Below are 42,724 nucleotides of genomic sequence, written 5' to 3'. Positions count from 1 at the left end.
AAATCCAGGGCTATCAACCCTAAACCGCCTTGCCCGTCTTGGAGAACCGTGATACCGAACCAACCACTCGGTGGTCCGCCTCAGCGGTGGGAGGCGTCTAAACCCACCCAGACCCCCTGTCAACCCCAAACCCGACACCAAGGCCAGACCCGAAACCGACAACACCGCCGACACAAACACCAGGCCACCCGGCTCACGCCAGTTGCCCCTTCGCTCGTCATGTCGGTGGTCCCGAACCAGAACCGCGTCGCCGCCGCCCCCGTTCGATGAACAGGGGTATACGGACACCCACCCAGCCCGTCAACAGGCGAAATGGAACTTTTGCGGATTTTCACGACAGAGACATGACAGAGCCTGGAAGGCGGCCCCGAGGCGAACAGCGACGCCCTTCCATGACCCGGGGGGCATCCGCATCGCGGAACGATCCGCCCCCCGATCCGTAGAACCGCGTCGCCGCGGGGGCGGCACGGAGCATGCGCGATGGCGATCAAGGCCCTGAACGACCGCAAGAAGCTGTCGAACGACTTCAACGAGGCCAACGACGCCTTCATCGATGTGGTGCTGGCCGCGCTGAAGGCCGGCGAGATGCCTCTGGAGCTGGCGCGCGCCTACCTCGCCCACCCGGTGGCGATGATGCATTCGGACGGGGCGCAGGCGGTGGCCAACTACTTCGACCGCATTCTGGCGCAGCGCCCGCGGATCGACTGGACGCCGGGCGAGTAAGGCGATCGCTCAGAGCGGAGGCGGGGAGAAGCCGCCGAAGCTCGCCTTGAGATGGCGGCCGAGCGCCAGGGCGACGTCCTCGCGCCAGGGATGGGCCGCCACCTGCACGCCGATCGGCATCCCCTCATGCGAGGTCCCGACGCGGACCGCCACCGCCGGCCAACCGGTGAGGTTGTGGTTCTGGGCATAGCCCGCCCCCCGTTGCAGCATCGGATCGAAGCTGGTGCCGTGCGGCGGCGCCACGTAGGGCAGGACTGGCGAGAGCACCGCATCGTAACCGTGCAGGAACGCGAGCTGCGCATTGCGGAACGCGTCCCAGCGGTTGAACGCCGCCAGCGCCGCGGTGATGTCGGGCATGGCCGGCGCCGCGCGCGAGCTCAGCGACTGCTCGAACAGCGGGGAGATCCGGTCGGTGCCGATCGATCTCAGGAAGGCGCGGGTGCCGGCGCCGCCGTCGCCCGGGGTCATGTCGTAGTAGATGGCAGCCGCCTTGTCCGCGTCCGGCAGGCGACGCTCCTCGACAGCGAGGCCCGCCTCCGCGAAGGCCCGCGCCGCCGAGCGGATCGCGGCGGCGATCTCCGGGGTCGGGGCGGAGGCGCCGTCGTCGTCGAAGCAGGCGAGCTTCAATCCGCGCAGGACGACCGCGCGGGGATCGCGCAGGGGCATGTCGACGATGGTGTAGTCGGAAAAATCCGGCCCGGCGACGACGGGCAGCGCCAGCGCGAGGTCGTCGACGCGACGGGCGATCAGGCTGACGTGGAACACGCTGTTGCGCGCGCCCATCGGCCGGGGGAACTGCCCGGTGCGCGGAATGCGGCCGGAGGTCGGCTTCAGGGCGGCGAGGCCGCAATAATGCGCCGGCACGCGGATGCTGCCGCCGGCATCGGTGCCGAGGCCGAGGGGCGAACCGCCGGCGGCGACGATCGCCGCCTCGCCGCCGCTGCTGCCGCCCGGGGTGCGGGCGAGGTCGTAGGGGTTGTTGGTGCGGCCGTAGACCAGGTTGTCGGTCTCCAGCGCGCCGGCCAGCTCCGGCACGTTGGTCTTGCCCAGCACGATCGCGCCGGCCGCGCGGAGGCGGGCCACCGCGGTGGCGTCGGCCTTCGGCACGAAGCCGGCGCGGCCGAGCGTGCCGCCGGTGCAGACCACGCCCGCGGTCTCCAGCGTGTCCTTGATCGTGACCGGCACGCCGTGGAGGGGTTTTGGTGCCTCGCCCCGCGCCAGGGCGGCGTCGGCGGCGGCGGCCTCGCGGCGGGCTGACTCCGCCGTGACCTGGACGACGGCGTTGAGCCGTGGGTTGACCGCGGCGATGCGGGCGAGATGCGCCTCCACCACCTCGACCGCACTGTAGCGCCGGCTGCGAATCGCCTCGGCCAGCTCGCCCGCCGAGGCGGCGGTGATGGCGTTCGCCTCGGTCCCACGTGCCGGCGACGCCGCGACGGCCGCAGCCGTCGCGATGCCGCCGAGCAGGGTGCGCCGGTCGATGGTGGGGGTGTCGTGCACGTGCGCCCTCCGCTCAGGTGTGAGAACCGAGGCATCTTCCGTGCCGACGAGGCCGGGAATGACAGGTGGTGCCGCGCATCCCCTCTCCCCGCATGCGGGGAGAGGCCCGCACGGACCTCGTCGTCCGTGCGGGGAGCGAAGGCGAAGCCGAAGCGGCGGTGAGGGGGAGGTGGCGGACGTGGCTCTTCCGGCCAAGCCCCCTCACCTTCGGCTACCGCCTCGCTTTGCCGACGACGAGGTCGGCAAAGCCCTCTCCCCGCACTCGGTGAGAGGGGGTGCACCTTAGTTTGGGTAATACGTCGTCGGTGCCTTCCGTCAGTACCCCTTTTTCACCTGCGCGAGCGCCCCGGTGAGGCCGCGGGCGATGCGGGCGCGCTCGTCGGGCGAGGCGTCGCGGGCGACGACCACATATTCCCGGCGCGAGACCAGGGTCAGGCGCTGCAGCCCGTATTCCTCGTCCTCGACCTGGGTCAGCTTGGTCCAGAGCGGGTTGAAGCGCCATTGGTGGCGTTCCCCGCGGTGGCTGACCCGGGTGAGCAGGATCTCGAGCTGCGAGATCATCACCTCCTCGAAGGAGCGGCCGCGGCGGAAGCTGACCTTGAGCGCGGCGTAGATCGCCAGCATGTCGAGGCCGAAGAACCCGGCGATCGGCCAGAAGCCCATGCGCCAGCACCACACCGAGATCACTAGGGAGACGAGGCAGCAGCCGGTCATCACCACCTTGAAGCCGACGCGGCTCAGGGATTGGGCCGGCCGGATGGTGGCCGAGAAGACCGGCTGGTCGATGGTGTCGGGATCGAGGCCGTCCGGGTGGACGTGGAGGTTGCCGCTCGCCATGGGGCCAATATAACCCGACGATGCCAGCCAGGAAGCCGCCCGCCGTGAAGAAAGCCGCGATCGGGGCCACGCTCGCCCGACCGATCGTCGCACGCGCCACCCGCGCGCCCGAGCCCGTGGGGCCGGAGACCCTCGTCGAGATCTTCTCCCGCCTGCGGGCGGCCGACCCGGAGCCGCGGGCCGAGCTCGAATTCCTCAACCCCTACACGCTGCTCGTGGCGGTGGTGCTGTCGGCCCAGGCGACCGATGTCGGCGTGAACCGCGCGACCGGGCCGCTCTTCGCCGTCGCCGACAACCCGGAGGCGATGCTGGCGCTGGGCGAGGAGCAGGTGCGCGGGTTCATCCGCACGATCGGGCTGTTCAACACCAAGGCGAAGAACGTCGTCGCGCTCTCGCGCATCCTGGTGGAGCAGCACGGCGGCGCGGTGCCGCGCAGCCAGGCCGAGCTGCAGGTGCTGCCCGGCGTCGGCGCCAAGACCGCGAGCGTGGTGCTCAACGTCGCCTTCGGCGAGCCGCGCATCGCCGTCGACACCCACATCTTCCGCGTGGCCAACCGCATCCCCCTGGTGGTGGCCGCCACCACCGACAAGGTCCAGGCCGGGCTGGAGGCGCTGGTGCCGGAGCCCTTCCGGCTCAACGCCCACCACTGGCTGATCCTGTTCGGGCGCTACGTCTGCAAGGCGCGCAAGCCCGACTGCCCGCGCTGCCCGATCGCCGACCTGTGCCGCTACCCGGACAAGACGGTGTGAGGGCGGCCCGCGGCTCTATCGTCCAGAGGGAGTGGGAACCCGCGCCTTTACCTTTCCTCTACCGTGATCGAACTTTCGCATCCGTGGGCGACGGCATCGAAGGAGTCGCTCGAAACGCCGACCGTCTCCCTGTCCCAAACGGGAGAAGGGACTGGCGCCCGCTTCGGTACCCGCGGAGCTCGACGAAACCGGCGGCCTTTCCGGGGAAGTGAAGAGCGCACGGCGCGTATCCCCCACCCGGCTAACGCGTTGTGCTGCCAACGCGCTTCGGGTAGTTTGCGGCACGGCCGCCGGAGTTCTGGAGTCATGACTTGTGCCCGCGGCCCGACCTCTCGCGAGGTCTGAACGCCGCGGAATCCGCGCACGTCACGTCGCCCAGGAGCCACGGCCCGATGGACTTCCTCAAACCACGGTACACGCCTATGAACCGCCGCCGTCGCATCTACGAGGGCAAGGCGAAGGTCCTCTACGAGGGTCCGGAGCCGGGAACGCTCATCCAGCACTTCAAGGACGACGCGACCGCCTTCAACGCGAAGAAGCACGAGATCATCGACGGCAAGGGCGTGCTGAACAATCGGATCTCGGAATTCGTCTTCCAGCACCTCAACGACATCGGCGTGCCGACCCATTTCATTCGCCGGCTCAACATGCGCGAGCAGCTGATCCGCGAAGTCGAGATCATCCCGCTCGAGGTGGTGGTGCGCAACGTCGCCGCCGGCTCGCTGGCGACGCGGCTGGGCCTCGAGGAAGGCACGCAGCTGCCGCGCTCGATCATCGAGTTCTATTACAAGAACGACGCGCTCAACGACCCGATGGTCTCCGAGGAGCACATCACCGCGTTCGGCTGGGCCACGCCCCAGGAGATCGACGACATCATGGCGCTGGCGATCCGCGTCAACGACTTCCTGTCTGGCCTGTTCCTCGGCGTCGGCATCCGCCTCGTCGACTTCAAGATCGAGACCGGCCGCCTGTGGGAAGGCGACATGATGCGCATCGTCGTCGCCGACGAGATCTCCCCGGATTCATGCCGCCTGTGGGACATCAAGTCCGCGGACAAGCTCGACAAGGACCGGTTCCGCAAGGACCTCGGGGGGCTGATCGAGGCCTACACCGAGGTCGCCAAGCGTCTCGGCATCATGTCGGAGAACGAGAAGGTCCAGACCGGCGGACCGCGCTTGGTCCAGTAGGCTGGTCGAACCATCCCGCGCGCAGCCGCGCGTGGGTCGAAAGGTTCGGGTCGAAGGCCGGATGATAATGGGGGTCCTGCGCCAGCAGCGGCCTCCATCGCATTTGAAATGCCGCGACCTCGCGGGCGTGGCGCTTTTCCGCCTCCGCCGAGCGCCTCCGGCTCGCCCCCTCGCGGTGATGCAGCACCGCGCCCGGCGCCATCAGCGTGCGATGGCCGGCCGCATTCAGGCGCAGGCATAGGTCGACGTCGTTGAAGTCCACCGCGAAGTGCTCGGCGTCGAAGCCGCCGACCGCGCGGAATTTCCGCGCCTCGACCACAAGGCACGCGGCGGTGACGGCCGAGACCGCGTGCGTCGCCTGGAGGCGCATCCCGTAGCCGGGGGCGTCGCCCGGAAAGTGCCGGTGCGCGTGGGTCGCCAGCCCGCCGGTGCCGAGCACGATGCCGCCGTGCTGGATCCGCCCCGCCCCGTCGAGCAGCTTGGCGCCGACCGCGCCGACCTCCGGCCGCAGCGCCTCGCGCACCATCCGCCCGAGCCAGCCCGGCGCGAAGGCCTCGACGTCGTTGTTGACGAAGGCGAGCACCGCGCCCTGCGCCAGGGCGGCGGCGGCGTTGTTCATGCCGGCGAAGTCGAAGGGGCCGGGGCAGTCGACGATGCGCACCCCCTCCCCTTCCAGGATGCGGAAATAGGCCCGCGTCTCGGGCGCGCCGCTGTCGTTGTCGGCGACCAGGATCTCGAGGTTCGGCCAACCGGTCTGCGTGCGCAGGCTTTCCAGGCAGGGCCGCAGCAGGTCGACCCGGTCGCGGGTCGGCACGATCACGCTGACGAGCGGGAGCGGGTCGGGCAGCGGATGCAGGACGACGACGACGTCGGGTTCGCGCGCGAGTTCCGTCTCGGCCCGCCCGGTGCGGTCGAGGTGGCGGCGGAGGATCGCGAGACGCCGATCCAGCGAATGCTCCTTCTGCGGACTCGATGTTTCCACCTCGCCGACCGGCCCCCTCTCCCGTCCGGGAGAGGGTTGGGGTGTGGGGTGCGACCGCGCCGGAAAGACCTGGTCCCTCACCCTGTCCCTCTCCCGGACGGGAGAGGGGACCCGCGCCGGGCTTCGGACACCGGCGTCGCCCACATCCGCCCCGATTTGAACCGACGCGATCCCCGGCAGGTGCCCGATCGCGCCGACGCCGTAGCGCTCGGCGATGCGCAGCACGGCCTCCAGCGCAGAGATCTCCGCATCCGCGCCGGCGATCTGCAAAAAGCTCGTTCGGCGCAGCGCCAGCACTGGGCCGAGCCAGTCGACGGCCATCAGGTAGTCCGCATCGAAGGCCGGGCGCAGCAGCGGGAACACCGGCCCCCCGGGCGTCGGCTGGATCAGCGCGTCGCCGTAGAGCGCGTGCAGGCTGGAATCGGCGGCGAAGGCGTCGGCGAAGGTTCGGCACGCGCCCGCGACGAGGTCATGGCCCGGCGCGGTGAGCACGTGCAGGTCGGGCTCGTCCGTCGCCTCGCGTTCGATCGGGAAGCGGTCGAGGATGGCGGCCGGCAGCGCCAGTTGGTGGTCGATCCCGACGAGGGCGGCGAGGCGCTGCCGAGCGCGCAGGCGCTGGCCGGTCAGCCGCGCCCAGAGGATGTCGAGGGTCTGCTGCGGGTGACGTGCCAGGGTGGCGACGATGCCGGGGGGCCTTGCGCGCGCCATGGCTATTCCAGGTCCTCGCCGAAGGTCGTGAGCGACAGGCCTGGATGGTAGTACGGGTCGTGCCGGATCGCGTCGCGCCAGCGCTCGGCGAACCGGGCGGCCTCCTGTTCGAATCGGACGCGTTTAACCCCGACCGAAGGGCCGCGGCTCACCGATTCGAGATGGGCCAGGGTCGCTGCCGGCGTCCACATCGTCTTGCGTCCGGTGGCTCCGAGGCGGAGGCAGAAATCCACGTCGTTGAAGTCGACCGGGAACGCCTCCGCGTCGAAGCCGCCGACGGCGAGGTAGTTTTCCCGTGAAACAGCGAGGCACGCGGCGGTGACCGCCGAGACCTCGTGCGCGACGCGCAGGCGCCCGAGATGCCCGGTGGTGTCGCCCGGGCGCTTGCGCAGGATGTGCCCGGCCCGGCCGCCGAGCCCGACGACGACGCCGGCATGTTGCAGCGTGCCGTCGGCGTAGAGCAGCTTGGCCCCGACCGCACCGACTTTAGGCCGCAGCGCCTGCCTCACCATCGCGTCGAGCCAATCGGGGCGCAGCACCGCCACGTCGTTGTTGAGCAGGACGACGACCGACCCGGTCGCGGCGGCGACCCCGGCGTTGACCATCGCCGAGAAGTTGAACGGCGCGTCGTAGGCCACGATCGTCACCCGCGGATCGCGCCGGAGCGCGTCGTAATGCGCGAGCACGGCCGGATCGGTCGAGCCGTTGTCGACGATCACGCATTCGATCGCGGGATAGGCGGTCTCGTGCAGCACGCCGCGGCAGACCCGTTCGATCAGGTCGAGCCGATCGCGCGACGGGATCACGATGCTGACGCGTGGCGCTGGATCGGGCAGCGGCCAGAGCAGGTCGACCACGCGATCGCGGATCAAGGGCTCGGCGACAGCGGTCCGATGCTGGATGAGCAAATCGGCGCGCGCGACCGCATCCGGGTCGGCGCCGACCGTCTCGGCCAGCACGCGCGGCAAGTGTGCCACGCCGGCTGCGGCCTGCCCGAGCATCAGGTCGAGGGCGAGGGGAAAGGTTTCCCTCGGCCCGACCGGACCATCCGGCAGCCGCGCGAGCAGGGCCGGCGCAGCGAGCCAGGGCCGGCCCTGGTAGCCGGTGACGCGCGCGAGGTCGGGGCTCCAATCGGGCTTCAGCCGCGGGGCGCCGTCGCGCAACTCGTCGGCATAGATCAAGTCGGCCTGCCCGATTTCAGTGGCGAGCAAGCCCAGCGCCTCCGATACGAGGCGGTCTCCGGCGCGGAGGAGGCAGAGGGAGGCGTCCCCGACGAGATCGCGAAGGCTGCGGTCGTCCCGCCACGGCGCGTGCGCGATTCGGGGGTCGTCGAGCGTGGCTTGGTGGGGGGCCTCATGCAGGACGACGGCGCGCCAGCCGGGATGGCTCTGCGCCCGCAGGCTACCGAGCGTCGCAGCGAGGCTTTTGGAATCCGCATCCGCCAGGACGAGCACGCGGATCGCCATTGGATCGCGGGTCCCCTCTCCCGTTCGGGAGATGGGGTCGGTCGCGGCCGCCGCGTTCCGTCGGTCCATGCCGCCACGGGGTTCGGGCAGCGGTGCGGCCCGCTCCGCCGCCCAATCCGAATACCGTGCGCGCGGCGTCACCGCGCAGGTGCCGCGGAGGGTGTCGCGGTAGCGGCGTTCGTCGCCGCGCAGGCCTTCGTAGAGCGCGGAGATTCCGCGCAGCGGCCGGGTCGCCAGGGCCTGCAGGAACAGGCTCGCCGTGCTGCGGCGCCCGACGCGCTCCAGCACGAAGCCGGGTTCGGCGGCGAGGTGGATCTCGCGCAGGTCGTCCGGCAGCAGACCGAGCCAGTGAGCGTAGGCCTGTGTGACGCCGGGCAGCACCACGTCCTCGACGCCCTCCGCGCGGACCAAGCGAAGCATCGGCCGGCGCGGGCGAGTCGTCGGCGGTTCGCGATAGGTGAGGACGATCCAGCCGCCGCCCGCCATCTCCGGCAGCACCAGGCGCAGGTCGAAGACCGGGTCGGCGGCCGGCACGAGGCGGAACGGGGTCGCGCGCCCGAGGCGGGCGGTCAGGCGCGGAACGGGCCGTGTCCCGGCTGCGGCCTCACTGCGCGGCGCCCGCCTCGACGGGGGCTTCGGACGTCGTCGCTTGAGACGGCGCCGCGGCCACCGGGGCGCGGCGGCGGGGTTTCGGCTTCGTCGGCGCCTTCGGGGCGCCGCCCAGGCCGACCACGATCTCGTAGTCGGCGCTCATCGCCGCGGGGACAGGGATGTCATCCTCCACCATCGAGGTGAAGCCCTGCGCCTCGCCGGGGCCGACCACCACCGCGACGCGGCGGGTGCGCGTGGTCACGGTCTTGTCGTCGTGCTTGATCGCGATGGTGAAGGGCACGTCGAACCGGCCCGCCGCGCCGGAGGGACCGAGCAGGACGCGCGCCTCGACGCCGACCTTGACGGAGATCGACCCGTCCGCGCGCCGGGTGCATTCGCGCGCGACGCGCCCGAGGGAGACCTGGCTGCGGATGCCGGCCGCCGTGGCACCGGGCGGGTTGGTGAGCGCGGCGCCGCCCTCCGGCACGTCGACGGTCGGGCAATAGGCCGCCTCGAGTTCCTTGGGCTGCGACGGGGGCACGGTGGTGCCGCCGTACTTGAACAGGTTGGAGAAGACGTTGCCCTCCTCGGCGCCCGCCGGCGCCGCGCCGAGCGCCAGGACGAGCCCGCAAAGCGCCGCTCGTCCGATCCCCAAAGCCCCGATCATGCCGCGCCTCCCTATGGTCACTTCAGGCTGTCGAACCCGGCGGCGAAGCCCTTCATCGACAGCGGGATGCCGACGCCCTCTTCCGGCGTCTGGAACACGATGAAGGTCGCCTGCGTGCCGGCCTTGAACTGGCGCACGAGGCCCTCGTCCATCACCACCTCGGCGACACAGCCGGTGGTGAGGCAGCGCACGAAGCCGGCGCGGCCGACATCGGTCTGGTCGATCTTCAGCCCGAGCCCGGAGGGCAGCAGCACGCCGAGCGGCGCCACCACGCGGAGCAGGTAGCCGCGGTTGTCGGCGGTCTTCAGCACGATCACGACGAGGGTGAGGTTCGGCCGGTCTTCGGCGGCGAGGTACTGCACCATGGCGCATTGCTCGGCCTTGGCCCCGGCCGGCGTCTCGCAGCGCAGCTGCCAATCCTCGAAGGTCTTGCGCACCATCCCCTGCGCCTGAGCCGCCCCGCCCAGGCCGGCGAAGAATCCGGCGCCGAGCAAGCCGGCGGCGAGGGCCGCGGATGCCAGGCCCAAGGCCGGGCGCCGGACGCGATCGAAACTCCTCCCGAAACTCCTGCGCAGCCGCACGGACGATCCCTTCACGAGCGTACCCCGAACCCGCCGCGGGCGGGGCCTTGCCGAAAACCCGGGTGTTCCGACCATGCGGGGGCCGGCGCTGTCAAGCAGAGGCACACGCGCAAGCGCGGCATTCGAGGGAAGCCGACACTCGGTTCGGTCCGCGAAGCCGTCGAACACGCGGGACCCGGCCTTCCGCGGACCAAATGTTGCCGCAATGCGCTATCCCCCGAATGCGGCGCGGCCTAGATATCGCTGCGATGCATCACCACACGAGAGCCGGCGCCATGCGTGTCCTCGCCCTGACCGTCCTGCTGCTCGGCGCCTCCGGCGTCGCCGCGACGGCCGAGCCGCTTCCCATCGGCGAGACGACCTATGTCGAGCGCTCGCTCAACCACGACGGGCTACTCACGGTGGAACACCCGCCGGTTGAGCGGAACCCCTACGGCCGCCGCAACGGCAACGCCGCCATCGCCGGCTTCTGCCGCGAGGGCGGCCTGGTCCGCCGCCGCGACGAATACGGCAACCCGATCATCGTCCGCCAGCGCGAGCTCTGCGACAGCGTCGCCCCCCGCACCCTGGCCCCCGGCGAGGTCGACCCGCGCCCGACCTGGCCGGCCGAACGCGTGTCCCGCGAGCGGGTGCTTCGCTCGAAAGGTTGAGGGGGCGCTGCCTTCGATACTGCGGCCGAGGGCGTCATGACTTCTCGCGACGCATCCCTCCCCCCTCTGCGCGGGAGGGAATGTTCCGCTCACGCCCTCACCCGTAGCGATGCAGCGCCGTGCCGTTGCGCTTGAGCCAGGCTTCCGCGGCGTCGACCTCGGGGCAGAGCTGGCCCAGCAGGGTCCAGAACCGGGCCGAGTGGTTCATTTCGCGCAAGTGCGCCATCTCGTGGGCGACGAGGTAGTCGAGCACGAAGGGCGGCGCGAGGATCAGGCGCCAGGAGAAGTTGAGGGCGCCGCCCGCGGTGCAGGAGCCCCAGCGGCTGCGCGTGTCGCGCACGGTGATCCGCACCGGCCCCTGGCCGAGCTTGGCGGTGTAGTGCGTCACCGCGCGCGCGAGGTCGGCCCGCACTGCCTCGTCGAGGAAGGCCCGCACCCGGCGGGCGACGTGCTCGGGGCCGCACGAGACCGAGAGCGTGGGCTCGGCCCCTTCCTCGATCCGGGTGATGCCGCTGCGCGAGCCCCGCCGCACGATTCGGTGCGGCACGCCGCGCAAGGGCACCATCGCGCCTTCCGCGAGCGGCACCCGTTCGGGCACGCGGGCGAGGCGGGCGGCGATCCAGCCGCCGTGACTCACGGCGAAGCGCTGCGCCGTGCTGATCGCGCTGCGGGCCGGCAGGGTGATCACCACCTCGCCGGTCGCGGCCGAGACGCGCAGCGTCAGGCGCCGCGCGGTCGGGCGCCGACGCACCGCGATGCGGTAGGTCTCGCCCGCGTGGACGATGTCGAGATGGTCGGGATCGGGACGTCGCAGCAGCGCGAAAGGCATGACGACAGTCTAGCTCCGCCGCCCCCGCCCCTAAAGGGCGAAGGCGGCAGATTCTTGCGGTCGTCCGCTCAGCTCGCGAGCCGCAGCGGCCGCTCGGCGGCGGGCAGCCCCTGCATCTCGCGCACGAAGGCGGCGATGCGGGGGGCGATGACCGTGCGGTAGCGCGAGCCGTTGAACACGCCGTAATGCCCGACGCCCGGCTGCAGGTGGTAGGCCTTGCGCTCGGCCGCCAAGTTCGGCGTCAGGTCGAGGGCGGCGAGCGTCTGGCCGACGCCGGAGATGTCGTCGTTCTCGCCCTCCACCGCGAGGATCGCGCAGCTTCGGATCGCCGTCAGGTCGACCGGGACGCCGTGGTGGCGCATCGTGCCCTTGGGCAGGTCGTGGTTCACGAACACCGTCTCGACGGTCTGGAGGTAGAACTCGGCCGTCAGGTCCATCACCGCCAGGTACTCGTCGTAGAACGCGCGGTGCTTCTCGGCCGAGTCGCCGTCGCCCTTCACGAGGTGGTCGAACATGTCGGAATGGGCGTCCCTGTGCCGGTCGAGGTTCATCGCCATGAACCCCGCCAGCTGCAGGAAGCCGGGATAGACCGCCCGGAACGCGCCGGGGTGGATCGGCGGCACGTAGGAGATGGTGTTCGACTCGAACCACGCCTGCCCGCGCTCCTGCGCCATGCAGTTCACGGCGGTGGGCGAGCGGCGGGTGTCGATCGGCCCGCCCACCAGGGTCATCGAGACCGGCACGCCGGGGTCGCCGGCCGCCTCCATCACCGCCACCGCGGCGAGCACCGGCACCGCCGGCTGGCACACGGCCATGACGTGGAGGTCCGGCCCGAGGGCGGCGAAGATCGCCTTGCAGTAGTCGATGTAGCTGTCGAGATCGAACCGCCCGGCGAGCAGCGGCACCATGCGCGCATCCGACCAGTCGGTGATGTAGACGTCGTGGTTCGGCAGCATCGCCTCGACGGTGCCGCGCAGCAGCGTGGCGTAGTGCCCCGACATCGGCGCCACCACGAGGAGCTTGGGCTGCGGCTCGGCCGGCGGGTTGGCGAAGGCGCGCTCGAACGCAATCACCCGGCAGAACGGCCGCTCCCACACCACCCGCTCGGTCACCGGCACGGCGACGCCGTCGACGACCGTCTCGGACAGCCCGAAGGCCGGCTTGCCGTAGCGGCGGGTAGCGCGCTCGAACATCTCGCACCCGGCCACCATCGAGCGGGCATAGGGGGAGTAGGAGAGCGGGTTGGCCGGGTTCTGCAGCCCGAACCACGCCATGTCGGCGGCCATGCGCGCCGGCGCCATCATGTACCGCATGCCCTCGAAGGCAGTGTAGGCGAGATCCATTCGAGCCATGGGAACGCTCCTTCACCCGGACGTCGACCTAGGGCGTCGCAGGCAACCACCTTACCACGGCGATGGTTCCGGGGAAGGCCGGCTGCGCAGACGTGCCGACGGTCGCGCGAGCGTGATGCGATCGGTGTCAGCGCGGGCGTGTTCGCTGTCGTCGCCCCGGCGGATCGACCGGCGCGCAGCGCGTTGGCAACTTGGCGCGTCAGGAGCGCCGCCGGGACGCCCGCGGCGCGGCGCGCCCTCAGGCCCGCCCGGCGCTCACCGAGAGCATGGCCGGGTCGATGCCGTTGCCGCGCAGCGCCCGGTCGTACTTGCCGGCCAGATCCGCGTGGAAGATCAGGTCCGGGTCGGCCGGGCAGTTGAGCCAGCCGTTGGCCATGATCTCGCTCTCGAGCTGGCCCGCCTGCCAGCCGGCATAGCCCAGCGCCAGCACGGCGCTGGCCGGCCCGTCGCCGGCCGCGATCGCGCGCAGGATCTCGACGGTGGCGGTGAGGCAGATGCCGTCGTCGATAATCAGCGTCGACTGGTCGATGTGGAAGTCGTCGGTGTGGAGCACGAAGCCGCGCTTGCCCTCGACCGGGCCGCCCATCAGCACCGGCATGTGGCCGACCCGCTCGCGCAGGCGGATCGCGTCGGCCTCGCCCGCCACGTCGAGCTGCACCAGCAGGTCGGGCATCGACAGGTCGGTCACCGGCTTGTTGACGATGATGCCCATGGCGCCGTCGGCCGAGTGCGCGCAGACGTAGATGACGGATCGGGCGAAGCGCGCATCCGCCATCCCCGGCATCGCCACGAGGAACTGGCCGTCGAGGTAGGCGGGATCGCTGGAAGCGGGCGTCGGTGTCGAAGGCCTGGGCATCCCCGCATGCTACGCTCAGCCCCCCCGATGTCCAGCGGACAAAACGCCGTGCAGCCCCGGCCTCGCGGGCGCGCGGACGGCCGCGTCTCGCTCGACAGCCCCGGCGGGCCGCGCTAGGTCACCGGCCATCCGAAGCGGTGCCGTCCCGCGACGCGCCGGCGCCGTTCCGGGTCGCATCGCGACGGGGAACGGCACCAAGCTCTTCTCGTGACGTGCGTCCTTCGCCGAACCGGCGTCCCCTTCGGCGGACCGCACTTTAGTAAGGAACGTTCAGCCATGACGATTCAGGTCGGCGATCATCTGCCCCAGGCCACCTTCCGCATCACCGGCCCCGAGGGTCCCCTGGCCAAGACCACCGACGACGTGTTCAAGGGCCGCCGCGTCGTGCTGGTCGGCGTGCCGGGCGCCTTCACCCCGAGCTGCCACCGCAACCACCTGCCTGGCTTCGTCGCCAACAAGGATGCGCTCCTCGCCCGCGGCGTCGACGCCATCGCCGTCACCTCGGTCAACGACGTGTTCGTGCTCGAAGCGTGGTCGAAGGCCAGCGGCGCGGAAGGGCTCGAGTTCCTGGCCGACGGAAACGGCGACTTCGCCAAGGGCCTCGGTCTCGAGATGGACGGCAGCGGCTTCGGCCTCGGCCTCCGCTCCAAGCGCTACGCGATGCTGGTCGAAGACGGCGTGGTGCGCGTGCTCAACGTCGAGGAATCGCCCTCGAAGGCCGACACCTCGAGCGCTGAAGCGCTGCTCAAGGTGATCTGAACCCAAGGGTTCGGTCGGACGGGGGCGCGGCGGACCCGCGCCCTCGAATGGACACCTTCCCGTTGCGAGTTGCGGCCCGTCCAACCTCAGGGGCCGCATGTCCTTCCTGCACGAACTGCCGATCGCCGACCTGATCGCCTCCTACGGCTACGTCGCGATCTTCGTCATCATCACCCTTGAGAGCGCCGGCGTGCCGATGCCGGGCGAGACGGTGCTGATCTCTTCGGCGGTCTACGCCGGCACCACCGGCAACCTCAACATCGCGCTGATCATCGCCGCCGCCGCGGCCGCCGCGATCATCGGCGACAACCTCGGCTACTGGGTCGGCCGGCGCTGGGGCATGCCGCTGCTGCTGCGCTACGGCCGCCTGATCGCCCTCGACCACGGCCGACTCAAGCTCGGGCAGTACCTGTTCCGCGAGCATGGCGGGAAGATCGTCTTCTTCGGCCGCTTCACCGCGATGCTGCGGGCCTACGCGGCGCTGCTCGCCGGGGTGAACCGGCTCGACGCCCGCCGCTTCATGCTGTTCAACGGGCTCGGCGGCCTCACCTGGGCGACCGCCATGGGCCTCGGCTCGTACTATTGCGGCCGCTCGATCGAGACCATCGCCGGCCCCGTCGGGCTGGCGCTGCTGGCCGTGGTGATCTTCGGCGGCCTGGCCCTGTGGCTGTTCGTGCGCCGCCACGAGACGCGGCTGCTGGCCGAAGCCGAGCGCGCGATCCCCGGCCCCCTCGCCTGAGCGGCGGCGAGCCGTTCAGCGCCTGGTCTTGAACGGCGCCATCGCGGCCACAGCGAGGGCGTCGACGCGGTTGTTCAGCGGGTCGCTGGCGTGGCCCTTGACCCAGTGCCACTCGACCGCGTGCCGGGTGCGGGCCTCGTCGATGCGGCGCCACAGGTCCTCGTTCTTCACCGGCTTCTTGTCGGCGGTTCGCCAGCCGCGCGCCTTCCAGCCGTGGATCCAGGTGGTGACGCCCTGGCGCAGGTACTGCGAGTCGGTGAACACGTCGACGCGGCAGGGCCGCTTGAGCGCTTCCAGCGCCTCGATCGCGGCGAGCAGCTCCATGCGGTTGTTGGTGGTGTGCGCCTCGCCTCCCGAGATCTCGCGGCGCGTGTCGCCGTAGATCAGGATCGCGCCCCAGCCGCCGGGGCCGGGATTCCCGGAGCAGGCCCCGTCCGTGTAGATCTTCACCCGGGTGGGGGCCTCGTCGGTCGCCGCCTCGCTCATCGCGTCCACCCGTAGGCGGCGGCATCCCGGGCCTGCCGGTGGAAGGTCAGGCGGCGATCGTACTCGCGCGGGTCCTTCGGCTGGACCAGGGCGCCCGGCGGCACGTTCAGCCAGTCGACCAGCCGGGTCAGCATGAAGCGGAGCGCCGCACCGCGGCACAGGATCGGCAGGGCCTCGACCTCCGCCGGCTCCAGCGGGCGCACCGCCTCGTAGCCGGCGATCAGCGCCGCGCCCATGTCGCGGTGGTAGGTGCTTTCAGGGGAGAAGCACCAGGCGTTGAGGCAGATCGCGAGGTCGTAGGCGAAGGCATCCGTGCAGGCGAAGTAGAAGTCGATCAGCCCCGACAGCCCGTCGCCGATGAAGAACACGTTGTCGGTGAACAGGTCCGCATGGATCACGCCGCCGGGCAGGTTCGCGGGCCACGCGGCCTCGAGCCAGGCGAGGTCGTCGCGGGTGCGCGCGGCGAGGCCGGCCGAGACCACGTCGGCCTGGCTCGCCGCATGGTCGAAGAGCGGGCGCCAGGCGCCGACCGAAAGGCTGTTGTCGCGGCACATGCCGAAGTCGGCGCCGGCGGCGTGGAGCCGCGCCAGCGCCCGGCCGAGCTCGGCGCAGTGATGCGCGGTCGGCGCCTTGACCGAGACCCCGTCGAGGAAGCTGACGATCGCCGCCGGGCGGTCGCAGAGGGTGCCGAGCGCCGTGCCGTCGCGGTTTCGGACCGGCTGCGGGCAGGCGAGCCCGCGGGTCGCCAAGTGCTCCATCAGGTTGATGAAGAACGGGAGGTCGCCGGCCCGCACCCGCTTCTCGTACAGGGTGAGGATGTAGGCGCCGCCGGTGGTGTGCAGGAAGAAGTTGGTGTTCTCGACGCCTTCCGCGATGCCCTTGTAGGAGAGCAGCCCGCCGATCTCGTAGTCGGCGAGGAAGTCGGTCAAAGCCGCGTCGGATACCTCGGTGTAGACGGCCACGGCGCTTCTTTTCTGACGATCTTCAGGTCAATCGGCACACGACGATGTGTCCCGCCGGCTCGAGCCGGCGGGACGGGCGGATGATCGCACCCGCCACCCAAAGTCGCAAAAACCTACTCGGCGGCCTCGCTGCGAAGCTCGCGCGGCAGCGGGAAGACCATGTCCTCGACCACCGTCTGCACCGTGTCGACCGTCACCGTGTAGCGGGCGGCGAAGGCGTCGATGATCTCCTCCACCAGCACCTCGGGGGCCGAGGCGCCGGCGGTGAGGCCGAGCTTGGTGATGCCCTCGAAGGCCGGCCAGTCGATCTCCTCGGCGCGGAGAACGAGGCGGGTGATCGGGCAGCCGACGCGCTCGGCGACCTCGCGCAGGCGCTGCGAGTTCGAGGAGTTCGAGGAGCCGACGACGATCAGCGCGTCGACCAGCGGTGCGATCTGCTTCACCGCCTCCTGGCGGTTGGTGGTGGCGTAGCAGATGTCGTCCTTGTGCGGCCCGGTGATGGTCGGGAATTTTTGCTTCAAGGCCGCGACGATGTGGAGGGTGTCGTCCACCGAAAGCGTGGTCTGCGTCACCCAAGCGAGATTGTTGGGATTCTCGGGGGTCAGCGCCGCGATCTGCTCCAGGTCCTCGACCAGGGTGATCGAGCCCTTGGGCAGCTGGCCCATGGTGCCGACGACCTCCGGGTGGCCGGAATGGCCGACGAGGAGCACGTGGCGGCCGCGCTTGTGGTGGATCTCGGCCTCGCGGTGGACCTTGGTCACCAGCGGGCAGGTGGCGTCGATGGTGATCAGGCCGCGGTTGTCGGCGTTGGCCGGCACGGTCTTCGCGACGCCGTGCGCGGAAAAGATCACCGGCGCCTCGCCGTCGGGGACCTCGTCGAGCTCGCGCACGAACACCGCGCCTTTGCGCTTCAGGCTCTCGACCACGTACTTGTTGTGCACGATCTCGTGGCGGACGTAGACCGGCGGCCCGTAGATCGCGAGCGCGCGCTCGACCACGTCGATCGCCCGCACCACGCCGGCGCAGAAGCCGCGGGGGGCCGCGAGCAGGATCTCCAGCGGCGGCTTGACCGTTGCGGTGGCCCCGTCCGAGGCGGTGTCGAGATTCGTGATGGCGCTCATGATCCGGGATGTGGCGAGGGGAGACCCGCCCTGTCAACCGGGCGGCCGCGGCAAACCCACCGCGTGGTCGAACCGTATAGCACGTTTGCCGGCGCGGGTGACCCCCGCGGGCGACGGTTCGTCTGCGCGGGTTTTTCGGGCGGAGGTGAGCGCTAGCAGGAGCCGCCGACGTCACCTCTTCCCTTCCCCGGCAGTGGGGGAGGGAAGAGGTGGTGTCCTCGTCTGCACGATGCGTGAAGCTGGCAGCCCCTGAGAGAAGGCGCCACCGGTGCGCCCCGCGATCCGTCAGGGGGCGACGGTGAAGGTCGCCGACTTCGGCGGGATGCCGTCGCCGGAAACGGTGACCCGGTATCGGCCGGCCTGCCAGCCGTCCTTGAAGGTGACGGTGAAGCTGATCAAGTTCTTCGCGACGTCGTCGAGGACGACCTTGCTCTGGTAGAACGTGTCGTCCGCCTCGCCGCCCGCCGCCTTCAGCTTGGTCCAGTCCGCGACCAGGGTGGTGCCGGCCGGCACGCCGGACGGGGTGAACTGGAGCAGCACCGCCTCCTCGCCCGCCTTGAAGGTAGTCTTGGCCTCGCCGGCGTTCGAGGTTTTCAAGCGCAGGTCGACCACGTTCGCCTCGGGGCGGGCAAGGTCGAGGGCCTGCTCCTGGCCGGCGGGCGTCAGGCGCAGGCCCGTGAGCCGCCACATGTCGGCGTCGCGCACGGCCTTCACGAACACCTTGCCGTCTCCCTTCGGCCCGGTGGCGGTGAAAGTCAGGTCGGCGCTGCCGTCGCCCTTGCCGTCGTCGGTCTTGATCGAGCCGCCCGCGCTGCCGGCGGTGATCGGGGCGCCCAGGCGCTCGATCGCCTGCGGGCTGGCCTGCAGCCGCACTACCGCGAGCTTGTAGGGCTCGGACTCGTTCAGCAGGGTGCTGACGCCGAGGACGACGCCCAGGATCAGGAGGCCGAACAGGGCGAGCGAGCCGACCATCGCCACGACGCCCCAGATCGCCCATGTCCGCTGGACCCGCTGGAAATGCTCGACGCTGGTCCAGCGCCCGTTCCGCCACGCCCAGGCGCTGCCCTTCGCGCCGAGCACGAACGGCATCACGAAGCCGACGAACGGCGCGAACACCAGGAGCGCCAGGAAGGTGTTGTTGCCCAGGCCCCAGATCCAGTTGAGCAGGAAGGCGCCCCAGTTCCAGCGGTCGAGTTCCGGCGGGATCTCCCGCGGCAAGCCGAGTCCCGGGGCCGATCCGGGCAAAGGCGCGGCGGAACCGGGCGCGGGGGCAGCGGGGGGCAGGGTCGCGGTCGACATGGTCCAAGTCCGGGAGCTCGATCGAACGTGTCCGGCCCGCGCGCCCCGACGACCCGGGTGCGAGCTCAGGCCGCACCGTCCTGATAGCGGCCGATCGCGGGTCCCGCCCGGGGGAGGACTTGGCCCTCCGTCCCGCTTTCGTATCCGCGCGTCCCGAATCCCGGAATTCGAGACGCGCCCGGCGCCGTTCGGGCTCCCTATGCCCTCGTCTCAGGCGGCCCGCAGCGAGGCGAGCATGCGGCCCATCTCGGCGTCGAGGTGCTCGGACTGGCGCGACAGCTCGGTGGCCGAGATCAGCACCTGGGAGGCCGCCGCGCCGGTCTCGTCGGCCGCCGCCGCGAGTCCGCCGACGTTGGCCGTCACCGCCCCCGTCCCGGACGCCGCCTCGCTGACGTTGCGCACGATCTCCTGCGTCGCCGCGCCCTGCTCCTCCACCGCCGCAGCGATCGAGGCCGAAACCCCGGAGATCTCGCGGATCCGGCCGGCGATGGCGTCGATCGCCGCGACCGCCTGACGGGTCGAGGCCTGCATCCGCCCGATCTGGCCGCCGATCTCGTCGGTGGCCCGCGCCGTCTGCGCGGCGAGTTCCTTCACCTCCGTGGCCACCACCGCGAAGCCGCGGCCGGCTTCGCCCGCGCGCGCCGCCTCGATCGTGGCGTTCAGGGCCAGCAGGTTGGTCTGGCCGGCGATCGACGAGATCATCGCCACCACGTCGCCGATCCGGGACGCCGCCTCGCTCAGCTCCTGCACCACGGCCGCCGTCTGCGCGGCCTCGGCCACGGCACCCTGCGCCAGCGCCGACGAGCCGCCGACCTGCCGCCCGATCTCCAGCACCGACGCGCCGAGCTCCTCGGCGGCGGCCGCCACGGTGTTGACGTTGGAGGCCGCCTCCTCGGCGGCCATCGCCACCGTCGTCGACTGCGAGGCCGTCTGCGTCGCGGTCGCGGTCATGCTCTGCGCCGTCGCCTGCAGCTCGGTCGCCGCCGCGGTCACGGTGGCGACGATGCCGCCCACCGAGCGCTCGAAGGTGTCGGCCATCTGGCGCATCGCGTCCTTGCGCTGCGCCTCGGCGCCGGCCCGCGCCAGGGCGGTGTCGGCCTCCAGCGCGCGCATCCGCAGCAGCGCGTCCTTGAACACCTGCACCGCGTCGGCGACGCGACCCATCTCGGTGCGGGTGCCCTGGAGCGGGATCGCCACGCCGAGGTCGCCCTCGGCCAGGGCCTGCATCGGCCGCACGACGCGGTCGATCCCGCGCCCGACGCCGACGGTCAGCAGCACCGCCATCGCGACCGCGAGGACCAGAGCCGCCCCGAGGGCGGCCACGATCCAGAACCGGGTGCGCTCGACGGAGACCACGGCGGCGGCCTCCGCCCGCGCCGCGCCCTCGGCGTTGAGCGCGATGATCTTCTCCAGCGTGATCGAGGCCTTGCGGCGGGTCTCGATCCCCTTCGACTGGTACACCGCCAGCGCCTCGGCCTTCTCGCCGGCGCGCGAGTGGGCGAGGATCGGGGCCTCGGTCGCCGTGAAGGCGCGCCAGTCACTCACGAAGGCCTCGTACAGCGCCCGCTCCTCGGGGGAGGTGATGTTGCGCGCGTAGGTCGCGATCGCCGCGTCGATCGTCTGGTTGCGCTGGGCGATGTCGGCATCGATCGCGGCCAGCGCCTTCGGCTCGGTCGTCAGCATGTGGCGCAGCAGGCTGGTGGTGTAGCGGCCGGTCAGGGCATCGACGACGCCGGCATCCCGCACGCTCGGCAACCAGTTCGTCTGCACGTCCACCAGCAGCCCGTTGACGCTCGAGACGCCGACGAGGCCGAGCATGCCGAGCCCGAGCAGGAACGCGGTCAACGTCGCGAAGGCGGCGACGAGCTTGGCACGGATCGAGAGGATTTTCAGCGACACGACGGACTCCGGGAATATTGTCTTCAGCGGATCATACTCCCCCGAACATTGCCCTCCTCAGGTCTAGGGGCGCAGCGTTAATGAATACAAAAGTTCAACCGCAAACTGCAGCTGCGCCGCAGGGACGGGGTTTCGCGCAGCGCCCGCCCCTAAGGCCGCGCCGTCGCCCCCCCTCAAGGCCGCGCCGTGGGCCGGCCGGGTGACGAACGGCACGCGCAAAGCCCTCGCGCCTCCGCGCCGGCCGCGGTAAGGGCAGGACGTCTAGTCCAAGACTTCCGGTCCAAGACCTCTCGTCCAAGACCTCCCGTCCAAGACCTCCCGTCCTCGCGATCAGGCACTTCATGGCGAGCCCGGCCGAACATGCGAGCTTCCTGCCGCCGGTGCTGACGTTCCTGTCGGCGGCGGTGATCGGCGTGCCGATCTTCCGGCTGCTGGGGCAGAGCGCGGTGCTCGGCTACCTCGTGGCCGGCGTTCTGATCGGCCCGTCCGGCCTGTCGCTGATCGCCGAGCCGGAGACGGCGGCGAGCGTCGCCGAGATCGGCGTGGTGCTGCTGCTGTTCATCGTCGGGCTGGAGCTGCACCTGTCGCAGCTCGTCTCGATGCGCCGCGACATCTTCGGGCTCGGCACGGCGCAGCTCGTCGTCTGCGCGATCGTGCTCGGAGGCCTCGGCGTGCTGTTCGGCGCGGCGCCCAGCGCCAGCGGGATCATCGGCATCACGCTCGCGCTCTCGGCCACCGCGGTGGCGCTGCAGCTGCTGGAGGAGCGCGGCGACCTCGGCACCGCCTACGGCAGCCGCGCCTTCGCGGTGCTGCTGTTCCAGGACATCGCGGTCGTCGGCATCCTGGCGGTGATGCCGCTGCTGGCGTCCGCCGGCGGCGGCAGCGGCGCGCCCTGGCTCGGGGACGCCGCACTCTCCACGGGCAAGGCGCTGGCGGCGATCGTCGCCGTGGTGCTCGTCGGCCGCTACGGCCTGAACCGGTTCTTCCGCCTGCTCGCCGCGAGCGGCGCCCGCGAGGTGATGACGGCGGCCGCACTCCTGGTGGTGCTCGGCACCGCGCTGCTGATGCAGGAGGTCGGCCTGTCGATGGCGATGGGCGCGTTCCTGGCCGGCATCCTGCTCTCGGAATCGAACTTCCGCCACCAGCTCGAGGCCGACATCGAGCCGTTCCGCGGCATGCTGCTCGGCCTGTTCTTCATGAGCGTCGGCATGTCGATCGACGGGGAGCTGGTGCGCGCGGTCTGGCCGCTCCTGTTCGGGGCGACGCTGGCCGCGATCCTGGTCAAGGTCGCCCTCGTGGCCGGGCTGTTCCGCCTGTTCGGCTCGACCTGGCTCGACGCGGTGCGCGGCGCCGCGATCCTGGCGCCGGCCGGCGAGTTCGCCTTCGTGCTGCTGCCGCTCGCGGGCTCCCTGGGGCTCACCGACGCCACCGCGACGCGCTTCGCGGTGGCGCTGGCCGCGCTCACGATGCTGATCGGCCCGGTGGCGGCCAAGGGCCTCGACAAGGCCCTCGACGTCGTCCGCGCCCGCCGCGGCGGCGAGGCGCTGCCGGCGACGGACGTGGTCGAGAGCGCGGAGGCGCGCGTGCTGGTGATCGGCTTCGGCCGGTTCGGGCAGATCCTGACGCAGGTTCTGCTCGCCAAGGGCGTCGGCGTGACCGTGATCGACAAGGACGTGGAGCAGATCCGTTCGGCCTCGCGCTTCGGCTTCCGGATCTACTACGGCGACGGCACGCGCCTCGACGTGCTGCGCGCCGCCGGCATCGGCCGGGTCGACCTCGTCTGCCTGTGCCTCGACGACGCGGAGGCGAGCCTGAAGATCGTCGACATCGTCCACGAGGAGTTCGAGTCGGTGCGCACCTACGTCCGCGCCTACGACCGGATGCACGCCGTGGAGCTGATGAACCGCGACGTGGACTACGTCGTCCGCGAGACCGCCGAATCCGCCCTCGCCTTCGGCCGCGCCACCCTGGAGGGCCTCGGGCTGTCCTCCGCCGACGCCGCGGCGCGGGTCGAGGACGTCCGCAAGCGCGACGTCGCCCGCCTCGTGCTGCAGCAGGCCGGCGCGTTGCCCGAGGGCGGCGGCTGGATGCGCGGCATCGGCGTGGCCGAGATGAAGCCCGAGCCGCTCACCGCCCCGCAGCGCCCCGCCCGCGCGCTCAGCGCCGAGACCCGCGACATCATCGGCAACGACCGCCGCGAAGCCGCCGGCCGCATGCTCGACCGCCCGCCGACGGAGACCGCCGAGGCCCGGGCCGAGCGCGAGGCCGAAGCCGAGGCGCAGGCCGAGGCCGACGCCCGCGCGGAGGCGGAGGCTCAGGCCGAACGCGCGCTCCGGACCCCGGCGATGGAGGTTCAGAACGGTGAGCGGTGAGACCCTGGTCCCTCCCCCCTCCACGGGGGAAGCGGGCCCGCCGGCACCCGAATCCGGGCGCTTCGTCACCGGCTCGATCCTGCGCCACGTGGTGGTGATGAGCGCGACCGGCTCGATCGGGCTGATGGCGGTGTTCGTCGTCGACCTGTTATCGCTGCTCTACGTGTCGAAGCTCGGCGACACCAACCTCACCGCCGCGGTGGGCTTCGCCGCGATCGTCCAGTTCTTCGCCATCGCGATCAACATCGGGCTGATGATCGCCGCCGGCGCGCTGGTCAGCCGCGCGATCGGCGCCGGCGACGGCGCGGGCACGCGGCGGATCGCGACCTCGGCGACGCTGCTCGGGATCGCGGCTTCCGCCCTCCTCGTCGCGCTCCTGCTGCCGCTCTCGGACCCGTTGCTGTGGGCGATCGGGGCGGAGGGCGAGACGCTGCGGGTGGCCGAGCGCTTCCTCTGGATCGCGCTGCCCTCGAACGTGCTGATGGGCCCCGGCATGATGTTCTCGGGCCTGCTGCGGGCGGTCGGCGCGGCCCGCCAGGCGATGTTCGTGACGCTGGGCGGCGCGTTGGTGACGGTCGGTCTCGATCCGCTGCTGATCTTCGGGGCCGGGCTCGGGGTCGACGGGGCGGCGATCACCACCTGCGTGGCGCGTGCCACCTTCGCACTCGTCGGCTGGCACGGGGTGCGGCAGCACCGGATGCTCGCCGCCCCGCGCCTCGCCGAGACGCTCGCCGACGCGCCGCTGGTGTTCAGGATCGCCTTGCCGGCGGTGCTCACCAACCTCGCGCCCTCGGTGGCCAGCGCCTTCCTCGCCCACGTGCTCGCCCGTTACGGCGCGGTGGCGGTGGCGGCCAACGTGGTGATCGACCGCCTGACGCCCGTGGCCTTCGGCGGCCTGTTCGCGCTGTCGGGCTCGATCGGGCCGATCCTCGGACAGAACTGGGGCGCCGGCCGCTTCGACCGGATGCGCGGCGTGCTTCGCGACGGGGCGCTGGTCACGTTCCTCTACAGCGCGATCGTCTGGGCGGCCCTGGTGCTCGCCCGCGGCCCGCTGATGCGGCTGTTCGAACTCGACGGGGTGGCCGCCGACCTGTTCGGGTTCTTCTGCTTCGTCAGCGGCGGGGTGTGGTTCTTCAACGGGCTGCTGTTCCTCGCCAACGCCTCGTTCAACAACCTCGGCTTCCCGTTCCGCTCGACCCTGCTCAACTGGGGCCGGGCGACCCTGGGCACGATGCCGCTGGCGCTCGCGGGCGCCGCGTTGTACGGCCCGCGCGGGGTCCTCGCCGGCGTCGGAATCGGCTCCCTCGCCTTCGGCGTGGCCGGCATCCTCATGGCCGTCCGCACCGTGACGCTGCTCGAGCGCGACGCCGTCGCGCCCGTGCGCCCGCGCGATCCCGAGGCGGCGATGGCCGCGGGGCCCGCACAGGGTGGCGCGCTGGTCTAGTTTTCACGCGATCCGCGGCGGATGCGCGGCCCGATCGTCCCGCCCCGCGACCGGACCCCGCGCCGGCAACTGGTCAGCGGCGTCGATAAGGGTCTAGACTTCGTCCGCGCGGCCCGAAGTGGGATGTCGCGTGGCGAACAGACCAAGGCCGTGCGCGATGTTCAACCCGCTCGACATGCTTCAGGCCCAGAACGGCGCCGGGATGCAGAATGTCGCGCAGCAGTTCGGCCTCACCCCCGAGCAGACGCGCAGGGCCATGGAGGCCCTGATGCCGGCCTTCGCGCTGGGGCTGCAGCGCAGCGCCATGCCCGACCCGACCGGCCTGTCGCAGATGTTCGGGATGGGCGGTGCACGGCCCGCCGCGAGCCCGGCCGAAAGCATGCTCGGGCAGATGTTCGGCTCGCCCGCCCTGACCCAGGCGATCCTGCAGCAGGCCTCGTCGGCGAGCGGCGTCGGCTCGCAGGTGCTGCGCCAGATGCTACCGATGATGGCCGGCGCGGTGGTGGCGAGCATCGTCCACATGCTGCTGAACCAGCAGGCTCCGGAGGCCAAGGCGGCGCTCGCCCCGGCGCCCTCGCCCTTCGCGGTCGCACCGGGCTGGGCCGAGATGATGAAGGCCTTCGTGCCCGCCCAGGAGGCGACCAAACCTCAGCCGGCCAGACCTCAGCCGGCGAAGCCGCAGGCTGCCCGGGCCGCGCCGAAGCCGGAGGCCGACGCGACGCCCGGCATGTTCGAGCAGATGCTGAAGACCGGCGCCGAGGTCCAGGAGCAGAACGTGCGGGCGATGCAGGGGCTGTTCGAGGCGTTCTGGACCGAGGCCGATCCGGCCAAGGCGGGCGCAACGAAAGCCGGCGCCGACCCTAAAGCCCCACACGCGCCCGAATCGCCGGACGCCTCGCACAGGCAGCGCAAGGGGCGGCCAGGCGCGCGTTGAGGCTGTCTCAGTTCTGGCTGATGGTGTTGCCGATGGTCGCGTAGACTTGGCCAACCCTGGAGGCGTAGAGGCGGATGCTGCCGACCGCGACCAGGAAGACGAATCCGGCGATCAGGGCGTACTCGATGCTCGTCGCACCGCGCACATCGGCGGCGAAGCGGCGTATCGGAGAGGCGGTCCCAGCCCTCTCCGGCATTTCGACGACCGGCCCCGACATCAATGATCGCTTTCCTTCGCCGAACCGGCCTGAAACGATCCTAACCCACGCCACCTTGCCGATGTTTTAAACCCATCGCCGGCAACCGGCCTGAGCGAGATAAGATTTGAAGGATAAACGGCTGGTGCCGCCGAGCGCGGAGCATTACTGAACGCCCGGCAGATTTCGTTCTTTCACAAGCCCCTAAGGCTCCTCCAGGTGCGCGCGCCCGCCACCGAACAGGTCAGGCGAAGCACCGCGAAGTTTCCTCTCCCGTACGGGAGAGGGTTGGGGTGAGGGGATGCGCTAGGCGCTGCACCGCGCCGTCAGGCGTCCCGGGTGCCCCTGCCCGCTCAGCCGTGGCCGGCTTCCTTGCGCAGGGCGTCGATGCGCTTGGAGGCTTCGGCCTTGTCGATGTCGGGATCGAACGCCTCGGGCTCCTTGGTCTCCTCGGACAGGGTCTTAAGGTAGGAGGCCTGCGCGCCGGTCATCGGCTCGCCGCCGGTGGTCCACTGATCGGGATCCTTGATCTGGTTCGACACGTCTTTCGGGTCGGTCTTGGGGTTCTCGTTCGAGGCGGACTGGGTGTCAGCCTTGGGGCTGGACTTCGCATCGGACTTGGCGGCGGCCTTGGTCATCGGACACTCATGCGTTCTTGGAATGTTCCGTTAGAACGCAGCCCGGACCGACACGGTTCCTCGCTGGCGAGAACCGCCTGGGGATAGGATGTCCGGCCCGCAGCTTTCCGCGCGAAGGCGTGTCGAGCGGGCGCATTTGGTCGGCCGGGACCCATACCGCGCATCATCGCGGTCGCCTCACGAAGCAACACGAACGCCGTGCGAGCTGTCGTGTTCACACGTCTTCCGCAAATGGCCCCGGACGGATCGGTGGAGTCGCTGGCGCGGACCCCTCTCCCGAACGGAAGAGGGGACCCGCGCCTCACCGGCACGAGGGATGAAGCGCGGGTGGGACGAGACGAAAACGGCGGCCCCATCGGACCGCCGTGCCTTCCCACTCAAGCCGCTCGCGCGTTTCTTCCCCTCGGGCCGCTCGAGCTTCTTCCCCGCTCAAGCTGCTCGGGCTTGAGGCTGCACCTCGGCGAGGTAATCGTCCATCAGCGTCTGGGTGATGGCGCCGGGCACGAAGCGGTAGGGACCGATCTCGGCCACCGGCGTGACCTCCGCGGCCGAGCCGGTGATGAAGCACTCCGAAAAATCGGCCATCTCCTCGGGACGGATGCGGCGCTCGGTCACCGCGATGCCGCGGCGGCTGGCCAGATCCATCACCGTCTGACGGGTGATGCCGTTGAGGAAGCGGTCGGCGGTGGGGGTGTGGATCGCCCCGTCGCGGATGAAGAACACGTTGGCGCCGGTGCACTCGGCGACATTGTCCTCGAAGTCGAGCATCAGCGCGTCGGCGTAGCCCTTGTTCTCGGCCCGGTGCTTGGAGATCGTGCAGATCATGTACAGGCCCGCCGCCTTCGAGGCGCAGGGGGCGGTGCGGGGATCGGGCCGGCGGTAGTCGGCGACGTCGAGGCGGATGCCCTTCATCTTGGTGGCGGCGTCGAAGTAGCTCGGCCATTCCCAGGCGGCGATCGCCAGGTGGATGGTGTTGCCCTGCGCCGAGACGCCCATCATCTCCGAGCCGCGCCACGCGACCGGGCGGAGGTAGGCGTCCTGGAGGCCGCTGACCTTCAGCACAGCCTCCTTGGCCGCGACGATCTCGGCGGCGGAATAGGGCACGGCGAAGTCGAGCAGCTCGGCGGAGCGGCGCAGGCGCTCGGCGTGGGCGAGGCTCTTGAAGATCACGCCGCCGTAGGCGCGCTCGCCCTCGAACACCGACGAGCCGTAATGCAGGCCGTGGCTCAGCACGTGGATCTTGGCGTCCCGCCACGGCACCATGGCGCCGTCGAACCAGATGGTGCCCTCGCGCTCGTCGAACGGGATCACGGACATGGGGGGTCTTCCTGGAAATCGTCGCGGCCCGTAGGCACGGGCACTTCGGCGGGGACGATGTCGGCGGGCCGCACCACGGCGGCTCGAGCGGGGTTGACGGGTATCAACCGGCCTGGAATATGTCAACGACACTGACGTATATCGCTTCGGCGTCGACCCCTCCGACGCCGACCGTCCTTCCTGCCCTTCGCGCCGCAACGGGACACGGGCCGCACGTGACATCCCCCGCCCTCCGCGAACGCGACGAATCCGGCGCGCCGGCAGCCCGCGAGCACGACGCCGCCGCTGCGCCGGCCGCCTGCAGCAGCGACGACCTGATCGAGCTGCTGTTCTTCGCCTATCGCGACTTCGTCGGAGACCCGGACCGGATCCTGGCCGAGTACGGCTTCGGCCGGGCGCACCACCGGGTGTTGCACTTCGTCGACCGCTATCCCGGCCTGACCATCGCCGAGCTGCTCGACATCCTGCGCATCACCAAGCAGAGCCTGAACCGGGTGCTGAAGGACCTGATCGGCCAGGGCTACGTGGCCCAGCGCCCGGGCACGAGCGACCGGCGCCAGCGTCTGCTCACCTGCACCGAGAGCGGCCAGCGCCTGGCCGCCGACCTCACCCGCGTGCAGGCGCGGCGCCTGGCGCGGGCGCTGGCCTCGCCCGAGGACGCCGCCGCCCCCGAGAGCTTCCTGATGGCGATGATCGAACCCGACGAGCGCGCGGTCGTCCGCCGCCTGATGGCGCGTCGCGGCGGCGGGGCCGCCTGATGGCCGCCCACGCCCGCACCGAGCTCTCCGACGGCGCGCCGCACGTCCTCGTGGTCGACGACGACCGGCGCCTACGCGAGCTGCTCGCCCGCTACCTCGCCGAGCAGGGGTTCCGGGTCACCGCCGCCGCCAGCGCCGCGGAGGCGCGGGCCAAGGCCCAGAGCCTGGTCTTCGACGCGATGGTGCTCGACGTGATGATGCCGGGCGAGGACGGCTTCGCCTACGCCCGCAGCGTGCGCGAGACCTCGCGCGTGCCGATCCTGATGCTCACCGCCCGCTCCAACCCGAACGACCGGGTGATGGGGCTGGAGATCGGCGCCGACGACTACCTGCCGAAACCGTTCGAGCCGCGGGAGCTGACGCTCCGGCTCACCAACATCATCAACCGGGCGTCCGGCCCCCGCCGCGACACCGGCACCGGCGACGTGGTGACGTTCGGGCCGTTCTCCTACCGGATCGAGCGCGGCGAGCTGAGGCGCGAGGACGAGATGATCCGCATCACCGAGCGCGAGCGCGAGATCCTGACGATCCTGGCCGGCGCGCACGGCGCCAACGTCGAGCGCGAGGCGCTGGCCGGCGCCGGGGGGCTGGCCGCCGAGCGCACCATCGACGTGCAGATCAACCGCCTGCGCCGCAAGACCGAGGTCGACCCGGCCAACCCGACCTTCCTGCAGACCGTGCGCGGCGTGGGCTATCGGCTCGCGGTGGATTGAGACGGATGCGCGCCCTCCCCCTCCGCGGGGGAGGGACGGACGACGAGCCGTCTAGATCTCGATCTCGGTCCCCACCTCGACCACCTGTCGCGTCGGCAGCCCGAAATGCGCGCCGGTTCGCTCGGCGTTGCGCTTCATGAAGGCGTAGAGGCCCTCGCGCCAGCTGTACATGCCGGGGTTGGTGGGCGAGGGGATGATCGCCTCGTGGCCGACGAAGTAGGTGATGTCCTCGATGAACTCCGCCGGCAGCAGGCCGCTGGCCACCGCGCATTGCAGCCCTTCCGGGATCGAGGCCGTCTGCATGAAGCCGTAATGCAGCACCACGCGCTCCATGCCCGGCGTGTACTGCGAGATCGCCTTGCGGATCCCCGAGGCCACGAGCGTCACCTGCGCACGCTGCGTGGCCGGCACGATCGGCTCCTCCTCGTAGATCACGGTGATCAGCAGGATGCGCTCGTGCAGGCAGCGGCTGCGCTCCACCAGGCGCCCGAGCGCCATCGGGATGCCCTCGCTCGCCGCCGACAGGAAGGCGGCGGTGCCGGGCAGCGTCACCGGAGGATGCGAGGCGAGGCGGGCGAGGAACGCGTCCTCCTTCTGGCGCAGGGGCTCGCGCACCGCCTCCAGCACCCGGTTGCCCTTCATCCAGGTCAGCATCAAGAAGGCTACCGTGAAGGCGAGCACCAGCGGGAACCAGCCGCCCTCGAGCAGCTTCGTGCTGTTGGCCGCCAGGAACACGAGGTCGATGGCCAGGAAGAAGCCGTTGACCGCGAGCACCGCGGCCAGGCTGTAGCCCCAGCGCAGGGCGATCAGCGCGGCGAGCAGCGTGGTGATGCCCATCAGCGCCGAGACGGCGATGCCGTAGGCGCCGGCCAGCGCATCGGAGGAGCCGAACACGACGACGGCCACGAGGGTGGCGAGGGCGAGCAGCCAGTTCACCGCCGGCACGTAGATCTGCCCGCGCTCGTCCCGGTCGGTGTGGACCACCCGCATCGTCGGCATGAAGCCGAGCTGGATCGCCTGCTGCGTCAGCGAATACACGCCCGAGATCACCGCTTGCGAGGCGATGACCGTGGCCATGGTGGCCAGCGCCACGAGGGGATAGTGCGCCCAGTCCGGCGCGAGCCGGTAGAACGGGTTCTCGATGGCGTCCGGCTCGGCGATGAGCAGCGCGCCCTGCCCGCAATAGTGGATCAGCAGCGCCGGGAGCACGAGGCCGAACCAGGCGGTGCGGATCGCCGGGGCGCCGAAATGCCCGAGGTCGGCATACATCGCCTCGCCGCCGGTGACCGCGAGGAAGGCCGCGCCGAGCATCAGGAACGACACGTGCCAGCCGGCATGGAACAGGAAGTCCACCGCCCGCCAGGGGTTGGCCGCCGCCAGGATCTGCGGCGCCTGCCAGATCGCGGGGACCGCCAGCAGCACCAGCACCGTGAACCACACCAGCATCACCGGGCCGAACACCCGGCCGATCACCGTCACGCCCTTCCGCTGCACCAGGAACAGGCCGATCAGGATCAGGATCGTCAGCGGCACGACGAAGGGCGTCAGCACCGGCGCGTCGACCTTCAGCCCCTCGATCGCCGACAGCACCGAGATCGCCGGGGTGATCGCGCCGTCGCCGTAGAGCAAGGCCGCGCCGATCAGCCCGACGACGAGCAGCAGCGCCTGCCAGGTGCCGGCCTTGGCGTGGCGGGCGCCGAGCAGCGCCAGCATCGCGACGATGCCGCCCTCGCCGCGGTTGTCGGCGCGCAGGATCAGCACCGCGTATTTCAGCGAGACGATCAGGATCAGCGACCACAGGATCAGCGAGACCGCGCCGGTGGCCGCCGCCGCGACGGGCGCCCCGCCGGAGATGCCGGCCTTCACCGCCTCCTTGAAGGCGTAGAGCGGGCTGGTGCCGATGTCGCCGTAGACGACGCCGAGGGCCCCCAACGTCAGCGCCGGGCCGGCCGCGTGCTGCACGGCCCCGGGCTTTCGCGCGACGGGGGCGACCGGAAGGCCGTCTTTCTCCGCGAGGGGGACGGCTTGGCTCACGCGGGGTGCCCTCGGATCGAAGATCGCGCAGACGCTGCCCGCATCCGCATGCCCGTTCAAGGGTCCGGACCCGGCGAATCCGGAGGACCCACGACGATTTGTTCCGATCGGAGGCGGACGGCGCCCGCGCCGCCGCTCGATCCGCGGCCGGCCGGCGCCGGCCGCGGGCGCAGGACCCTACTTCTTCATCGGGTCGGCCTTCATCGCGTCCTTGCTCATCGCGTCCTTGTGCATGGAGTCCTTGTGCCCGGACTCCTTGGCCATCGAATCCTTGTGCATCGAATCCTTGGCCATGGAGTCCTTCTTCATCATCGCGTCCTTCGACATCGATTCGGCGGCGTGGACCGGTGCCGACAGAGCGAAGGCGGCGAGCAGTAGGGAGGCGGTGGCGGCGAGGCGGTGGCGCATGATCGGACATCCTTGAGGACGGGACACCGTCGTCCCGATGCAGCCCCTTCGACCGGGTTTCGCCACCGGTTACGCGGCGCGCGGCCGCCATGAGGCCGGCGATTTTCGCCGTTGTTCGCCCTCGGCGGAACCGCGTAACCGCGCGCCCGTCGCCAGCGAAAAGACCGGATGGGCGCGCGATCACCGCCCCGCATCACCCGATCCCGACGGAGACCGCCATGTCCCTGAAACCCGAACGGTCCGGCCGGAGCGGCGTCGCGCTCGCCACGGTCGCGGGACTCGCCCTGATGGCCGGCGCGTTCTCGCTGCGCGGCCTCGCCCACGCGGAGGAGCCCGGCCGCCGCCTGCCCGAAGCGGCCGTGACCGCCAAGGAGGCCGGCCTGCGCACCGCGACGCTCGCCGGCGGCTGCTTCTGGGGCGTGCAGGGGGTGTTCCAGCACGTGCGCGGCGTGCGCCAAGCGGTGTCGGGCTATGCCGGCGGCGACGCGGCGGACGCCCGCTACAGCGCAGTCAGCACAGGCGGCACCGGCCATGCGGAGGCGGTGCGCGTCACCTACGATCCGGCGGTGATCCGCTACGACGAATTGCTGCGGATCTTCTTCTCGGTGGCCCTCGACCCGACGCAGGTGAACCGCCAGGACCCCGATTCCGGCCCGCAATACCGCTCGGCGATCTTCCCCGCCGACACGGAGCAGGCGGCGGTGGCCAAGGCCTACATCGCGCAGCTCGACGCCGTCCACGCCTACGCAAGGCCGATCGCCACCCGGATCGAGCCCGGCGCGACCTTCTATCCGGCGGAGGGCTACCACCAGGACTTCATGGCGAGCCACCCGAACCACCCCTACATCGCCGCCAACGACGCCCCGAAGCTGCGCGACCTGCAGGCGCTGTTCCCCGAGCGCACCACGCCGGAGCCGACGTTGGTCGGCGGCCGCCCGCCAGCTTGAGCCCCGTCTTCCCGTCCACCGCCTCGTCCTGAGGTGCTTCCGCGAAGCGGAAGCCTCGAAGGAGACCTCCAGGGATCGCAGCGCGTTCTGGAGGCCTCCTTCGAGGCCCCTTGCCAGGGCAAGGGGCACCTCAGGATGAGGGGGCATGGGTAAGATGAAGGCCCAAGCGCGGCCTCCGTCGATGGTGACGGAGCCGCCTCCTCATGGCTCGTCCGTGCAGCTACGGTCGGCTCGCGGAGGATATCGACATGAGCACCCTGACGGTCGGCATCGGCTCCATGGCGGATGCGAGGACCCGGTTTCTCGAGGCGGCCGCCGGAGCCGTGGCGGGGCGCACCTCGGTAGCCGAGCCGGCGATCTACTTTGCCAGCTACGACGAGATGCACCGCGTCCTGGCGCCTGCCCGCCTGACGATCGTCAAGGCGATGGCGGGCCAGGGGCCGCTCGCCATCCGCGCAGTCGCCCGCCGCGTCGGCCGCGACGTCCAGGCCGTGCATCGGGACGTCGTGACGCTCTCGGACGCCGGAATCGTCGATCGGTCGGAGGCCGGCGTGACGTTCCCCCACGATCGCATACATGTCGAGTTCGACGTCGGCGCCGCCGCCTGAACAGCCGCGGGCGACAAACGCCGCCCTTGTCCCCGCCCGGCGCCGTCCCCGCCCTTGTCCGCGCGTCCCGATCCACGCCAGGATCGCGCATCAGGGGCGCGGGGACGAAATCATGGCGGCGGCTTCGGGACCGGGAACCTCCAAACCCCTCGACGTGGTGCCGATCGAGGATGCGAGCCTCGGGGCGTTCTACCGGAGCATGAACCTCACCGAGCGGCGCACCTTCTGGGCCTGCGCCGCCGGCTGGGCGCTCGACGGCATGGACTTCATGATCTACCCGCTGGTGATCGGCACGATCATCAGCCTGTGGAAGGTCGACCCCGGCACGGCAGGGCTCGCCGCCACCGTCACGCTGCTGGCCTCGGCTTTGGGTGGGTGGATCGCCGGGTTCGTCGCCGACCGCATCGGTCGTGTGCTGACGCTGCAGATCACCATCCTGTGGTTCTCGTTCTTCTCGCTGGTCTGCGCCTTCGTGCAGAACTTCGAGCAACTGCTCGTCGCCCGCGCGCTGCTGGGCCTCGGCTTCGGCGGCGAGTGGGCGGCCGGCGCGGTGCTGATGGGCGAGACCATCCGGGCGCAGTATCGCGGCCGGGCGGTCGGCTCGGTCCAGTCCGGCTGGGCGATCGGCTGGGGCCTGGCGGTGCTGTCTCAGGCGGTGCTGTTCTCCTATCTGCCGCCCGAGAACGCATGGCGCTGGATGTTCGTGATCGGCGCGTTCCCGGCGCTGCTGGTGTTCTACCTCCGCCGCTACGTCGAGGAGCCGAAGGTCGCCGCCGAGACCCGCGCCAAGGCGCGCGCGGCCGGGGAGCAGCCCAAGCTCTGGGAGATCTTCGCCGGCCCGCTCCTGCGCACGACGATCCTCGCCTCGCTCGCCGCGGCCGGCTGCCAGGGCGGCTACTACGCCATCACCACCTGGCTGCCGCGCTACCTCACCACCGAGCGCGGCCTGTCGATCGTCTCCTCCACCGGCTACCTCTCGGCGCTGATCGTCGGCTCGTTCGCCGGCTATCTCGTCGGCGCCTGGCTCGCCGACCGGCTCGGGCGGCGCCCGCTGTTCCTGATCTTCTCCGTCGGCGCGATCCTCGTCATCGTCGCCTACACCCAGTTGCCGCTCTCGAACGCGGTTTTGTGGGTTCTGGGCTTTCCGCTGGGCTTCTTCGCCTCCGGCTACTTCTCGGGGATGGGCGCCTTCCTCACCGAGCTCTACCCGACGCGGCTTCGGGGATCGGGCCAGGGCTTCTGCTACAATTTCGGCCGGGGCCTCGGCGCGCTGTTCCCGTACCTCGTGGGCGAGCTCTCCAAGTCGATCGGCCTCGCCTCGGCGATCGCGGTCTTCGCCGCCGGCGCCTACGGCGTGTTCTTCCTGGCCGCCTTCGCCCTGCCGGAGACGCGGGGCAAGGTGCTGCACGTGGACGGTTAAGGGGCGAAGAAGCCCTTGCATCCCCGCCCCCTCTGCTGGGGCGGGAAGACGCGTCGAGCCCGGACGAGAGGACGCCATGACCCCGATCCGCGATTGCCCCGCCCCCGATCCGACCCCATCCGGGCCGACGCGCTACGCCGTGCCGGCGGGCGCGGTCGACACCCACGCCCACGTCATCGGCCGGCCGCCGGCCTATCCGTTCGTGGAGAACCGCAGCTACACCCCGCCGGCCGCGCCCGCGGCGGCCTACCGCGCGATGCTCGACGCCACCGGCATGGCGCACGGCGTGCTGGTCCAGGTCAGCGTCCACGGCACCGACAACCGGCTGCTGCTGGAGACCCTGGCGACCGACCCCGCGCGCCTGCGCGGCGTCGCCGTGATCCCCCTCGGCCTGCCCGAGCGGGACCTCGCCGCGATGAAGGCGGCGGGCGTGGTGGGCTTGCGCCTCAACGTGCTCTACGGCGGCGGCATCGCTTTCGATCAAGTCGAGGCCTACGGCGCGCTCGCCCGCGAGATGGGCTGGCACCTGCAGTTCCTGATCGACGCGCGCAGCCTGCCGCCGCTCGCCGCACGGCTCTCGCGGCTGCCGGTGCCGTTCGTCGTCGATCATATGGGCCACATGCCGACCTCGGCGGGCCTCTCGGACGAAGGCTTCTCCACCCTCGTGGCGCTGGTGCGCGACGGCGCCTTCGTGAAGCTCTCGGGCGCGTTCCGCACCTCGGTCGCGGGCGCGCCCTACGTCGACACCATCCCCTTCGCCCGCGCGCTCAACGACGCCGCGCCGGAGCGCTGCCTGTGGGGCTCGGACTGGCCGCACGTCGCCGCCTGGGACGGGCCGCCGAAGCTCTCGACGCTCCTCGACCTGATGGCCGACTGGGTGCCGGACGAAGGACGGCGCCAGAAGCTCTTCGTCGAGAACCCGCGCGCGCTCTACGGTTTCGGCTAGGCTTGGGGCTTCAGCTAGGTTTGAGGCTTCAGGTAGGTTTGAGGCTTCAGGTAGCTGCGGCCGTCGAGGTAGGCCTTGCGCCAGCGCTGGATCGCCACCCGCTCGAACAGGCCGGCCTTCGCGAACGGGTCCTCGGCGATGAAGGCTACCGCCTCCGCCCGGGTTTCCACGTCGACGACGTAGAGGCCGCCGCCCGCATCCGACCCGTCGTCGGCGAGCTTGGCGCCGCAGGCGAGCAGCAACGCGGCCTGGGCTTCCAGGAAGGCGAGGTGCTCGGCCCGGGCCTCGCGGCGCAGGTGCTGGTGGCCGGGCTTGTCGAAGGTCTCGATGATGAACGGCATGGCGGCTCCGGGCGCGCGGCTGATGTTTTCGATGCGCCAGGTGTAACGCGGCGCAGGGCGCGCGGCGCCGGCGGGCCCTGACACCGGGCAAGCGTTCTCACTGGTTCGACCCGGCCGGGCGCGATCGGCGAGCGGGACGCAACTATAAGAAGAACGCCGACCCGCCGCGCGCCGCCGTTCTCCTGGCGGATTGCGCGCACGGCACCGGCCTGCCTCCGGACGCGGGACGACCCGCCAACCGGGGGAGGCCGCACCACCGCTTCCGCGCATGGGCACGCGGAGCGGCCTCGCGCCGCCAGCCCTCGGGAGGACCCTCCGTGACACGCATCATCCCGGCCTCCGCGCTCGCCGCAGCGCTGCTCGCAGGTGGCCTCGCGGCCACCCCGGCCCGCGCGCAATACGCCGACGGCGGCATCAAGATCGGCGTGCTGACCGACATGTCCGGCGGCTACTCGGACCTCGCCGGCAAGGGCTCGGTGACGGCGGCGCAGCTGGCGATCGAGGATTTCGGCAAGACCGTCGGCGGCCGCAAGGTCGAGCTGATCTTCGCCGACCACCAGAACAAGGCCGACATCGCCTCGACCATCGCCCGCCGCTGGTTCGACACGGAAGGGGTGGACGCGATCTTCGACACGAACTCGTCGGTGGCGGGGCTCGCGGTGCGCGAGGTGGCCCGCGCCAAGGGCAAGGTCGACGTCAATTCCGGCGCCGGCTCGATGGCGCTCACCAACGCCGCCTGCTCGCCCACCGGGGCGCACTGGTCCTGGGATACGCACGCGCTGGCGGCCGGCACCGCCGCGGCGCTCGCGGACGACCCGAAGAACACCTGGTTCTTCATCACCGCCGACTACACCTTCGGGCACGACCTCGAGGCCCAGGTCACCCGCGTCGTGAAGGCGAAGGGCGGCACCGTGCTCGGCTCGGTCAAGCACCCGTTCCCGAACGCCGACTTCTCGTCCTACCTGATCCAGGCGCAGGCCTCGGGCGCCCGGATCATCGGCATGGCCAACGCCGGCGCCGACACGATCAACACCATCAAGCAGGCCGCCGAGTTCGGCATCGCGGAGGGCGGCCAGTCGCTCGGCGGGCTCAACATCTTCCTCACCGACGTCAACTCGGTCGGCCTGAAGGCGGCGCAGGGCATGATCCTGACGACGGGCTTCTACTGGGACCTCGACGACCGCACCCGCGCGCTGGCCCAGCGCTTCGGCGCGCGCATGGGCGGCCGGATGCCGACCATGGTCCAGGCCGGCGACTACTCGGCGGTGCTGCACTACCTCAAGGCGGCCGAGGCGGCGGGCACCGACGACGGCCTCGCGGTGATGGCCAAGATGCGCGAGCTGCCGATCGAGGACGCCTTCGCCCGCAACGCCAAGCTGCGCCCCGACGGCCGCATGGTGCACGACATGTACCTGGCGCGGGTGAAGACGCCGGCCGAGTCGAAGAGCCCGTGGGATTTCTACACGATCCTCAAGACCATCCCCGGCGACGAGGCCTTCCAGCCGCTGGCGCAGAGCACCTGCAAGCTGGTGACGAACCCGTAGGCGGACGGGTAGCCCGCGCGTCCCTCACCTCCCCGTCGTCCCGCGCCTGCCTTCCGCGACCCGGGAGACGGGGAAGGGTGCCGTCGCGCGTCGGACCAAGGCCGGCTCAGATCGCCGACGGATGCCGGGCCAGCGGCGTCACCGCCACGCTCATGAACGGGAAGAGTGGCAGGCTGGAGAGGATGGCGTGGAGCTCGTCGTGGTCGGCCACGTCGAACACGCTGATGTTGGCGTACTGCCCGGCGATGCGCCAGAGATGCACCCACCGGCCCGATTCCTGAAGCGCCTGCGCCTGCGCCTTCTCCTCGGCCTTCAACCGGTCGAACTCGGCCGGCGGCAGGTGCGTGGGCGGATGGACCTCCATCCTGACGTGATACAGCATCGCTTCCTCCCCGCTCCTTCGTCGCCAGCCCGGCCGCGCCATCATAGCGCCGCCGCATCACGGTTGCGCGTGGATCGGCTCCCCCGGGTGTGCTAACCCGCGATCCGAGCAAGGAAGAGGCACCCGCCGAAGCCCCGCGCGCAAGGCGCGTTGCCGAAGCATCCATCGACGGATCATTTGCAGTCATTGACCGACGGGCGTGCCCATGGCCGTGATGACGATCCGCAACATCGACGACGCGCTCAAGGCACGCCTCCGCGTCCGCGCCGCGATGCACGGCCGATCGATGGAAGACGAGGCGCGCGACATCCTGCGCTCCGCCCTTTCCAGCGAAGTTCCCCGCCCCCGCGATCTCGGCCGGGCGATTTATGAGCGTTTCGCGGCGCTCGGCGGCGTCGACCTGCCGGACGTGCCACGCGAACCCGGCCGGGAGCCGCCGGACTTCGAGGCGTGATCGTTCTCGACACCAACGTCCTCTTCGAGTTGATGCGGCCCAGCCCCGAGCCGAAGCTCCTGGCCTGGTTCGCGCTGCGACCGATCGCGGGCTTGTTCACCACGCCCCTGACGCAGGCTGAAATCTTCTACGGCCTCGTCCTCCTCCCGGAGGGTCGGCGGCGCGATGGGTTGATGGCGGCGGCACGAACGATCTTCGAGGTCGAGATGGCGGGACGGGTCTTGCCCTTCGACGGCGATGCCGCCGCGGCCTATCCCGAGATTGCCATCGGGCGGCGCAAGGCCGGCTAGCCGATCGGTCCGATCGATGGCCAGATCGCGGCGATCGCTCGGTCGCGCGGCGCGCGGCTCGCGACGCGCAACGTTCGGGACTTCACCGGCTGCGGGATCACCGTCATCGATCCCTGGACGGTCGCCTGACGGAAGCGTCGCGTTTCTCACTGACGCCCTGGTCATCGCCTCGGCCGCGCAGCCGTCGCGCGTCGCATGTCGGGCGTGGGCCGCCTGCATCAAAAGCACTTGTTGCGGCGCGCAAAACCGGTTCCCCTACCGGCGAGCCCAGGGATCCGAGCCCCCGCGCATCCCGCCCCGCACCGAGGAGCCATCCATGTCCGACCTGAACGCACCGACGGATGCGCCTGCGCGGAAGAACGCGCCCGCGTTGGAGGCGTTCTGGATGCCGTTCACCGCCAACCGCCAGTTCAAGGCGGCGCCGCGGATGTTCGTGGCGGCCGACGGCATGCACTACACCACCGACGACGGCCGGCAGGTGCTCGACGGGACGGCGGGTCTGTGGTGCTGCAACGCCGGGCACGGGCGGCGCGGGATCGCGAGCGCGGTCGAGCGCCAGCTCGCGACGATGGACTTCGCCCCGACCTTCCAGATGGGGCACCCGATCGCGTTCGAATTCGCCGAACGCCTGGCCGAGATCGCCCCCGGGCCGAGAGGAAAGAAGCTCGACCGGGTGTTCTTCACCGGCTCGGGCTCGGAATCGGTCGACACCGCGCTCAAGATCGCGCTGGCCTACCAGAGGGCCGTCGGACAGGGCACCCGCACCCGGCTGATCGGGCGCGAGCGCGGCTACCACGGCGTCGGCTTCGGCGGCATCTCGGTCGGCGGCATCGTCTCGAACCGGCGGGCCTTCCCGACGCTGCCCGGCGCCGACCACCTGCGCCACACCCACGATCCGGCGAAGAACGCCTTCACCAAGGGCCAGCCCGAGCACGGGGCGGAACTCGCCGACGACCTCGAGCGCCTCGTCGCGCTCCACGGCGCCGAGACCATCGCGGCCTGCATCGTCGAGCCGGTGGCGGGCTCCACCGGCGTGCTGGTGCCGCCGAAGGGCTACCTCGAGCGCCTGCGCGCGATTTGCGACGCCCACGGCATCCTGCTGATCTTCGACGAGGTGATCTCCGGCTTCGGGCGGCTCGGCGCGCCCTTCGCCGCCGACTTCTTCGGGGTGACGCCGGACCTCGTCTGCACCGCCAAGGGGCTGACCAACGGCACCATCCCGATGGGCGCGGTCTTCGCCGGCCGCCACGTCCACGACGCCCTGATGGACGGCCCGGACGGGATCGAGCTGTTCCACGGCTACACCTATTCCGGCCACCCGGTGGCCTGCGCGGCGGGGCTCGCGACGCTGGACATCTACCGCGACGAGGGCCTGCTCACCCGCGCGGCCGAACTCGCCGACGACTGGGCCTCGGCGATGCACGACCTGCGCGGGCGCAACCGCGTGATCGACATCCGCACCATCGGCCTGATCGCCGGCATCGAGCTGGAACCGCGCCCCGGCGCGCCCGGCAAGCGCGCCTACGACGTGTTCGTGGATTGCTTCGTGCGCGGCCTGCTGATCCGCGTCACCGGCGACATCGTCGCGCTCTCGCCGCCGCTGATCCTGGAACACGGCCAGATCGACGAGATCGCCCGCGTGCTCGGGGATGCGATCGACCGGGTGGCGTGAAGGGGGGACGGAGCGCGTCTTCGCCCTTCGCTGCAACGCAACGCACGCCCGCTGGTTGAACCCGCGAAACGAGGGCCGCGGGCCCTCGGCAGCGAGGATCATGCATGACGGGTTCGGTTCTGATCGTGGGCGCCAGCGGCATCGTCGGAAGCGCGGCCGCCGAACGGTTCTCCGCCGAGGGCTGGGAGGTGGCGGGGCTGGCACGCAAGCCCGTGGCGCAGGACGGCGTCACGCCGGTCTCGGCCGACCTGCAGGACCCCGCCTCCCTCGAGCGGGCGCTCTCCGGCCTGACGCCGAGCCACGTGGTGCTCGCCACCTGGATGCGCCGCGACACCGAGGCCGAGATGATCCGCGTCAACGGCGCGATGGTGGAAAACCTGCTCGCTGCGCTCCGCCCGGCGGGCTCGCTCCGGCACGTGGCCCTGGTCACCGGCCTGAAGCATTATCTCGGGCCGTTCGAGGCCTACGGGAAGGGTGCCGTGCCGCAGACCCCGTTCCGCGAGGAGCAGGGCCGGCTCGACGTGGAGAACTTCTACTACGCGCAGGAGGATGCGGTGTTCTCGGCGGCGGTCCGCGACGGCTTCGCCTGGAGCGTCCACCGCCCGCACACGATCATCGGCAAGGCGGTCGGCAACGCCATGAACATGGGCACGACGCTGGCCGCCTACGCCACGCTCTGCCGCGAGACCGGCCGCCCGTTCCGCTTCCCCGGCTCGGGGATGCAGTGGAACGGCCTGACCGACATGACCGACGCGCGGCTGCTCGCCCGCCACCTGCTCTGGGCCTCGACCAGGGCGCGCGCGGCCAACGAGGACTTCAACGTCGTCGACGGCGACGTCTTCCGATGGAGCTGGATGTGGGGCCGGATCGCGGAATGGTTCGGGATCGCGGCCGAGCCGTTCGACGGCACCGTGCGGCCGCTCGAGACGCAGATGGCCGAGGACGGCCCCGTCTGGGCCGAGATCGCGGCCCGCCACGGCCTCGCCGAGCCCGACCTCGCGAAGCTCGCCTCGCCCTGGCACACCGACGCCGACCTCGGCCGGCCGATCGAGGTGGTCACCGACATGAGCAAGAGCCGCCGGTTCGGGTTCCTGGACTACCAGCCCACCGACGACGCGTTCTTCGACCTGTTCGCCCGCCTGCGGGCCGACCGGCTGATCCCGTAAGACGCTGGCTGTGAGAGCACGCGCCACGTCGGCGGGGCGCGACCAGCCCGTCGACGTGGCCGCCAAGACGAGATTAAAAATACTTGAACGCAGGAGGAACTATTACCTAATTAAGGATAGTGGCGCCATTATAGGGCAATCTTAATCGTGATCGGCAATCTAGGATCCGACGTTTCAAGGATTCCGCGATGTTGGCGCATGTCACGATTCGAACGCGCCTGATCGGCGCAGTGCTGGTGCTGTTCGCCCTCACGGCGGGGTTGGGCGGCTTCTGCTTTTCGCGCATCCACGCCCTCAGCGCGGTCACCGACGACCTCGGCGGCAACGCACTGCCATCGACGCGCACCCTCGGGCGGCTCGCCACGAACTTCGAGACCCTGCGCAGCCGGCAGCTCGCCTACCTGCTGTCGAGCGAGGAGCGCCGGCCGCAATCCCTGCCGCGGCTGCGCGCCAGCATGGCCGACATCGAGTCCGACATCGCCGCCTATGCCGGCCTCGTCAGCGACGGCGAGGGTGCGCTGTGGGACGCGGTGAAGGCGACGGTGCCGGCCTACTCGGCCATGGGAGAAGAATTCATCCGCCGCCTCGACGCCGCCGACACGAAGGGCGCCACCGCCTACGTGCTCGACGGAATGCTGCCGGCGCTCAACGCCGCCCGCGCCGCCCTGAAGGCCGACCTCGCCTTCAACGAGGCCGCCGGCAAGACCAGCGCCGCCGTCGCGCAGGCGTTGGGCGAGCGCGCCCGCCTCGCCATCGCCGTCGTCCTCGCCCTCGTCGCGGCGACCACCGTCGCGGTCGGCTGGATGTCGGTCTCCACGATCTCCGCGCCCGTCCGGCGGATGGCGCGGGTGATGGACGTGGTGGTGGCCGGCGACACCACGGTACTGGTGCCGCATACCGGCGAGCGCAGCGAGCTCGGCGCGATGGCGTCGGCGGTCCAGGTGTTCAAGGAGAACCTGATCCGCACGCGCAAGCTGGAGGCGGAGACGGCGGACGCGCGGCTGGCGGCGGAGGCGCAGCGCAAGGCCGGGATGCGGCAGATGGCCGACGACTTCGAGGCGGCGGTGGGTGGCATCGTCGGGATGGTGTCGTCCTCGGCGACCGAACTGCAGGCCACCGCCCGGACCCTGACCGCGACCGCCGCCGAGACCGCGGGCCAGTCCACCACGGTGGCGGCGGCCGCCGAGGAGGCCGGCA

At 71.1% G+C, this 42,724-nt stretch carries 42 protein-coding genes; 21 read left to right on the top strand and 21 right to left on the bottom strand.

Going from position 1 to position 42,724, the window contains the following annotated elements; all coding sequences use genetic code 11:
* Window positions 1-480 precede the first annotated feature (480 nt).
* On the top strand, window positions 481-723 hold the full coding sequence (locus tag FV229_RS07110) for a hypothetical protein (RefSeq protein WP_147751285.1): 243 nt from the start codon (window positions 481-483) through the stop codon (window positions 721-723).
* A gap of 9 nt (window positions 724-732) precedes the next feature.
* Here the strand turns inward: FV229_RS07110 and FV229_RS07105 are convergent, their stop codons facing one another.
* Complete coding sequence (locus FV229_RS07105; protein WP_187275082.1) at window positions 733-2,223, bottom strand: amidase; 1,491 nt, start codon at window positions 2,221-2,223, stop codon at window positions 733-735.
* Between the two features lie 315 nt (window positions 2,224-2,538).
* Complete coding sequence (locus FV229_RS07100; protein ID WP_147751283.1) at window positions 2,539-3,060, bottom strand: DUF2244 domain-containing protein; 522 nt, start codon at window positions 3,058-3,060, stop codon at window positions 2,539-2,541.
* A gap of 20 nt (window positions 3,061-3,080) precedes the next feature.
* On the opposite strand from FV229_RS07100, the gene nth reads away from it, so the two are divergent.
* Together nth and purC are read left to right on the top strand one after the other, a co-directional pair.
* The gene (gene nth / locus FV229_RS07095; protein WP_147751282.1) at window positions 3,081-3,809 is read left to right on the top strand and encodes an endonuclease III; all 729 of its coding nucleotides are present in this window, start codon (window positions 3,081-3,083) and stop codon (window positions 3,807-3,809) included.
* Between the two features lie 392 nt (window positions 3,810-4,201).
* The gene (purC, locus tag FV229_RS07090) at window positions 4,202-4,996 is read left to right on the top strand and encodes a phosphoribosylaminoimidazolesuccinocarboxamide synthase (protein ID WP_147728905.1); all 795 of its coding nucleotides are present in this window, start codon (window positions 4,202-4,204) and stop codon (window positions 4,994-4,996) included.
* Here the strand turns inward: purC and FV229_RS27975 are convergent.
* The 4 genes from FV229_RS27975 to FV229_RS07070 form a co-directional block, all read right to left on the bottom strand.
* Window positions 4,944-6,686, bottom strand: a complete 1,743-nt coding sequence (locus FV229_RS27975) for a glycosyltransferase (protein ID WP_246688089.1) — start codon at window positions 6,684-6,686, stop codon at window positions 4,944-4,946. The genes purC and FV229_RS27975 overlap by 53 nt on opposite strands.
* A gap of 2 nt (window positions 6,687-6,688) precedes the next feature.
* The gene (locus FV229_RS07080) at window positions 6,689-8,686 is read right to left on the bottom strand and encodes a glycosyltransferase (protein ID WP_246688088.1); all 1,998 of its coding nucleotides are present in this window, start codon (window positions 8,684-8,686) and stop codon (window positions 6,689-6,691) included.
* Between the two features lie 70 nt (window positions 8,687-8,756).
* A complete protein-coding gene (locus FV229_RS07075; RefSeq protein ID WP_238272672.1) occupies window positions 8,757-9,410 on the bottom strand; it encodes a hypothetical protein in 654 nt (217 codons plus the stop codon).
* Between the two features lie 17 nt (window positions 9,411-9,427).
* Window positions 9,428-9,904: an invasion associated locus B family protein gene (locus tag FV229_RS07070; protein WP_246685385.1), complete on the bottom strand. Its 477-nt coding sequence runs from the start codon at window positions 9,902-9,904 to the stop codon at window positions 9,428-9,430.
* Window positions 9,905-10,266: 362 nt separating this feature from the next.
* On the opposite strand from FV229_RS07070, the gene FV229_RS07065 reads away from it, so the two are divergent.
* A complete protein-coding gene (locus FV229_RS07065) occupies window positions 10,267-10,641 on the top strand; it encodes a hypothetical protein (protein WP_147751280.1) in 375 nt (124 codons plus the stop codon).
* Window positions 10,642-10,738: 97 nt separating this feature from the next.
* On the opposite strand, the gene FV229_RS07060 is transcribed toward FV229_RS07065, so the two are convergent.
* From FV229_RS07060 to FV229_RS07050, 3 genes are all read right to left on the bottom strand, one after another.
* Window positions 10,739-11,470: a SprT family zinc-dependent metalloprotease gene (locus FV229_RS07060; protein ID WP_147751279.1), complete on the bottom strand. Its 732-nt coding sequence runs from the start codon at window positions 11,468-11,470 to the stop codon at window positions 10,739-10,741.
* Window positions 11,471-11,538: 68 nt separating this feature from the next.
* Window positions 11,539-12,813, bottom strand: coding sequence for a polyhydroxyalkanoate depolymerase (phaZ, locus tag FV229_RS07055; protein WP_147751289.1), 1,275 nt, complete (start codon window positions 12,811-12,813; stop codon window positions 11,539-11,541).
* Window positions 12,814-13,060: 247 nt separating this feature from the next.
* On the bottom strand, window positions 13,061-13,678 hold the full coding sequence (locus FV229_RS07050; RefSeq protein WP_147751278.1) for a YqgE/AlgH family protein: 618 nt from the start codon (window positions 13,676-13,678) through the stop codon (window positions 13,061-13,063).
* A 276-nt stretch (window positions 13,679-13,954) separates the two neighbouring features.
* On the opposite strand from FV229_RS07050, the gene FV229_RS07045 reads away from it, so the two are divergent.
* Together FV229_RS07045 and FV229_RS07040 are read left to right on the top strand one after the other, a co-directional pair.
* Window positions 13,955-14,437, top strand: coding sequence for a peroxiredoxin (locus FV229_RS07045; protein ID WP_147751277.1), 483 nt, complete (start codon window positions 13,955-13,957; stop codon window positions 14,435-14,437).
* 97 nt (window positions 14,438-14,534) lie between these two features.
* Entirely contained in the window at window positions 14,535-15,176 is a 642-nt protein-coding gene (locus FV229_RS07040; protein ID WP_147751276.1) for a DedA family protein, read from the top strand.
* 15 nt (window positions 15,177-15,191) lie between these two features.
* Here FV229_RS07040 and rnhA read toward each other — a convergent pair whose 3' ends face one another.
* From rnhA to FV229_RS07015, 5 genes are all read right to left on the bottom strand, one after another.
* A complete protein-coding gene (gene rnhA, locus FV229_RS07035) occupies window positions 15,192-15,662 on the bottom strand; it encodes a ribonuclease HI (protein WP_147751275.1) in 471 nt (156 codons plus the stop codon).
* Window positions 15,659-16,624, bottom strand: coding sequence for a homoserine kinase (locus FV229_RS07030; protein WP_147751274.1), 966 nt, complete (start codon window positions 16,622-16,624; stop codon window positions 15,659-15,661). The genes rnhA and FV229_RS07030 overlap by 4 nt, the downstream gene beginning before the upstream one ends.
* A 113-nt stretch (window positions 16,625-16,737) precedes the next feature.
* Entirely contained in the window at window positions 16,738-17,745 is a 1,008-nt protein-coding gene (gene ispH / locus FV229_RS07025; RefSeq protein ID WP_147751273.1) for a 4-hydroxy-3-methylbut-2-enyl diphosphate reductase, read from the bottom strand.
* A gap of 285 nt (window positions 17,746-18,030) precedes the next feature.
* Entirely contained in the window at window positions 18,031-18,963 is a 933-nt protein-coding gene (locus tag FV229_RS07020; RefSeq protein WP_147751272.1) for a cytochrome c oxidase assembly factor Coa1 family protein, read from the bottom strand.
* 291 nt (window positions 18,964-19,254) lie between these two features.
* A complete protein-coding gene (locus tag FV229_RS07015; protein WP_147751271.1) occupies window positions 19,255-20,943 on the bottom strand; it encodes an MCP four helix bundle domain-containing protein in 1,689 nt (562 codons plus the stop codon).
* 341 nt (window positions 20,944-21,284) lie between these two features.
* Here FV229_RS07015 and FV229_RS07010 point away from each other — a divergent pair, with 341 nt between their 5' ends.
* The 3 genes from FV229_RS07010 to FV229_RS07000 all read left to right on the top strand — a co-directional run bounded on the left by FV229_RS07010 (window position 21,285) and on the right by FV229_RS07000 (window position 25,693).
* Window positions 21,285-23,315, top strand: a complete 2,031-nt coding sequence (locus FV229_RS07010) for a monovalent cation:proton antiporter-2 (CPA2) family protein (RefSeq protein ID WP_147751270.1) — start codon at window positions 21,285-21,287, stop codon at window positions 23,313-23,315.
* 4 nt (window positions 23,316-23,319) lie between these two features.
* The gene (locus FV229_RS07005) at window positions 23,320-24,759 is read left to right on the top strand and encodes an MATE family efflux transporter (protein WP_246688091.1); all 1,440 of its coding nucleotides are present in this window, start codon (window positions 23,320-23,322) and stop codon (window positions 24,757-24,759) included.
* A 157-nt stretch (window positions 24,760-24,916) separates the two neighbouring features.
* Window positions 24,917-25,693, top strand: a complete 777-nt coding sequence (locus tag FV229_RS07000; protein ID WP_187275081.1) for a DUF937 domain-containing protein — start codon at window positions 24,917-24,919, stop codon at window positions 25,691-25,693.
* Between the two features lie 7 nt (window positions 25,694-25,700).
* Here the strand turns inward: FV229_RS07000 and FV229_RS06995 are convergent, their stop codons facing one another.
* The 3 genes from FV229_RS06995 to FV229_RS06985 form a co-directional block, all read right to left on the bottom strand.
* Entirely contained in the window at window positions 25,701-25,910 is a 210-nt protein-coding gene (locus tag FV229_RS06995; protein WP_246688087.1) for a Flp family type IVb pilin, read from the bottom strand.
* 332 nt (window positions 25,911-26,242) lie between these two features.
* Window positions 26,243-26,527, bottom strand: coding sequence for a DUF3072 domain-containing protein (locus tag FV229_RS06990; RefSeq protein ID WP_147751269.1), 285 nt, complete (start codon window positions 26,525-26,527; stop codon window positions 26,243-26,245).
* A 429-nt stretch (window positions 26,528-26,956) separates the two neighbouring features.
* A complete protein-coding gene (locus tag FV229_RS06985) occupies window positions 26,957-27,844 on the bottom strand; it encodes a branched-chain amino acid aminotransferase (protein ID WP_147751268.1) in 888 nt (295 codons plus the stop codon).
* 314 nt (window positions 27,845-28,158) lie between these two features.
* Here FV229_RS06985 and FV229_RS06980 point away from each other — a divergent pair, with 314 nt between their 5' ends.
* Both FV229_RS06980 and FV229_RS06975 read left to right on the top strand, forming a co-directional pair.
* Complete coding sequence (locus tag FV229_RS06980; protein WP_238272679.1) at window positions 28,159-28,602, top strand: MarR family transcriptional regulator; 444 nt, start codon at window positions 28,159-28,161, stop codon at window positions 28,600-28,602.
* On the top strand, window positions 28,602-29,315 hold the full coding sequence (locus tag FV229_RS06975) for a response regulator (protein ID WP_147751266.1): 714 nt from the start codon (window positions 28,602-28,604) through the stop codon (window positions 29,313-29,315). Before FV229_RS06980 ends, FV229_RS06975 begins: the two co-directional genes overlap by 1 nt.
* Window positions 29,316-29,366: 51 nt before the next feature.
* Here FV229_RS06975 and FV229_RS06970 read toward each other — a convergent pair whose 3' ends face one another.
* Entirely contained in the window at window positions 29,367-31,277 is a 1,911-nt protein-coding gene (locus FV229_RS06970; protein ID WP_246688090.1) for a KUP/HAK/KT family potassium transporter, read from the bottom strand.
* Window positions 31,278-31,526: 249 nt separating this feature from the next.
* Window positions 31,527-31,757 carry a pentapeptide MXKDX repeat protein gene (locus FV229_RS06965; protein ID WP_147751264.1) on the bottom strand — a complete coding sequence of 77 codons (231 nt, stop codon included), beginning with the start codon at window positions 31,755-31,757 and terminating at the stop codon, window positions 31,527-31,529.
* A 218-nt stretch (window positions 31,758-31,975) separates the two neighbouring features.
* Here FV229_RS06965 and msrA point away from each other — a divergent pair, with 218 nt between their 5' ends.
* The 4 genes from msrA (at window position 31,976) to FV229_RS06945 (ending at window position 35,678) form a co-directional block, all read left to right on the top strand.
* Complete coding sequence (gene msrA, locus FV229_RS06960) at window positions 31,976-32,704, top strand: peptide-methionine (S)-S-oxide reductase MsrA (protein ID WP_147751263.1); 729 nt, start codon at window positions 31,976-31,978, stop codon at window positions 32,702-32,704.
* A 248-nt stretch (window positions 32,705-32,952) separates the two neighbouring features.
* Window positions 32,953-33,312, top strand: a complete 360-nt coding sequence (locus FV229_RS06955; RefSeq protein WP_147751262.1) for a transcriptional regulator — start codon at window positions 32,953-32,955, stop codon at window positions 33,310-33,312.
* A 112-nt stretch (window positions 33,313-33,424) separates the two neighbouring features.
* Window positions 33,425-34,732, top strand: a complete 1,308-nt coding sequence (locus FV229_RS06950; RefSeq protein ID WP_147751261.1) for an MFS transporter — start codon at window positions 33,425-33,427, stop codon at window positions 34,730-34,732.
* Window positions 34,733-34,808: 76 nt separating this feature from the next.
* Window positions 34,809-35,678 carry an amidohydrolase family protein gene (locus FV229_RS06945; RefSeq protein ID WP_147751260.1) on the top strand — a complete coding sequence of 290 codons (870 nt, stop codon included), beginning with the start codon at window positions 34,809-34,811 and terminating at the stop codon, window positions 35,676-35,678.
* 14 nt (window positions 35,679-35,692) lie between these two features.
* Here the strand turns inward: FV229_RS06945 and FV229_RS06940 are convergent, their stop codons facing one another.
* Window positions 35,693-36,019, bottom strand: a complete 327-nt coding sequence (locus FV229_RS06940; RefSeq protein ID WP_147751259.1) for a YciI family protein — start codon at window positions 36,017-36,019, stop codon at window positions 35,693-35,695.
* Between the two features lie 326 nt (window positions 36,020-36,345).
* Between FV229_RS06940 and FV229_RS06935 the strand changes: the two genes are divergently transcribed.
* Complete coding sequence (locus FV229_RS06935) at window positions 36,346-37,563, top strand: ABC transporter substrate-binding protein (RefSeq protein WP_147751286.1); 1,218 nt, start codon at window positions 36,346-36,348, stop codon at window positions 37,561-37,563.
* A 106-nt stretch (window positions 37,564-37,669) separates the two neighbouring features.
* Here FV229_RS06935 and catC read toward each other — a convergent pair whose 3' ends face one another.
* Window positions 37,670-37,945, bottom strand: coding sequence for a muconolactone Delta-isomerase (gene catC / locus FV229_RS06930; RefSeq protein WP_147751258.1), 276 nt, complete (start codon window positions 37,943-37,945; stop codon window positions 37,670-37,672).
* 205 nt (window positions 37,946-38,150) lie between these two features.
* Between catC and FV229_RS06925 the strand changes: the two genes are divergently transcribed.
* From FV229_RS06925 to FV229_RS06905, 5 genes are all read left to right on the top strand, one after another.
* Window positions 38,151-38,399, top strand: coding sequence for a plasmid stabilization protein (locus FV229_RS06925; protein WP_147751257.1), 249 nt, complete (start codon window positions 38,151-38,153; stop codon window positions 38,397-38,399).
* A complete protein-coding gene (locus FV229_RS06920; protein WP_348644175.1) occupies window positions 38,396-38,689 on the top strand; it encodes a PIN domain-containing protein in 294 nt (97 codons plus the stop codon). The genes FV229_RS06925 and FV229_RS06920 overlap by 4 nt, the downstream gene beginning before the upstream one ends.
* A 316-nt stretch (window positions 38,690-39,005) precedes the next feature.
* Complete coding sequence (locus FV229_RS06915; RefSeq protein WP_147751256.1) at window positions 39,006-40,361, top strand: aspartate aminotransferase family protein; 1,356 nt, start codon at window positions 39,006-39,008, stop codon at window positions 40,359-40,361.
* A gap of 104 nt (window positions 40,362-40,465) precedes the next feature.
* The gene (locus tag FV229_RS06910) at window positions 40,466-41,527 is read left to right on the top strand and encodes an SDR family oxidoreductase (protein ID WP_147751255.1); all 1,062 of its coding nucleotides are present in this window, start codon (window positions 40,466-40,468) and stop codon (window positions 41,525-41,527) included.
* Window positions 41,528-41,715: 188 nt separating this feature from the next.
* The coding region (locus FV229_RS06905; RefSeq protein WP_147751254.1) for an MCP four helix bundle domain-containing protein at window positions 41,716-42,724 on the top strand (1,009 nt) is incomplete at its 3' end.

This window comes from Methylobacterium sp. WL120 (genome assembly GCF_008039465.1).
GTDB classification, from domain to species: Bacteria; Pseudomonadota; Alphaproteobacteria; order Rhizobiales; family Beijerinckiaceae; genus Methylobacterium; species Methylobacterium cerastii.
Note: the sequence above shows the minus strand (reverse complement) of the source record. Positions and strands in the feature narration are given on the sequence as shown.

What these genes read in the sequence shown, in the direction of transcription:
- FV229_RS07110 (WP_147751285.1), top strand. Translation starts at nt 481, where the DNA reads ATGGCGATCAAGGCCCTGAACGACCGCAAGAAGCTGTCGAACGACTTC.
- FV229_RS07100 (WP_147751283.1), bottom strand. Translation starts at nt 3,060, where the DNA reads ATGGCGAGCGGCAACCTCCACGTCCACCCGGACGGCCTCGATCCCGAC.
- nth (WP_147751282.1), top strand. Translation starts at nt 3,081, where the DNA reads ATGCCAGCCAGGAAGCCGCCCGCCGTGAAGAAAGCCGCGATCGGGGCC.
- purC (WP_147728905.1), top strand. Translation starts at nt 4,202, where the DNA reads ATGGACTTCCTCAAACCACGGTACACGCCTATGAACCGCCGCCGTCGC.
- FV229_RS27975 (WP_246688089.1), bottom strand. Translation starts at nt 6,686, where the DNA reads ATGGCGCGCGCAAGGCCCCCCGGCATCGTCGCCACCCTGGCACGTCAC.
- FV229_RS07075 (WP_238272672.1), bottom strand. Translation starts at nt 9,410, where the DNA reads ATGATCGGGGCTTTGGGGATCGGACGAGCGGCGCTTTGCGGGCTCGTC.
- FV229_RS07065 (WP_147751280.1), top strand. Translation starts at nt 10,267, where the DNA reads ATGCGTGTCCTCGCCCTGACCGTCCTGCTGCTCGGCGCCTCCGGCGTC.
- FV229_RS07060 (WP_147751279.1), bottom strand. Translation starts at nt 11,470, where the DNA reads ATGCCTTTCGCGCTGCTGCGACGTCCCGATCCCGACCATCTCGACATC.
- phaZ (WP_147751289.1), bottom strand. Translation starts at nt 12,813, where the DNA reads ATGGATCTCGCCTACACTGCCTTCGAGGGCATGCGGTACATGATGGCG.
- FV229_RS07050 (WP_147751278.1), bottom strand. Translation starts at nt 13,678, where the DNA reads ATGCCCAGGCCTTCGACACCGACGCCCGCTTCCAGCGATCCCGCCTAC.
- FV229_RS07045 (WP_147751277.1), top strand. Translation starts at nt 13,955, where the DNA reads ATGACGATTCAGGTCGGCGATCATCTGCCCCAGGCCACCTTCCGCATC.
- FV229_RS07040 (WP_147751276.1), top strand. Translation starts at nt 14,535, where the DNA reads ATGTCCTTCCTGCACGAACTGCCGATCGCCGACCTGATCGCCTCCTAC.
- rnhA (WP_147751275.1), bottom strand. Translation starts at nt 15,662, where the DNA reads ATGAGCGAGGCGGCGACCGACGAGGCCCCCACCCGGGTGAAGATCTAC.
- ispH (WP_147751273.1), bottom strand. Translation starts at nt 17,745, where the DNA reads ATGAGCGCCATCACGAATCTCGACACCGCCTCGGACGGGGCCACCGCA.
- FV229_RS07010 (WP_147751270.1), top strand. Translation starts at nt 21,285, where the DNA reads ATGGCGAGCCCGGCCGAACATGCGAGCTTCCTGCCGCCGGTGCTGACG.
- FV229_RS07000 (WP_187275081.1), top strand. Translation starts at nt 24,917, where the DNA reads ATGTTCAACCCGCTCGACATGCTTCAGGCCCAGAACGGCGCCGGGATG.
- FV229_RS06995 (WP_246688087.1), bottom strand. Translation starts at nt 25,910, where the DNA reads ATGTCGGGGCCGGTCGTCGAAATGCCGGAGAGGGCTGGGACCGCCTCT.
- FV229_RS06990 (WP_147751269.1), bottom strand. Translation starts at nt 26,527, where the DNA reads ATGACCAAGGCCGCCGCCAAGTCCGATGCGAAGTCCAGCCCCAAGGCT.
- FV229_RS06985 (WP_147751268.1), bottom strand. Translation starts at nt 27,844, where the DNA reads ATGTCCGTGATCCCGTTCGACGAGCGCGAGGGCACCATCTGGTTCGAC.
- FV229_RS06975 (WP_147751266.1), top strand. Translation starts at nt 28,602, where the DNA reads ATGGCCGCCCACGCCCGCACCGAGCTCTCCGACGGCGCGCCGCACGTC.
- FV229_RS06965 (WP_147751264.1), bottom strand. Translation starts at nt 31,757, where the DNA reads ATGCGCCACCGCCTCGCCGCCACCGCCTCCCTACTGCTCGCCGCCTTC.
- msrA (WP_147751263.1), top strand. Translation starts at nt 31,976, where the DNA reads ATGTCCCTGAAACCCGAACGGTCCGGCCGGAGCGGCGTCGCGCTCGCC.
- FV229_RS06955 (WP_147751262.1), top strand. Translation starts at nt 32,953, where the DNA reads ATGAGCACCCTGACGGTCGGCATCGGCTCCATGGCGGATGCGAGGACC.
- FV229_RS06950 (WP_147751261.1), top strand. Translation starts at nt 33,425, where the DNA reads ATGGCGGCGGCTTCGGGACCGGGAACCTCCAAACCCCTCGACGTGGTG.
- FV229_RS06945 (WP_147751260.1), top strand. Translation starts at nt 34,809, where the DNA reads ATGACCCCGATCCGCGATTGCCCCGCCCCCGATCCGACCCCATCCGGG.
- FV229_RS06940 (WP_147751259.1), bottom strand. Translation starts at nt 36,019, where the DNA reads ATGCCGTTCATCATCGAGACCTTCGACAAGCCCGGCCACCAGCACCTG.
- catC (WP_147751258.1), bottom strand. Translation starts at nt 37,945, where the DNA reads ATGCTGTATCACGTCAGGATGGAGGTCCATCCGCCCACGCACCTGCCG.
- FV229_RS06925 (WP_147751257.1), top strand. Translation starts at nt 38,151, where the DNA reads ATGGCCGTGATGACGATCCGCAACATCGACGACGCGCTCAAGGCACGC.
- FV229_RS06915 (WP_147751256.1), top strand. Translation starts at nt 39,006, where the DNA reads ATGTCCGACCTGAACGCACCGACGGATGCGCCTGCGCGGAAGAACGCG.
- FV229_RS06910 (WP_147751255.1), top strand. Translation starts at nt 40,466, where the DNA reads ATGACGGGTTCGGTTCTGATCGTGGGCGCCAGCGGCATCGTCGGAAGC.